Raw genomic sequence first — 55,795 nt, forward strand, 5'->3', positions numbered from 1 at the left:
CGGCCCTCATGCTGATAGACGACCACGACCGGTTGCGGGCGATCGGAGGGTCCGACGACCAGGGCCGGCGGCTGGAGCTGATCCAGGAGCAGATCGGGGCCGGACCTGCCATCGAGACCCTGTCCCGGGGGGAGGACGTCGCGGTCGACGACCTAAGGGCGGCCAGGCCGTTCGGGTTCCCCGGGGTGGCCGCGCGGGTCTCGGAGGTGCGGGCGGTGCTCTCCGTGCCTTTGCGGGCGGAGGAGCGGTTGATCGGCACGCTGAATTTTTATGACCGGACGAGCCATGAATGGCAGCCCGCGAAAGTCCGGACGGGAGAGCGCCTCGGCGAGCTCATGGTGATGGTCCTTCAGACCATGGCTCATAGATCTCCTTTTCCGGGGAAGCCGTAGTGTGCACGTCAAGTAACCAGGTCGACGCTGAAAGGCGCCACACGTATGACTCACATTGATCCGGAAGCGCTGGTCGCGAGCCTGAGAAGGCTTCAGACGACCTCGTCCACCACAGGCATAGTTCATCAGTTGGAGCGTGCTGTGGATGTGGTGAACTCGCTGTTCGGATATGCGGGTGCGGGGCTGATGTTTGCCGAAGAAGGTAAAGATCTCCGCTATTTGGTCGCCACCGATGAGCGGGGACGCAGTCTTGAGGGCGCACAACTCCATCTCGGCCAGGGGCCGTGCGTTTCCGCGTACGAGGAGAATTCCGCGGTGACCTCAAGTGATGTGCGCGTCGATCCGCGCTGGCCGAAGCTCGCCGACCGGCTTCACCCGGAGGTGCGGGCGGTGGCCGGGGTGCCGGTGCGTCTTGGCGGCGAGCCGGTGGGCACCCTGAACGTCTACCAGGCCGTTTTTTACGAGTGGGACGAGTCGGACGTCCAGGCGCTCTACGGCTACGCGGACGTGATCGAGCAGCTTCTCACCGCCGCGATGGCCGCCGAGGAGAAGAGCGCCCTGGCCGACCAGCTCCAGTACGCCCTCGACTACCGCGTGGTCATCGAGCGGGCGATCGGTTACCTGATGGGCAAGCACGACCTGACCGCCACCCAGGCCTTCACCGGCCTGCGCAAGCAGGCCCGCGACACCCGCCGCCGCGTCGCCGACCTGGCGGCTGAAGTGCTTGGTGAGGGGGCGGGCGAAATACGGTGATCCTGCTCACGTCGCCCGAACCCGCCGGGGACAGGGTCGAGATCACCGTTCGCGGTGATCTCGACGCCGTCAGGGGCGCCGAACTGTGGCGCGTCCTCGGTGGGCTCACCGCGGCGACGGTCGAACTCGACCTGGCCCAGGTGGTCTTCATCGACTGCGCGGGTGCGCGGGCCCTGTTGCGGGCCGACGAACACGTGCGCGGCCTGGGCCAAGAGATGATCATCGTGCGGCCGTCAGGGCCGGTGCTCCGGTTGCTGCGGCTGCTGGAATTCGACCGGTACCTCCTGATCAGGCACCCCGGAGGCGCGGTCGGCGCGAGCCGCACCCCACCGGGGCACTAACCTGATCGGTGATGTATCGATTCGTCTTCTCGCAGGTCCTCCGCCGCCTCGACCCCGAGGACGCGCACCACATGGCGGTGCGCGCTCTCCGCGTCCTCTCGGTGACACCCGTGGTCAGGCGGCTGGTTCACCGCCGCCTCGCGCCACGCGACCCCGCGCTGCGCGTGCAGGCCTTCGGCGTGCACTTTCCCGGCCCGTTCGGGCTGGCGGCCGGCTTCGACAAGGACGCCGGCTGTGTCGAGGCCGTGTCCGCGCTCGGCTTCAGCCACGTCGAGGTCGGCACGATCACCGCCCATGCCCAGCCGGGCAACGCCAGACCCCGGATGTTCCGCCTGGTGAGAAACCGGGCGATCATCAACCGGATGGGTTTCAACAACGCGGGCGCGTCCGCCGCGGCCCGGTCGTTGGCCAGGCCACGGGGCGTCCCCGCGATCGTCGGCGTCAACATCGGCAAGACGAAGGTCGTGCCCGAGTCGGGGGCCGTCGCCGACTACGTGGCCGGCGCCAGGGAGCTCGCCCCCCTGGCCGACTACCTGGTCGTCAACGTCAGCTCGCCCAACACCCCCGGCCTGCGCGACCTTCAGGCGGTGGAGCTGCTGGGCCCGCTGCTGCGCGCGGTGAAGGAGGTCGCCGACGCCACGCCCAAGCGCACCCCGCTACTGGTCAAGATCGCTCCTGACCTGGCGGACGCCGACGTGGACGCGGTCGCCGACCTGGCCCTGGACCTCGGGCTCGACGGCATCATCGCCACCAACACCACGATCGGCAGGCAGGCACTGGCCTGTGCGGAGCCCGCGGGCCATGACCACAGCCGCGAGAGCGGCGGCCTGTCGGGGCGTCCGCTGAAGGCCCGGTCCCTGGAGGTCCTGCGCAGGCTGCGCGCCAGGGTGGGCGATCGCCTGGTGCTCGTCTCCGTCGGCGGCGTCGAGGACGTGGACGACGTCTGGGAGCGCCTGCTCGCCGGGGCCACGCTCGTCCAGGGCTACAGCGCGTTGATCTACGAGGGGCCCCTCTGGGCGCACCGCGTGAACCGCGACCTCTCCCGCCGCCTCCGCCGTCACGGCGTGGTCGACCTCCGCCAGATCATCGGCCGTACCGCGAGCCGGAGTCCCGCGAGCTGATCCGGTCGCGGCGCGGTCGGAATCGTCGTGGCCCGAACCTTTGCGGCGAGTCCCGACTCTTCACCCCATCGGGCCGGAAGGCGGCTCACGATATACCCTGGGTGGGTAACCTCAGGACATGGAGGCACGATGAGCACGACCACATACACCGTCACCGGTATGACCTGCGGCCACTGCGTGAGTTCGGTCAAGGAGGAGGTCGGCGAGGTCCCGGGCGTCACCGGTGTCGACGTCGATCTCGAGACCGGCAGTGTCGACGTCTCCGGCGACTCCTTCGACGACATGGCCGTCCGCGCCGCCGTCAAGGAAGCGGGCTACGAGGTTCTCGCCTGACGGGGGAGCGGCGCGGGACACCGCCCTTCTCCACCCCCGTCACTCGCGTCGACCCGGCCCCCCGGAGCCCGGGACACCGCTTCTTCCCCGCACCCCCGTCACTCGCGCCGACCCGGCTTCGCGGAGCCCGGGACACCACACTTCTCCACCCCGTCATCCGTGCCGTCCCGGCCCCTCAGGGGCCGGGAGACCGGTCACATGCTGGGACGGGTCGAGTCGGCCTCGTGGGTCAGCTTCTCCAGGTGCTTCATGGTCTCGTCCACCTTGACGACCCCCGGGCGGTGGCGCCGGTGACCGGCTCCGCCCCGCTGCCAGGGACGCGGGCCGGTCAGCGGCCGGTACTCGACGCCGAGCGCGTCGAGGCGGTCCAGGTGCGCCTCCAGCCGGGCGTCGAACCCGTTCCCCGCCGAGCCCGACCAGGTGACCTCGGCCAGCGCACATCCCCGGGGCCAGGCGCGGTAGTCCACCGCGCGCCCGTCGGGCAGCCGCTCGCTCCACAGCTGGAACTGCGCCCCGAGCACGCGCTCCCGCTCCCCGGCCGTCCATGACTCCGGCGCCGGGACGAAGGCCGCGACGTCCGAGACGGTGATCGCGTCGCCGATCGCCACGGGCTCCTCCTCGGAGGAGGCCTCGGCATAGTCGAAGTACAGCGGGAAGACCGGGGTCTGCACCACGTCGTGCCCGGCGGCGGCGGCGCGCCTGGCCACCCCCGGCCCGCGCCAGGGCATCACGATCGTGTCGGGCCTGAGCATGCCGCTGACGAACGCCTCGTCCCACACCACCGCCCTGCTGCCGCGCCCGGCCAGCTCGTCCGCCAGCCGGCGCAGGAACCAGGCGTGCAGGTCGCTCACGCTCTCCAGTCCCAGCTCCGCCTGGAACGCGACGATCTCGGGGGAGGCGGCCCAGTCGTCGAGCACGCACTCGTCCCCGCCGATGTGGACGTACGGGGTATCGCCCAGCGCCCCGGTGATCTCCTCGATCACGCCGGTCAGGAAGTCGACCGTCTCCGGCAGCGGGGACAGGATCGCCGGAGAGATGCCCCAGCGCTCCAGCACGGTGAAGGGCTCGGGCCGGCGGCCGCCGGTGGCGCGGGCGTCGAACTCGGGGTAGGCGGCGAGGATCGCCGAGGCGTGTCCCGGTACGTCGATCTCGGGCACGACCGTCACGGCGCGGGCCCGCGCGTAGGCGCCGATCTCGGCGAGGTCCTCCAGCGCGTAGTAGCCGCCGTGCGGGACGTCGTCGAAGGCCGGCTCCTCCCGGTAGTAGCTGGTGATCGTGCGCGGGCGGTGCGCGCCCACCTCGTGCAGCCGCGGGTGCCGGCGGCTCTCGACCCGCCACCCCTGGTCGTCCACCAGGTGCAGGTGGAGGCGGTTCAGCTTGTGGACCGCCATGATGTCGACCATCCTGAACACCTCGCGCTTGGGCATGAAGTGCCGCGCCACGTCCAGGTGCACCCCGCGCCAGGAGAACCGGGGCGCGTCCCGCACCTGGCCCAGGGGGACGCTCCAGCTCGCCCCGGCACCGGCCACCGCGCGGAACGCCGCCGCGGGCAGCAGCTGCCGCAGCGTCTGGCCCGCGTAGAAGGCCCCGGCCCTGTCTCCGGCCGCGATCCGCACGCCCTCGTCCGTCACGTCCAGGACGTACGACTCGGCGCCGAGCGACGCGTCGGGCTCCACCGTGATCGTCCCCGCCTCACCGGGGCGCGGATCGAGCACGGCGAGCGCGAGGCGTACGGCGTCCACCAGTTCGGCGGGACCGGAGACGACGACCCCGTGGGGAAGGCCGAGGAAACCGCCGTCAGGAGTGAAAGCGGAGGGAAGCGGCAGGAGGTCCATGGCTTAAATCATGCCAAACCGCCAGAGAAATAAGCCCTTTACCCTGGCGAGCCCGGACATGGAACCAAGAACCGCCCAAGTACCGCGCGGGAGAGCCGGGGGAGAACCCTCGCGCGGTCATGCTGCTGCTCATGTTCCAAGCGTCCAGGCACCCGGCTCGCACCCCGCTGGCGGCCCTGGTGGCGATACCGGCGGCGATCATGCTGGCCGCCGGGTGTTCCGCCACCGTCGAGAGCCCCACCCCGCCCTCGCCCACTCCCTCGGAGTCCTCCTCCGCGGTGCGGAGCGCCGAGGGAGCCGGCACCACCGGGGCGGAGAACGCCAGGGAGGGCGATCCCGGCTGGCGGCTGCGCCGACGTGGCGCCGAGCACGAGATCGAGGGCTTCGCCGACCGGGTGAGCGTGCTGCCCGGAGAGCGTTTCCGGCTGTACGTCTCGACCACCGCCGGCCGCTACACCGCCAGGGCCTTCCGGATGGGCTGGTACGGCGGAGCGGGGGCCAGGCAGGTCTGGCGGGCGGCCGGGCTGCCCGGCACGAGGCAGGCGCCGCCCAGGACGATCGCCGCCACCGGGACGGTGACCGCCGCCCACTGGAAACCCGGTCCCGAGGTGGACACCTCGGGCTGGCCCGAGGGCTCCTACCTGATCCGGCTGGACGCCGCCACCGGGGGACGGCGCTACGTCCCCCTCACCGTCAGGTCCGCCTCCACCAGGGGGCGCCTGGTCGTCGTCAACGCGGTCACCACCTGGCAGGCGTACAACGGCTGGGGCGGCCGCAGCCTCTACGAGGGGCCCGGCGGCTTCGGGGACAGGTCCCGGGCGGTCAGCTTCGACCGCCCGTACGACGCCACAGGGGCGCGGCTCTTCCTGGACATGGAACGCGAGGCCATCGAGCTCGCCGAGCGCCGCGGCGTACCGCTCGCCTACGTCACGAGCCTGGACCTGGACCGCGACCCGCGCGTTCTCGACGGGGCGAGGGGCCTGGTGTCCCTGGGGCACGACGAGTACTGGTCGCCGGGCATGCGCCGCACCGTCGAGGCCGCCCGGGACCACGGCACCAACCTCGCCTTCCTGGGCGCCAACGCCGTCTACTGGCGGGTCCGCCTCGCCGCGACGCGCCTGGGCCCGCGCCGCCTGGTCGTCTGCCACAAGGACGCCGCCGAGGACCCCGGGACGATCCTGTGGCGGGCCACCGCCAGGCCGGAGAGCTCGCTGACCGGCCCGATGTACGACTGCTTTCCCTCCGAGTCCGCCTACGTGGTCAGGCGGCCCGGCAACTGGATCTTCAGGGGGACCGGGGTGCGGCGCGGCACCACCTTCCCCGGGATGGTGGGTGTGGAGACCGACAGGGTCGGCGCGGGCGTACCTCGCCCGATGGAGGTCCTGTCGGTGTCCCCGGTGAACTGCGGAGGCCGCGCCACGGTCGCGCACAGCGCCTACTACACCGTGCCGAGCGGTGCCGCGGTGTTCAGCTCGGGCACGATGCGCTGGGTGTGCGCCATGCGGGGTGCCCGCTGCGGCCACGGCGTCACGGACCGGGCCGGGGCCTTCGTCCGCAAGGCGACGGGGAACATCCTGCGCGCCTTCGCCGCGGGCCCGGCCGCGCGCCGCCACCCGGCCCGCGACAACCTCGAAGCCCTGGGCCTGGACGGCCCGCCGGGCCGCTGACGCGGGCCGGGCCGGGGGGCTTACCGCCCCAGGTACTGCTGCAGCCCGTTGGCCAGGGAGAGCGCGATCTTCTGCCGGAACGCCGGCTGCTGGAACTTGGCCGCCTCGGCGGGGTTCCTCATGTTGCCGGACTCGATGAAGATCTTGGGGACCGTGGAGAGGTTCAGGCCGCCGAGGTCGTTGCGGTAGTCGAGGGCGTCCTTGCCGATGTAGGTGGAGTACGACAGGCCGGTGCCGCGCCTGAAGGCGTTCCGCACGTCCAGGCCGAGCCTCTGGGAAGCCTTGACCACCGGATCGACCGGGCCACCGATCTTCTCCGGCATGATCACGTGGAAGCCGTGGTCGGCGGCGCTCGCCCCGTCTGCGTGGACCGAGATCGCCGCGTCCGCCTTCGCCCTGTTGCCGATCGCGGCCCGCTGGGTGATGCACGGCCCGACGCCGGAGTTGCTGTCGCGGGTCAGCTTCACCGTCGCGCCCCGGCTCTTGAGGATCTTGGCCAGACGCTGGGAGACGTCCCAGGTGAAGGCCGCCTCGCTGTAGCCGTTCGCGGTGGCGGTGCCGGTGGTGTCGCAGGGCTTCCACTGGGTCAGGACGTTGACCTTCTTGTTGATCTCCGCGGGGTGGCGGTAGTTCTGCCCGTTGTGGCCGGGGTCGATGACCACGACCTTGCCGCTGAGCGGCTCGCGGCCCTCGCCGCCGCGCCCGGTGGCGGGACTCGCGGTGGAATCGCCCGCCGCGCCGGCCGCCGCGTCGCCCGCCGGGCCGGTCAGGGTGTCGGCGGTGCCGCCGGCCGCCGGGGCCGCCGGGGTCACAGCCGTTCCGGCCGCGGGAGGGACGGGCCCGCGCTCTCGCGCGAGGTCCGCGCCCGCGGCGGTTCCACCGCAGGCGGCGACGCCGAGCCCGCACAGGACAAGGGTCGCCGCGAGTGCTTTACCGGTCACGCTCATCGCCCCCAAGGAAGTCGTCGACCATCCAACTTACGTGGCCTGAGGGCGTGACACGGCCGTTGTCGCGATATGTGCCCGCCCGTCACGAGGCGTGAGGTGCTTCCCCGTCACCCGCCTGTCACGAAGCGTGAGGTGCTTTCCCATCAGAGGTGCTTCCCCGTCAGAGGCGCCTTCCCGTCAGAGGCGCCTTCCCGTCAGCGTCGAATGTGCTTTCCGTCACGGAAGGCGGCGGCGTGGGCCCGTCACCAGGCGTGCTCGCCGACCTCCAGTTTCTGCAGGAGCGCGGCGAGCTCCCTGGCGTCCTCGGCGTCCAGCCCGAGGACCACGCGAGGCCGTCCCCAGGGGTGGTCGATCGAATGGGCCACGTAGCTGGCCACGGACTCAGCCCCGGCGTCGCCATTGCGGCCCCGGGCGGCCCGCCAGTGCGCCCACGCCCGCTCGAGTTCGGCGGCGGCCCGCTGGGCGCATGACACCAGTTCCGGATCACGCATTGTTACCCCCTCGTCTCGGCCAGAGTCAACACCGGCGGCGCGCCGCGGTTCACGATGTTGACCTGGTTTTGGGGAGGTCATGGAGCCTGCCTGGGCGTGCTGTAACGCTCCAGGCAGGCTCTTTAGCGTTCGGCGGAACTCGTGCTGTGCCGTACGACCAGCTGCGGCGCGACCTGGCGCAGGCGCGAGGTCTTGCCGGGGTCGCCGATCCGGTCGTTCAGCAGCGCGGCGGCGGAACGGCCCATGGCGCGGCGCGGCTGGTCCACGGTGGTCAGCGAGATCGGCTGGGTCCCGGCGCGGTGGATGTTGTCGTACCCGACCACGGACAGGTCCTCGGGAACCCGCAGACCCAGCTCGGCGGCCGCGGACAGCACGCCCATGGCGACCAGGTCGTTGGCGGCGAAGATCGCTGTGGGCCGGGGATCGCGCGTGAGCAGGCTGCGGGCCGCACGCGCGCCACCCTCCTCGCTGGACTCGCCCTCCTCGACCATGATGTACGGCGCCAGGGAGTGCCTGCGCATCGCGACCAGGTAGCCCTCGCACCGGAAGCGCCCGGAGGAGATGCCCGAGGCCTCGATGTGGGCGATCCTGCGGTGACCGAGCTCCACGAGGTGGTCGACGGCGAGGCGGGCGCCGAGCTGGTCGTCGTCGACGACGATGTCCACGCCGCCGAGGTCGATGTCGCGCTCGCCCACCACCACGGTCGGCGTGTAGCCGGTGGCCTCGATGAGCGTCCCGCTGGTGGGCGCGATGCCGAGCAGGACGAGCCCGTCGACGCGCAGCTCGAGGAACGCCTCGACCGCCTCGTCCTCGAAGGCGGGGTCCCACTGGCTGTTGCCGATGAGGAGTCTCAGCCCGTCACCGTGCAGGCTCTCCTGCAGGCCGTCCAGGAACTCCGCGTAGAACGGGTTGTGCAGGTCGGCGACGAGCGCCCCGACCAGGTGGGTGCGGCCCTCGACCAGGCTGCGCGCGACCGCGTTGGGCCGGTAGCCGAGGTCTCTGGCCGCCTGGAGCACGGCCTGCCTGCGATGCTCGCTGACGTGGGGCGATCCGCGCAGGACGAGCGAGACCAGTGATTTGGAGACACCGGCTCGTTCGGCCACGTTGCGGATCGTGGGTCTCGGGCGTGGCCCGCCGCCCCCCTCGGACAGAACGGGTTCGGCGAACCCGCGGGCTCGGGTGACGGTGGTGTTGACCGGCGGTCCTGACATGGCTCTCCCCCGCGATGGTGGATGGGCACCTGTCACTCAAAACGATCGAGTTCCGAATGGGGTACGGCTTGCGCGGAAGGGAACTCCGATCTTGACCCCGGCGCCGGGCGGATCGGCTCCGATAGGCTTCGCGGTGTGGGGTCGACATCCGGAGCCGCCGAACGGGCAAAACCCGCGGCGGGCGGCGCGCGACCGGCGCGGCGCAGGCTCACCGTCGACCGGCGCCGCGAGGAGCTCATGGCGGCGGCCCTGGAGCTGTTCAGCAGGCGTGACGCCGAATACGTGTCGATCGACGACGTGGCCTCCGCGGCCGGCGCGTCGCGGGCCCTGGTCTACCACTACTTCGGCGGCAAGCAGGAGCTCTACGTCGCCGCGCTGAAGAGCGCCGCGGCCCAGCTGGAGGCGAGGCTCAGACCTCAGGGCGGACAACCGCTGGACGAGCTGACCGGGGGTCTCACCCGCTACTTCGACTTCGTCGAGGAACACGCGACGGGCTTCGCCGCGCTGCTCAAGGGCGGTCCCGCCAACAGTAGCGGCGAGATCGGGGAGGTCGTCGACGCGGTCAGGCACCGGCTGCTCAAACTGATCATGAAGCAGATGCGGGTCGAGGAGCCGGGCCCCGTGCTCCGCGTCACGCTGCGCTCGTGGATCGCCTCCGTCGAGACCGCGGGCCTCGACTGGCTGGAGCGCCGCGACATCGAGCGGCGGGCGCTGGAGTGCATGCTGATCGGTCAGATGGTGGCGCTGCTCGGCGTGGCGGCCGAGCACGACTCGCAGGTCGGCGAGTTGCTGGACAACCTGGTCAGAGGTGGATCGAGCCGCCCTGCGGACCGGGAGAGGCCCGGGGCGGACGGCTGAGAGAACCCCCCTGGAAGGTGCTTCCGAGCCCTTCAGAGCCCGCGCTCGGTCGTTCGGAGCCCGCGCTCGGTCGTTCGGAGCCCGCGCCGGAGGGCGGGGTACGTGCTGGGGCGGCGCCGGGCGGGCGACGCCGCTCCCCACAAACCCGTGTGGCCTACACGCTCAAAGGGTGAGCGCGCACCAATCCCCCTAGGTCAGTGACGGCCCCCGTCTTACTCTGAGCGCTGCTGCGGAATCCCCGCGAGCAGCGCGCGAACCTCAGTCTCCCGGTACCGGCGGTGTCCACCCAGGGTGCGGATGGACGTCAATTTGCCCGCCTTCGCCCACCGGGTCACGGTCTTGGGATCGACGCGGAACATGGTTGCGACCTCCGCCGGGGTGAGCAGCGGCTCTGCCTCGGGTGTACGAGCTGACATTTGTGCGGCCTCTCCTCCATGTGGACCGGCGACAGCGATCCTGCGACTTGACGCTTGTCACGGATGTCCGCCTATGGCCCTTGCGTGCGGCTGTTTGGGCCATATGCGGCATCACCCGATGTGACCATACAGCCACGTAGAGCGATTGGCGAGCCTTTGAGCGACTCATCTCTCTTGTGCACGTGTTGTTGTCACGCTCGGTGATTCTAGCGACACGTTTCGTGGTATCGCAGTGAAAACGGCAAACTACTCAGTTCGTAGGTGCATCCCCGGTCATCGACGGACCTACTTACGCAGGTCGAAGGGATGATTTGCGACTCAGTTTGCCGATTCGAGAAGTTGTATTGATCGCCAGCGGAGGATGACGCGCTGGTACATGGCGAACGCCAGTTCTTCCTCGCCTTTTTCCAGACCTGTCAGCGCCGCCGCGAGCTCCGCCACGGATTCGTCGGACTGGAGCGTCTCGTCGTCCATGAGGTTGACGATCCCGCCGTAGTCGAGCTCGACCAGCGAATGCGGGTGGAACTCCTCCAGCCAGCGCGCCACGTCCTCGACCTCGGCGGTGACCGAGACCTCGCCCACCTGCCTCCTGATGATCTGCAGGGCGCGGGCGCTGCGGCGCCTGGCGTGGGCCATGGACGTGACGTAGATCAGGTTGCGCGTGGTGGTCGTGCCCCCCTTGCCCTCGCCGCCGTCGATGACCAGCCAGCGCTCGTTGCCGTCGAAGGGGACGAACCACGAGGTCGGAACGTGCCAGGTGGAGCCGCGGATGTGCGTGCGCAGCGCGGCGGAGTCGGTGCGGCGCTTGAACCGGTCGAAGTCGTCGGCCGTCTGCTCCGCGACGGCGGGTGGCACGAAACGCTCCATCAACTTGGGCGGGGTCGCCCCGCGAAAGCGTGAGAAGGCGAGCCAGGACCTCAGCCTGCTCTGCCACGGGCAGACGTACAGGACCTCCTCCACGCGCCTCAGATAGGCGTTGGGGCTCTCCTGGGCGGGTGCCGGAGCCGGTGGCACCCCCAGAAGGCGTCGCATCGCCTCGCCGTGTTCGGCGTGGAGGGCGCTCGCTCGGCGCGGTCGGTCGGCCGCCTCGGCGTAGGCGGCCCACGAGACGCGCTCCGCCGGGGCGAACGCGACCAGCGGTTCGTAGACGCGGAGGTACGCGGCATAGGGCAGCACGACCGCATCGTGTCACGAAGGACCGGCCGTTGTCCGTAGCGGACCGGCTTCCGCGGTGGTCGTCTCGGCCATTGAGATGGGACGTTCGCGCACGTCGTGCCTTTACGGACATGTGGTTACGCTGAGGGTGATCTCCGCCGCGACGGTGCGGCGGTAACGAACGACTGGGAGTCACCACAGTGACCGACGTCTTCGGGCTGTCCCACAAGGACGCGGGCCCGGCAACCGGTGGCCAGGCGAGGCACGAGCAGGTCGTTTTCTGCTCCGACGAGCGCAGCGGCCTTCACGCGATCATCGCCATCCACAACACCGCCCTGGGCCCCGGCCTGGGCGGCACCAGGTTCTATCCCTACGAGAGCGAGCAGGCCGCGCTGGCCGACGTGCTCAACCTCTCGCGGGCGATGGCCTACAAGAACGCCCTGGCGGGGCTCGACCTCGGTGGCGGCAAGGCCGTCATCATCGGCGACCCGGCGAAGGACAAGAGCGAGGCGCTGCTGCGCGCCTACGGGAGGTTCGTCCAGTCGCTCGGGGGCCGCTACTACACGGCGTGCGACGTGGGCACCTACAGCGAGGACATGGACATCGTGGCCCGCGAGTGCTCCTACGTGACCGGCCGCACGCTGGCCAACGGCGGGGCCGGCGACTCGTCGATCCTGACCGCCCTCGGCGTGTTCCAGGGCATGCGCGCCGCCGCCGAGCACACGTACGGGACGCCGACACTGCGCGGCAGGCGCGTCGGCGTCGAGGGTGTGGGCAAGGTCGGCCACCGCCTGGTCGGTCATCTGATCGAGGACGGCGCGGAGGTCGTGGTCTGCGACGTGAGCGAGCGGGCCGTGGAACGGCTGCGACGGATCCACCCCCGGGTCGAGGTCGTCGCCGACCGGCTGGAGCTCACCGCCGCCGACGTCGACGTCTACGCGCCGTGTGCACTCGGCGGGGCGCTGGACGACGAGACGGTGGCCCGCCTGCGCGCCACGATCGTCTGCGGCGGGGCCAACAACCAGCTGGCCCACCCCGGCGTGGAGAAGCAGCTCGCCGACCGCGGGATCCTCTACGCGCCCGACTACGTGGTCAATTCCGGCGGCGTCATCCAGGTCGCGGACGAGATCAGGGGATTCAACATGGAGCGGGCCCAGGCAAAGGCCACCCAGATCTACGACACGACTCTCAAGATCTTCTCTAGTGCGGCGGAGGATGGCGTCCCTCCGGCCGTCGCAGCCGATAGGCTGGCTGAGCGCAGAATGTCGGAAGTCGGGCGAATTAGGGGCATTTGGCTGGGCCACTAGCCCCACACGCCCATACGACGTACCGAGCCGGGCGTAAAACGGGTACGGTTGTAGGCGAACGAGAGCTGACGCCTAAGTCAGGTGGCGTCAGTGCGTGGTGCGTTAGCGACGAGGGGTCGGGCACGACCCCACACGAGGGGGTCGAGCCAATGGGGCGCGGCCGAGCAAAGGCCAAGCAGGTCAAGGTTGCTCGCCAGCTGAAGTACAACAGCGGTGGCACTGATCTTGAGCGTCTGCGCGACGAGCTCGGAGTCAGAGACGACTCCAACCACAATGACGACTCCAACGACGCCTACGACGAGCTGGCGGATCGGTACGCCGATTACGCCGATGACTTCGGCTCCGGAGATGACCGCGACGACGGGACATCCGGCCGCCGCTAGGCGGATTCCAGATTGACGGTGAGCAGGACACCCGGTGGTGAGCACAGTCCACCGGGTGTTCTTCTCGCTACGAGTCGACAATATGCGGCGCTCCGGTGGTCCGGAGCGCTTTTCGCCGTACCCGCCGGGGATCCGGCGCACCCCTTCGCGGCTCTCCGGACCGGTGACAAGATCCGTTCGGACCGGTGAGCAGGATCCGGCGCACCCCTCCCGGCCGGTGAGACCGGCCGGGAGGGACACGGGAGCGGCGGGGCCGCCTTCGCCGGGGAGGCGGGCGGATCAGCGGAAACGAGCCTGGCCCGAGCCCTCGACGATCTCGCCGAGCACCCAGGCGGGGAGGTCGCGCTCCCCGAGCAGCGCCAGGGCCGGATCCACGGCCTCGGCGGGGACGACCGCGGCCATGCCCACACCCAGGTTGAACGTCCGGTCCATGTCGGCCTGAGCCACTCCGCCGTGCCCGGCGAGCACCTCGAAGACGGCGGGCGGGGTCCACGACGAGCGGTCGAGCAGCGCGTCCAGGCGGGGGGGCAGCGAGCGGGACAGGTTGCCCGCCAGGCCGCCGCCCGTGATGTGGGCGTACGCGTGGACGTCGACCGCGCGGGCCAGCTCCAGGCAGTCGAGGGAGTAGATCCTGGTCGGCTCCAGCAGCTCCTCGCCCAGCGTCCGCCCCAGCTCGGGCAGCTCGGCCTCCAGGGACAGCCCGGCCCGGTCGATGATGTGCCTGACCAGCGAGTAACCGTTGGAGTGCACGCCCGAGGAGGCCAGCGCGAGGACCACGTCGCCCGCGCGGACCCTGTCGCGGCCGAGCATCCTGTCGGCCTCCACCACCCCGGTGGCGGCACCCGCGAGGTCGTACTCGCCGGCCTCCATGGCCCCGGGGTGCTCGGCGGTCTCCCCGCCGACGAGAGCGCAGCCCGCCAGGCGGCAGCCCTCGGCGACACCGCCCACGATCTCGGCGATCCGCTCGGGGACCACCTTGCCGCAGGCGATGTAGTCGGTCATGAACAGCGGTTCGGCGCCGCAGACGACCAGGTCGTCGACGACCATGCCGACCAGGTCGATCCCGATCGTGTCGTGCTTGTCGAGCCGCTGGGCCAGCATGACCTTGGTTCCGACGCCGTCGGTCGACGTGGTGAGCAGCGGCCGCCGGTACGACAGCAGGGCCGAGGCGTCGAAGAGGCCGGCGAAACCGCTGGCGTCGTCCACGACCTCTGGCCTGCGCGCCCGCGCGACCTTCGACTTCATCAGCTCGACGGCGCGCTCGCCCGCGTCGATGTCCACTCCGGCGGCCGCGTAGCTGGTCATGAAGCCTCTCTCTGCGCGCCCGGCCCGCTCAACGCTTGGCCTCCAGCACGTACTTGCCCACGTTGTCCTGGTCGATCGGGATGGGGTACTCGCCGTCGAAGCAGGCACGGCAGAGCCGGTCGGCGGGGATCGTGGTGGCCGCGGTCAGGCCCTCCAGCGAGATGTATCCGAGCGAGTCGGCGCCGAGCGAGGCGCGGATCTCCTCCACGCTCAGCGAACCGGCGATCAGCTCGGCCCGGGTGGCGAAGTCGATGCCGTAGAAGCACGGCCAGCTGACCGGCGGGGAGGAGATCCGGACGTGCACCTCCGTGGCGCCCGCCTCGCGCAGCATCTTGACGATCGCCCGCTGCGTGTTGCCCCGCACGATCGAGTCGTCCACGACCACCAGGCGCTTGCCCGCGACGACCTCTTTCAGCGGGTTGAGCTTCAGCCGGATGCCCAGCTGGCGGATCGTCTGGGACGGCTGGATGAAGGTCCGGCCCACGTAGGAATTCTTGACCAGACCTTGACCGTAGGGGATCCCGCTCTCCTCGGCGTAGCCGACGGCGGCGGGAGTGCCCGACTCGGGGGTCGGGATGACCAGGTCGGCCTCGACCGGGTGCTCGCGGGCCAGCACGCGGCCGACCTCGACGCGCGTGGTCTGCACGCCGCGCCCGGCGATCGTGGTGTCCGGGCGGGCCAGGTAGACGTACTCGAACAGGCAGCCCTTGGGCTCGGCGAGCGCGAACCTGCGCGAGCGCACGCCGCGCTCGTCGATGGTGATCAGCTCGCCCGGCTCGATCTCGCGGACGAACGTGGCGCCCACGATGTCCAGCGCCGCGGTCTCCGAGGCGACCACCCAGCCGCGCTCCAGGCGCCCGAGGACCAACGGGCGGACGCCCTGCGGGTCGCGGGCCGCGTAGAGAGTCTTCTCGTCCATGAAGACGAGCGAGTAGGCGCCCCTGACCTGCGGAAGCAGCTCGGCCGCCGCGTCGTCGATGGACTGGCTGCGGTCCTGGGCCAGCAGCGTCGTCAGCACCTCGGTGTCGGTGGTCGCCCTGGTGGATCCGGGAGCCAGGCGCCTGGCCAGCTCCGGGGTGTTGATCAGGTTGCCGTTGTGGGCGAGCGCGAGCCCGCCGGACTCGGTCGAGCTCAGCGTCGGCTGCGCGTTCTCCCAGACGCTCGACCCGGTCGTCGAGTAGCGGCAGTGGCCGATCGCCAGGTGGCCGCGGAGGGTCCCGAGCACGGACTCGTCGAAGACCTGGGCCACCAGGCCCATGTCCTTGTAGACGAGGATCCTGCTGCCCTCGCTGACCGCGATGCCCGCGGACTCCTGGCCGCGGTGCTGCAACGCGTACAGCCCGTAGTAGGTGAGTTTGGAGACTTCCTCCCCAGGGGCCCACACCCCGAAGACGCCACATGCGTCCTTCGGAGGCCGGTCGTGAGGATCAAGGTCATGGCTCAGATGGCCGTCGCCCTTCAGCACATGCTTCATTCTAGGTCGGCTTCTTCCCTGCTCGCACCCAGGGTCCGTTCCGCGGCATGTAGCACCCTGACCGAACGATCATCGGTGTTTTGCCGTGTCATCCTGTTTCGCCGGTGGCTGACAGGGGAGTGTGAGATATCCGGCATGCCCGAGCGTCGGGAGAAGAGACGTGACAACACCTGTGGACCCGAACCAGCCCGACCCACGGCGAGTGCCGCGGGACAGGCGCCCAGAGCAGGAAGGGTCCGGCTCGGAGGAGCCACAGGACACCTCCGAGGAGGCGGCCGTCCCCGGCGAGCACGAGCCCGCCGTCCCGGAGACGACCGCCTGGCCCGTCCCTCCTTCGAACGAGCCGCCCACGTGGCGGCAACCCCCCGCCCCGGCGGGCGAGTCCACGGGGTGGGCCGACCCCTCAGGTTCCGCCGAGTCTCCTGGCCAGGCCGGTTCCGCCGAGCCTTCCGGCCGGGCCGAGCCGACCGGGTGGACGGAGATCCCCGGCCGGGCCGAGCCACAGGGCCGGGAGCCCGGCGAGGGTTCCGTGTGGGGGTCGGGGACGCAGACGCCGCCGACTCCGGAGCCGTGGGAGGAGCCGGATCCCGAGACACCTGTGCCTGATCCCAATGAGACCCCGACCTGGCCGCCGTCCGCGATTCCCGCCGAACCACAGGTTCCGCCGCATCCGGACACGCCGACCGCGCCGGAGGTGCCGCCACCCGACCAGGCGGGCGGCCCGTACGCCGCGCCCGGAGGCACCCGTGAGGGGGCGGCGCCCGAGGGACAGCCCTACACGGTGCCGGGCACCACGCCGTCCGCCTACCCCGGCTGGGAGAGCGCCTCGGAGACCTCCGGCGAGTCCGACCGGCCCGGGGGGACAGACCACCCGGGGACACCGGCCGCCCCCACCCCGCCGTCGCGCTACGAGCAACCGGCGTCCTCCGGGGAACCTGCGACCCCGCAGCGGCCCGCCGAGCCCGCCGAGCCTGCCGAGCCCGCCGGTGGCTTCCAGGCGGACCGGCCGCCCGTTCCCGGCACCCCGGGAGCGCCCCAGCCGGGTTATTCACAGCAAACGGGACGGTATGGCCACGGGGAGCAGCCCACGTACGGGGAGGCGCAGCAGGCCGGGCAGCCCTACGGCGGTCCCGGTGCGCAGCCGTCACCCGCGACCGGTCCCTCCCAGCCGCTCCAGGGCGGCACACCGTACCCGGCCCCTCCGGGCGCGCCCGGCTATCCGTACGCCACGCCCTACCCGGCGTACCAGGACGAGGGGCGCAAGCCCGGCGGCGGGCTGGGCACCGCCGCGCTCGTGCTCGGGATCGTCGCGATCGTGTCGCTCGTCATCTGCGGCCTCGGCGTGCTGGTGGCGATCGTCGGTCTGATCGTCGGCATCGTCGCGCTCGCCAAGAAGTCCAGACCGGGCCGGGCCTGGGTGGGGATCGCGCTGAGCCTTCTCACCCTGGTGATCGCCGCGGTGTTCCTGAGCTGGCTCTACAGCAAGGTCGGCGACTGCGTCAACCTGCCGCCGGAGCTGCAGCGGCGCTGCATCGAGGACAGGTTCGGCGTCCAGGTGCCGGCCGCCCCGTAACGGCGGACGGGGGTCGACGGGGGTCGATGGGAGACACGGCCTGCCTGGGGCGGCTATCGGAGAGGAAGGTGGCCGGACAGGTCGGCGCGGGCCCCGCTCGCCGCGATCTTTCCGGCGGCCATCGCCTCGGACCAGGTCAGGCCGCCGGTGGCGAGTTCCAGCCAGGTGCGCGCGTCGGTCTCCACCACGTTGGGCGGGGTGCCCCGGGTGTGGCGGGGACCCTCGACGCACTGCACCGCCGCGTAGGGCGGGACCCGGACCTCGACGGTCCGGCCCGGCGCGGCCGTCGCCAGCTCGTCCAGCAGGTGCCGTACGGCGAAGCGAGTGATCTCCCGTTCCGGGCGGACCCCCCGCTCGAAGGCTCTCATCACCACGCTCACGCAGGCGCCCAGCAGCGCCGCGAGCCCTCCGGGTCCGTCGTAGGGCGGCTCGTCGAGAGCGCTCAGCTGGGTGTCGAGGGCGGCGCGGACCTTGGCCGCGTCGGGCTTGTGAGGTGGCACGTGATCCATGATGCCCGCCGGAGCCGCGTCCCGGGACAGCGCCCCGGACGGCTCGTTCCGGCAAACGGTTCATCGTCCCGGTCAACGTCGTTCACCTCGGGTTCGACCGGCTCGCGTAGCCTCCGGGCCGAAAGACCTCGCCCCTTTTTGGAGGACCCTGTGGCGAACATGTCGCCGCGCCGACTGCTCCCCCTGCTCACGAGCCCGCACAAGGGTGGACGCAGCGCGCTCACCTGCCGGTTCCGCTGCGGTGACCAGTGCGCCCACGATGTGACGAACACCAGCGACAACAGCTACTTCGGCGACGTGGTCGCCGAGGCGATGACCCGTCGCGGCGTGCTGCGGGCCGGTGCCCTGGGCGCCGTCGTCGCCGGGGTCGGGATCGGCACGACGCTCCCCGCCCTCGCCGACCCGGACGTGGACGCGAGCACCTTCGGCGGGGGCCACGGTCACGACCACGGCCAGAAGAGCGGTCTCCGCTTCACCGCCGTCGCGCCGAACACCGACGACAAGGTCACGGTCCCCGCGGGCTACCTGTCGGCGGCCGTGGTGCGCTGGGGCGACCCGGTTCTGCCCGGCGCCCCCGCGTTCGACTTCGAGAACCAGACGGCCGCCGCGCAGGCCAAGCAGTTCGGCTACAACTGCGACTACGTCACCCTCTTCCCGATGGGGCAGCACCGGGGCCTGCTCTGGGTCAACCACGAGTACAGCGACGAGACCCTGATGTTCCGCGGTTACACGGACGGCACCTCCGCGACGGAGGAGCAGATCAGGATCGGGATGGCCGCGCACGGCGGCTCGGTGGTCGAGATCGAGCGGGTGGGCGGGTCCGGCCAGTGGAAGCTGGTCACCCGGGGCTCCCGCCGCTACAACCGCCGCGTCACCGTGCACACCCCCATGAAGTTCACCGGCCCCGCGGCCGGCAGCGCCCTGCTGAGGACCGCCGCCGACCCCAAGGGCACCACGCCGATCGGCATGCTGAACAACTGCGCGGGCGGCACCACGCCGTGGGGCACGGTGCTCAGCGGTGAGGAGAACTTCAACCAGTACTTCGTCAACGGCAACGGCGTGCCCGAGGCGCAGAAGCCGTACCTCGCCCGGTACGGGGTGAACACCACGACGGGCATCCCGAGCGGCAACCGCAGGTTCGACAGGGTCGAGGAGCGTTTCGACCTGGCCAAGCACCCGAACGAGGTCAACCGCGCCGGCTGGATCGTGGAGATCGACCCGTTCGACCCCGACTCCACCCCGATCAAGCGCACCGCCCTGGGCAGGATGGCCCACGAGGGAGCCACCGTCTCCCTGGCCGCCGACGGCCGGGTGGTGGCCTACATGGGCGACGACTCCCGGTTCGAGTACGTCTACAAGTTCGTCTCCCGGGAGCGCTACATCCGGGGCTTCGACCGGCACAACCGGACCCTGCTGGACGACGGCACGCTGTACGTGGCGAAGTTCACCGGCGACAGCCCGGCCACCGAGATCGACGGCACCGGCAAGCTCCCCGCCGACGGGCAGTTCGACGGCTCGGGCGAGTGGATCCCGCTGGTCACCGGCAAGGTCTCGCACGTCCCCGGGATGACGGCCGCGGAGGTGCTCGTCTACACCCGTACGGCGGCCGACAAGGTCGGCGCGACCAAGATGGACCGTCCCGAGGACGTGGAGCGCAACCCCGTCACCGGCGGCGTCTACGTGGCCCTGACCAACAACGGCAACCGGACCCCTGCCCAGGTGGACGAGGCCAACCCGCGTCCGGCGAACAAGCACGGCCACGTCCTGGAGATCGTCGAGCGGCGCAACGACGCCGGGGCCACGACCTTCGCCTGGTCCCTGCCCCTGGTCTGCGGCGACCCGAACGACCCGGCGACCTACTTCGCCGGGTTCGACAAGACCAAGGTCTCGCCGATCTCCTGCCCGGACAACGTCGCCTTCGACGCCGACGGCAACCTCTGGATCTCCACCGACGGCAACCAGCTCGGCGCCAACGACGGCCTGTTCGCCATGCCGGTCCGCGGTCCCGAGCGCGGTCACCTGAAGCAGTTCCTGAGCGTGCCGGTCGGCGCGGAGACCTGCGGCCCGCTGGTCAGCGCGGACCAGCGCAGCGTCTTCGTGGCCGTGCAGCACCCCGGCGAGACCGACGGCGCCACCCCCGAGACCCCCAGCAGCCACTGGCCCGACGGCGGCAACTCCCAGCCCCGCCCGTCCGTCGTGGTCGCCTGGCACGCGAAGGGCGGCAAGATCGGCTCCTGATCCGGCCGCCGACTCGCACCCGCGTCCGCCCGCGGTTCGCGTCCCGGCACCGGCCCCGTCCGGACACCGGCCCGCGCCCGCTCGGGGGGACGTGGACCTGGTCCCGATCCGGCCGCCGGCTCGCACCGCTTCCGGCACCGGCTCGCGTCCCACCCCGGGGACGCGAGCCGGTGTCCTTCCGCGTGTCCGGGAACCTAACCCACCGGTACGGCGGGACGTTCCTCGGTGACCACCGGTGGGCCTGCGGGCCGGGAGGCCCGCAGCGACAGCAGGCTCACCGGCACGCCCACCAGCACGATGGCCGCGGCGACGACCAGCGTGTACCGGTACGCGTCCAGGAAGGCGGTCAGCTGCCCGGCGCCCTCCGCCAGGAGCGAGGACTGCCGCGCGCCGAGGATCGCCCCCAGGACCGTGATGCCGAGCAGGCCGAAGATCTCGCGCGAGACGTTCAGCACGCCCGAGGCGACCCCCGTCCTGCCCGCCGGGAGCGCGCCGAGGATCGCGGTGGTGAGCGGCACCAGCATGCCGCCGCCCACCCCGTAGACCAGGAACCACGGCAGCAGGTCACCGAACGACCCGCCCTCCCCGACGAACGAGATCCCGAACACCGACACGGCCATCAGCAGGAGCCCGGCCGCCACGGTCCGCGCGGTGCCCAGGGTCCGGTCAAGCCTCGGGGCGAGGGTGGCGGTGACGGCCATCACCAGCGCCATCGGCACGAACGCCGCCCCAGCCTCGATCGGCGAGAAGCCCAGCGCGTTCTGCAGGTACAGCGCGGTGAAGAAGTAGATGCCGAACACCCCGAAGGACCACAGGCCCATCGACAGCGTGCCCCCGCTGAACACCCGCGACCGGAACAGCGACAGGTCGATCATCGGCTCCCGGCCGCGGCGCTCGATCGTGACGAAGGCGAGCGCCGACACGACCGCGATCCCGAAGGCGCCCAGGATCTCCGGGGAGGTCCATCCGGCCCCCGCGCCCTCGATGAGCGCGTACGTCAGCGCGAACAGCGTCAGGCTCGACGTCACCAGGCCCGGGACGTCGAGGCCGCGCCGTACCGTCTCCTGGGGGGCCGTCCTGATCGCCCAGAGGCCGAGGCCGAGCGTCACGATCCCGATCGGCACGTTGATCAGGTAGATCCAGCCCCAGTGCCAGCGCTCGCTGATCAACCCGCCGGTCAGCGGGCCGAGGGCGAGGGCGAGCGCACCGACCGCGCTCCACAGGCCGACCGCCGTCGCGCGTTCCCTGGTGTCGGGGAAGATCGAGGTGAGCAGGGCCAGCGCCGTGGGGGTGAGGAACGCCGCCCCCACGCCCTGCACCGCCCGGGTGGCGATCAGCACGCCGCCGTCGGTGGCCATCCCGGCCGCGAACGAGGCCGCGGTGAACACGACGAGGCCGATCAGGAAGACGCGCCGCCGCCCGAAGACGTCGGCCAGGCGCCCGCCGACGAGCATCAGCCCGGCGAACACCAGGATGTAGCCGCTCACGATCCATTCCAGCCCGGAGATGCTCAGCCCGAGGTCGCGCTGGATCGTGGGCAGCGCCACGTTCACCACGTTGTTGTCGAGATATGTCATGAAGGTGGCCAGCGAGATCGCTCCCAGCGCCCACCACCTGCGGGTGTCCGTCATTCCTCGTCCTCTACGTTGTACTTATACGGCGTACATGTACGGTGCACAGTGGAACCCGTACGGCGTATAGTTGTCAAGCGTGATGGGGAAACTGACCCGCGAGGCGGTCGTCGAGCAGGCGCTGGAGATCGGCGACGCCGAGGGGCTGGCGGCGGTGACCATCCGGAGGCTCGCCCAGGAGCTGGGCGTCACCCCGATGGCGCTCTACTGGCACTTCAAGAACAAAGAGCAGCTGACCGCCGGCATGGCGGGCCACCTGATCGAGGGCTTCGTGATCGAGGGCGGCTACAGGGGCCCGTGGCAGGAGGGGCTCCGCGAGCTCGTCGCGGGCCTGGTCAGGGTGCTCCGGCGCCACCCGTGCGCGGCGGACGTGCTGGGCGCGGTGGACCACATGGAGGTGCCCGCCTACCTGGCGGTCTGGGACACGGCCCTCGGTCTCGCCAAGCGCGGCGGGTTCTCCGGCGACGAGAGTTGCATGATCTCCCAGTACCTGCTCAGCGGCGCGATCGCGCTGGCGGCGGGTCCGAGGAAGCCCTGCCCTCCCGGGCTCTCCGAGCAGGAGGCGGCCGAGCGGATGCGTCTCAAGCGGCTCAGGCTCCAGTCGCTGCCGCCGGACGTCTACCCGCACATCGTGGAGATGGCCGTGCCCCTCTCCGAGGGCGGCGCCCCCGACCTCTACGACACCTTCGGCGTCGACCTCCTCATGGCCGGCATCGAGGCGCTGTCCGCCCGCTCAGGAGGGCACTGACTCAGGAGGGCGACCCCGCGCGGCCGGAGCGGCGGGGACGGGCGAGGGCGGCCGTCAGGGCGCCCGTGAGCGCGACGGCGAACAGGACGGCGTAGGTCCGCTGGAAACCGGTCATCAGGTGCTCGACGGCGACGGGGGAGACGCGCGACAGCGTGCCCGCGTACACCTGCCCGCGCAGCTCGGCGCTGACCGAGCCGGTCAGGACGCTGAGCGTGAGGGCGACGCTCAGCACGATCCCGACATTCATGATCATGAGCCGGAAGCCGTTCACCACGCCCAGGCTCCCGGCGGGCAGGGCGGACATGACCTGGGTCGTGTTGCCGGTCAGGAAGGTGCCGCTGCCGCAGCCGCACAGGAACAGGCCCACCGCGATGATCCAGTACGGCGTGACGGGGTCGGTGTTCAGGAGCAGGACGCCCAGCCCGGTCGCGCTCATCAGGGCGCCGCCCACCGACAGCGCGTACGGCCTGACGCGGCGGCCGAGGGCGCCGGCGACGGGGGAGGCGAGCGCCATGCCGATCGGGACGGGGAGCACGCCCAGGGCCGCGGTGACGGCGTCGACGCCCCTGGCGGCCTGGAAGTAGAGGGCGACCAGCAGGATCAGCGCCGAGCGCGCCAGCGCGTTGCAGAAGGAGGCGAGGTTGGCGAAGGCCAGCATGCGCTCGCCGAACAGCCGCAGGTCGAGCACGGGATGCGAGGCCCGGCGCTCCACCGCGACCAGTACCGGCACCAGCACCGCCGCGATCGCCGCGCCGACGATCACCACGGGGCTCGACAGGCCGCGCGAGCCCGCCTCGGACAGCGCGATCAGGGCGGCGGAGAGGGCGGCGAACACGATCAGGTTGCCGAGCGCGTCCACCGGCCGGCGCTCTCCCCGCGGGACGCGGCGCAGTGTGAACGCTCCCCAGGTGAGGGCGATCAACCCGGCGGGCACGTTCATCCAGAAGATCCACTGCCAGCCGGCGGTCTCGGCGACGAGGCCGCCCAGGGTGGGACCGGCGAGCTGGGCGACCGAGAGGGTGCCGATGTAGACGCCCATGCCCTGGCTGAGCCGGTCGGGAGGGAAGGCGTCGGTGATGATCACTGTTCCGTTGGCGAGGATCATCGCGGCGCCGACCGCCTGCACCGCGCGCATCGCGATCAGGAACCAGATGCCCGGCGAGAGCCCGGCCAGCAACGATCCGGCGGTGAACAGGACGAACCCCGCCAGGTAGATCTCCCGGCGGCCGAGCAGGTCGGCCACCCGTCCGAAGAACACCAGCGTCGCGGTGTTGACGAGCAGGAAGGCGAGCAGGACCCAGCCCGCGGAGAACGCGTCCGCGTGGAAGTGCCTGACCACGGTGGGAAGCGCCACGTTCAGGGTGCTGCCGGAGATGCCGATCATGACCAGACCGAGGCTGGTGACCGAGCAGACCCGCCACGCGTAGCGGAGTTTTGATAGGTATTCGGGGGATCCGGGCAGGTCTTGGGGAATTGCGACCATGGCTCCCAGTCTGACGTACGTTGTACGTCGACCGTGATCCGGTCTCACCCCGAAGCGCGTCCTGCTCCCGCGTCCACGTGCCGGATCAGCGGAGGGGCGTGCCCTTCCTCTCGCGGGCGGGCACGCCCCTCCGCTGATCCGTACGACGCGGTCGTACTGCCCTTTTGGCTCCGGTGTGTCCTCAGTGGGCCCGTCTACGCAGGCCCTCCATGTCGTGGATGATCACGCGGCGCCGGCCCGTCTCGATCAGCCCGCGGTCGCGCAGGGAGCGCAGCGCCTTGCTGACCGCCTCACGGGAGGCCCCCGTCCAGCCGGCCAGCTCGTCCTGGGAGAGCGGCAGCGCCACCCGCACCCCGCCGTTGTCCGGCTCGCCGTACCGCTCGGCCAGCTCGACCAGCCGGGTGGCCACGCGGCCGGTGGTGTCGAACGCGCCGTACTCGATGCGCTTGCGGTCGGCGTCACGCATCCTGCCGATCACCATCTGCATCAGCAGGACGGCGACTCTCCCGTGGGCCTGCAGGTACGAGGAGAAGTCGCGGACCGTGATCCCCTCCACGGGTTCGAGGGCGGTGACCGTGGCGGATCTGGGCAGCCCGTCCATCGCCGCGAACTCGCCGACCAACGCCCCCGGTCCCCGCACCGCGAGGACCACCTCACCGCCGACCGCGGTGTGCGAGGACACCTTGACGCGGCCGGAGGTCAGGACGAGCACCCAGTCGCTCACGTCGCCCTCGGTGCATATCGTCGCGCCCCTGTCCCAGCGCCGGGGTCGCCCGGCGGCGTACAGGGCCTTTACCTCGTCTTCTGTGAGCAATGTGATGAATTCGCCCGGTTCGGGGGAAGAAGTCATAACCACCTCCTGGCGATCTCGATTGTGTTCGTACGGCTCCCGCGGCGAAAGGTACTTTTACGAGAGCCCAGACAGCACGTAGGCATGGACGGGTTGTTCCCTACCCTTGAGGTTGAGCCAGCCCAGGGACTGGGTCTTGGCCCGGGGGCCGATCAGGTCGAGGGTGGTCTGGCCGATCACGACGCTGCCGGGCTCCGCGATCCCCTCGAGCCGGGCGGCCACGTTGACGCAGTCGCCCATCGCGTTGAACCCGCGCAACTCGGGGCTGCCGATGTTTCCGACGAGCGCCTCACCGGTGTTGATGCCGATCCTGAACCGAGGATATCCGGGCGTTCCCGCCGCGATCTCCTCGGCCGCCTCCTGCATCGCCAGGCCCGCCCGCACCGCGGCGAGGGCGTGGTCCTCCTGCCGGGAGGGGGCGTTGAACAGCGCGAGCAGCGCGTCGCCCACGAACTGCACGATCGTGCCGCCGTTGCCGAGCACGATGGGCACGGCCGCGGTGTGGTACCGGTTCAGCATCTCGACGATCTCGCCGGGCGCCACCCGCTCGGAGAAGCTCGTGAAGCCCTTCAGGTCGGCGAAGAGCGCGGTCAGCTCCACCAGCTCGCCGCCGAGCGCCGCCGTCTGCGGGTCGGCGAGCAGCGACTGGGCCACGTCCGGCGACATGTACTGCCGGAACAGGGTCTCCAGCTCGCTGTAGAGCCGGGCGTTCTCCAGGGAGATGGACATCTGGCCGGCCAGCGTGGCGGCGAGCGCCTCGTCCTGCGGGGTCCTGCCGATCGGCACCTCCAGTGCCCCGGCGAGCCTGCCCTTCACCGTCAGCGGGTGCAGGACCTTCCCCTCCAGCCGGATCGGCTGGTCCTCGGGGAAGTCCCGCTGGCCGTACTCCTTGGAGTTCACGGTGACCCGGCCGTTGTCGACCAGCTTGATCCGGACGTCCCCGTACGCCTGCCGCACGCGGTCGAGGCCCTGGGCCAGCATCTCCTTCTCCGGCAGGCCCACGCGGGCCTGCCTGCCGATGTCGGCCAGCGCCGCGAGCCGGTCGCTCAGCTCCCGCTCGTTGGCCAGCGCCTCGCCCGCCCGGTCGAGCACCGCCACCTGCGAGTCGGTGAGCCCGAACTTGCCCGCCAGCCTGGTCGCGATCGGGACCCTGCTCTCCTCCCTGCGCCGCAGGTGACCGACGAGCTCCTCCAGGGCGGCCTCGTAGTCGGCCCTGATCCTGCTGACCGTCGCCGACAGCGCCACCGAGTCGAACAGCCCCGCGCTCGTGCCCTCCCGCCGGAACTGCAGGTAGGCGCTGTAGGCGACGAAGACGAACGCCGTGGTCAGCAGCGCGTGCCACAGCCACCACGACAGGTGCCAGTTGCGGTGGGACAACCCCGCGACCAGCGCCTCGGCGAGCAGCGCGTACGCGGTGACCAGGCTGATCAGCACGACCGCCGGGCGCCTGCGGTGCAGCTGGAACATCATCGCCGCCGCCGCCGCGAACAGGGCCACCCCGACCCACTCCACCCCGCCCAGGCCGATGTTCTCGGGAGGCGGACCGCTGAGCGGTGTCAGGCGCGGCACCAGGCAGGCCACCCCCCACAGGATGATCAGGAGGGCGAGACCGCCGCGCAGCCACATCTGGTTCCTCAGCACGGCCGCGGCCGCCCGCTCGCCCAGCGGCAGTGCCGACGCGAACGCGAACACCGAGGCCACGAGAAGACCGACCGGGTGAGAGAGGTCGAAGCCGTAGCTTATTTTGTCCAGGATGACCGTCGGAGTGGTCAGCCCGTGCACCAGGAACGATCCCGCGCCGCTCAGGAAGACCAGCGAGACCAGCAGCAGCCGGGCGTCCGCCCGCCGGGCCGACGCCTCGCCGACCATGAGGCCCAGGACCAGGTTGACCCCGGCGATGGTGATGATCAGCCAGAAGTGGCTGGGGTTGTCATGGAGGACGATGTTCAGGTCGGGCTCGGCGAGCAGCAGCCAGAGGCCGAGCATCGGCAGCGCCAGATGCAGCGCCCACACCACGGTGCGGATCGGCTGGGTCGCCGGTGGTAGGTACGGTTCCCGTCGGGCCCGGTCTTCCGTGACCGCGTCTGTCGGGTTGATGGTCGGCACGGTGGCCTCCGCGTCTGGAGAACCCTGCGGGTTCCCTGTCTTGTTCGTCCACGCCCAGCGGGCGGGTTCCCCCGAACGGTCCGATTATCCCGTACGGGGGCGGTACCGGCAGGCGAGTTAATCGCCGGGCTTCCGACACCGAAGTGTGATGTTTCATGTGCCAACCGTTGGAACGGTTGAAACGTGTACTACGCGTACCTCTCCCATCACACCATGCTCTGGTGTCGCAGAAAGGAAGCCCAGTGGCTATCACGTTGCCGGGCGGACGCACGCTCGCCGCAGTGACCGTTGGCGTGCTCGTTGGAACGTTGTTCACCGCGAGCGGCAGCGCCGTCGCCTCGTCGGCGACGGCGGAGATTCACGCGTGCGTCCACAAGCAGACGCGCTACACCCGGATCGTCAACGCGACGGCCAGGTGCAGGCCGACCGAGGTCCGGATCAAGTGGGGGCAGACGACTCAGGGCCAGCAGGGTCTCGCCACCGCCGGGCCGCAGGGCCCGCGAGGCGCGCAGGGTCCCAAGGGCGACACCGGACCGCAGGGCCCGCAGGGACCGCAGGGCCCGCAGGGGCAGCAGGGCTTCAGGGGCCTCAAGGGCGCCGTCGGCCCGCAGGGGCCCAAGGGTGAGACCGGTCCGCAGGGTCTCAAGGGTGAGGCCGGTCCGCAGGGTCCCAAGGGGGATGACGGCAAGCAGGGGCCGCAGGGCCTCAAGGGCGACGACGGCAGGAACGGCATTCAGGGCGAGAGGGGCCCGGCGGGTCCGGCCGGTCCCAAGGGTGCCGACGGCAAGCCCGGCAGGGACGGCGACGACGGCCGGAACGGCAGGGACGGCAGGGACGGCGACGACGGTAAGAGCGCCTACGAGGTCTGGCTCGAACTGCCGGGTAACAGGGGCAAGTCCAAGGCGGAGTTCATCGCGTCGCTGAAGGGCCCCAAGGGCGACCCCGGCACGCCGGGATCGGGTGGCGGCGGCGGAACCCCCACCGTCACCACCGTCAGCACGCAGTTCAACTTCGGTGGCCAGGGCGGCAGCCAGAGCGTGAGCTGCGGTTCGGGCAAGGTCGCCACGGGCGGCGGCTTCAGCAGCAGCAGCGGTAGCGCTTCCAGCCAGATCTACACGAGCGCGCCCACCGGCTCCACGCCCACCGGCTCCACGCCCACCGGCTGGACCGTGAGCGGCAAGAACACCAGCGGCACCGTCTACGCGATCTGCATGTAGTCCTGACCCCGGATCGGGCGCGGAACGCCGGACACGAGATCGAGAGAAGGCGTTCCCGCCGGTCACGGGGGCAATGGCAAGACCCAGGGCGTCGTGTACGTGATCCGCGCGGCCGCCTGATCGTCCGACCCGTTCGCGGGAACGCGACGGGCGGGCGGTGCGGCGGGGACCCCTCGTCCCCGCCGCACCGCCCCCCGGCGCCGACCGTGTGATCCATATAAACGGGCCAGGCCTTTCACCGTCACATGACGGTGAAAGGCCTGGCCCACGAAAGTGCCTCATCCGGGAGACGATCAGCCGAAGATGCCCGGCAGGGTGGACGTGTGGGTCTCCCTCAGCTCGGTGACCGGGATGTCCAGGACGCCCGCCACGCTCAGGGAGTCGCCGCCGGTGGTGCCCAGGCCGTAGCAGGGCACCTCGCGGGCCGCGCACAGCTCCGCGAAGGCGTCGAACGACTCCGGCGCGACGGTCACCAGCGCGCGGGCCGACGACTCGCTGAACAGGTCGACGAACGCGTCGTCGCCCGTCAGGGAGACCTCGCAGCCCACGCCCTGGGCGATGCAGGCCTCGGCGAGGGCGATGGCCAGCCCGCCGTCCGACAGGTCGTGGGAACCGGTCAGCAGCCCCCGCGAGGCGGCCTCGGCCAGCACGAGGGCCAGGTCGCGCTCCGACTCCAGTCGCGCCACGGGCGGCAGGCCGCCGAGGTGGCCGTGGGCCACGTGCGCCCACTCCGAGCCGCCGAACTCCTCCTCGGTCTCGCCGAGCAGGACGATCCTGTCGCCGTCGCCGGTGAAACCGCTCCGCACGCGCGTGGCCACGTCGTCGATGACGCCCAGCACGCCGACGACCGGCGTCGGGTGGATCGGGACGGATCCCGTCTGGTTGTAGAACGAGACGTTGCCGCCGGTCACCGGGACGCCGAGGGTCTTGCAGGCGTCGGCGAGGCCGCGCACCGCCTCGGAGAACTGCCACATGACCTCGGGGTCCTCGGGGGAGCCGAAGTTGAGGCAGTTGGTCACCGCCAGCGGCGTCGCGCCGGTCACGGCCACGTTCCGGTACGCCTCGGCGAGGGCGAGCTGGGCCCCCGCGTACGGGTCGAGGCGGGCGTAGCGGCCGTTGCCGTCGGTGGCCAGCGCGATTCCCCTGGTCGTCTCCTCGGCGCCGGGCATGGCCTCGCTGACGCGCAGTACGCCCGCGTCGGCGGGCTGGGCCAGCACGGTGTTGCCGCGGACGTACCGGTCGTACTGGGAGGTCACCCACTCCTTGGACGCCAGGTTCGGCGAGCCGAGGAGCTCCAGCAGCGCCGCGCGCAGGTCGGCGGGGCGGTCGAGGCGGCCGGGGTCGTCGCCGTTCAGCGCGGCCTGGCCGGCGGGCTCGTGGAACGGCCGCTCGTAGACCGGGCCCTCGTCGGCCGCGGTGCCCGGCGGGATGTCGACGATGGTCTCGCCGTGCCAGGTCATCACGAGGCGGTTGGAGTCGGTGACCTCGCCGATCACGGTCGCGGGGATGTCCCACTTCGCGCAGATCGCCATGAAGGCGTCGATGTCGTCGGGGGCGACGACCGCCATCATGCGCTCCTGCGACTCGCTCATCAGGATCTCCTCGGGCCGCAGCGACGGATCGCGCAGCGGGACGAGGTCGAGCCTGACGTCCATGCCGCCGGTGCCCTTGGCCGCCAGCTCGGTGGTCGCGCAGGAGACTCCGGCGGCGCCGAGGTCCTGGATGCCGACGACCACGTCCGCCTGGTACAGCTCCAGGCAGCACTCGATCAGCAGCTTCTCCATGAAGGGGTCGCCGACCTGGACGCTGGGGCGCTTGGCCTGCGACTCGTCCTCGAACGTGGCCGAGGCCAGCACGGAGGCGCCGCCGATGCCGTCGGGGCCGGTGAGCGCGCCGAACAGGACGACCTTGTTGCCCGGTCCCGGGGCCACCGCGAGCTTGATCTGGTCCTTGCGCAGCAGGCCCACGCACAGGGCGTTGACCAGCGGGTTGCCGATGTAGCAGGGGTCGAAGACGACCTCGCCGCCGATGTTGGGCAGCCCCAGGCAGTTGCCGTAGTGGCTGATGCCCTCGACCACGCCGGGCAGCACCCGCCGGGTGTCGGGGGCGTCGGCCGCGCCGAAGCGGAGGGCGTCCATCACCGCGATCGGCCGGGCGCCCATCGACATGATGTCGCGGACGATGCCGCCCACGCCGGTCGCCGCGCCCTGGTGGGGCTCGACGTAGGACGGGTGGTTGTGCGACTCGATCTTGAAGGTGGCGGCCCAGCCGTCGCCGATGTCCACGACCCCGGCGTTCTCCCCCATGCCGACGAGCAGCGCCGCCGACTCGGGGGCCTTGGTGCCGAACTGGCGCAGGTGCACCTTGGACGACTTGTAGGAGCAGTGCTCGCTCCACATGACGCTGTAGATGGCCAGCTCGGAGCCGGTGGGCCGGCGGCCGAGGATCTGGCGGACCCGCTCGTACTCGTCGATCTTCATGCCCAGCTCGGCGTACGGCTGGCGCTCGTCGGGGGTGTCCTCGGCCCGCTTGACGGTGTCGAGACTCATGCGTTCACCAGCTTCTTCAGGATCGAGGAGAAGAAGGCGCGCCCGTCCGTGCTCGGGGCGCCGGTGAGGTCCTCGACGGCGTGCTCGGGGTGCGGCATGAGGCCGACGACGTTGCCGGCCTCGTTGCGGATGCCCGCGATGTCGTTCAGGGAGCCGTTGGGGTTGCCGCCCGTGTACCGGAAGACGACCTGGCCGCCCGCCTCCAGCGCGCCCAGGGTCGCCTCGTCGGCGACGTAGCGGCCCTCGCCGTGCTTGACCGGCAGCACGATCTCCTGGCCCTCGGCGAAGTCCGTGGTCCAGGGGGTGGCGGTGTTCTCGACCCGGATGCCCTGGTCGCGGCAGATGTAGTGCAGCCCGGCGTTGCGCATCAGCGCCCCGGGCAGCAGGTGGGCCTCGCAGAGGATCTGGAAGCCGTTGCAGGTGCCGAGCACCGGCAGCCCGGCTCCGGCGGCGGGGATCAGCTCCTCCATCAGCGGCGCGAACCTGGAGATGGCCCCGCAGCGCAGGTAATCTCCGTAGGAGAACCCGCCCGGCAGGAAGACCGCGTCCACCCCCTTGAGATCGGGATCCGCGTGCCACAGCGGGACGGCCTCGCCACCCGCGTGGCGCACGGCGCGAGCCGCGTCCTGATCGTCAAGAGTTCCGGGAAAAGTGACCACGCCCACGCGGGCAGCACTCATGACAGCGTTCCCCTCCACAAACGAGCGCCGCGCCGGCGTCTCACACACTCGGACGTCGGTCTGCGGCGGTGCTCCCAGGCTATCCGCTCCCGGCGAGCGGTCAGGCGCCGAGTGTCCGATCGCACAGCTCAGCGGAGGGTGGCCGGGTCCGTACGGTCTTATACGGCCCTATACGGCGGCGAGCACCCGGCCGCGGGGGTAGGTGGCGTCGTCGTCCCAGTCGAGGTGCTTGCGCAGGTGCACGACGGTGCCCCGGCCGGGGGTGATGTCGAAGGAGATCTCGTCCACCACGGCCTGCATGATGAGCAGGCCCCTGCCGTTCTCGGCGTCGGTCGGCGGGTAGTGCTCCGGCACCCGGACGAGGCCCTGGCCCCGGTCGATGATGCGGACGTCGCAGCGGCCGTGGCCGACGGCGGTGTCGACCTCGTAGCGGTTGGCCGGACCCCCGTGCCGTACGGCGTTGGCGCACGCCTCGGTCACCGCCAGCAGGATGTCGGCGATGCAGTCTTCCGTGACTCCGAGCGAGCGCAGGGAGTCACCGAGCGCTCTGCGGACCATCGGAATACCGACGGCCTGTCGCGGCAGAGCCAGCGAGAACTCCATGTCCACCGGTTTCCTCCCGGGGTCAGACGTCACCTCAAGAAGGCTTCCCTGCAGAATCCGGGCTAACCGCAAAATAACCGTAATGTTATTGACTGGTGGTCAAGCCGTGGGATTGCTCCGCCCATAAAGCCGGATATAGCCGGATCTGGGCGGTTGATCTGCGGGGAGTGACGGCCTAGGACTCGACGGTGACGGTGTAGTCCTCGATCACCGTGTTGGCGAGCAGGGTCTCGGCCATTTTTCGGACGTCCGCAAGTGCCGCTTCGTCGGCGGGCCCTTCGAGCTCCACCTCGAACCGCTTGCCCTGCCGTACCGCTGAGACACCGGAGAAGCCGAGCCGCGGCAGTGCGCGGGCGATCGCCTGCCCCTGCGCGTCGAGAATCTCGGGCTTCAGCATGACGTCGACGATGACGCGCGCCACGGTGTTCCTCCTGGTTGTGACGGGGACGGTCCGGCGCCTCAAGAGTAACGGGCTCCGGCCGCGCTCCGGCGCGGGGGCCGATCCGGATCCGGATCCCGCGCGAGGAACCCCGGGCCGTACGCGCGAAGATGACGGGAGCCGGACCCGCGTCGTACGCGCGAAGATGACGGGAACCCGAGGCCCGGGTCGTGCGCGCGAGAGGGCCGGGGCGGCTCCGCGCCACGCGGACGAAACGGGCGGGTGAAAGGGAACGCGCGGGGAACGGGGAGCATATGGACGCCGAGGCAGGTCTTGCGCACATGTATGTGACCTCTGCCACGATGGCCACAAGCGCGGGCGAACCACCACCAGACGGGTCGAACGCGTCGCGAATCGGCCGGACCATGGTGGAGAACCCATCCAGACGGCCCCGAGCACACAGGAGCGGCACGTGACAGCCGACGCCTCTCGTGGTGCGGAAGCACCTCCGGAGCTCATCCAGCTGCTGACCCCCGAAGGAGAACGGGTCGAGCACCCCGACTACGACATAGACCTGACGCCCGAGGAGATCCGCGGGCTCTACCGGGACCTGGTCATGGTCCGCCGCGTCGACCTGGAGGCCGTGGCCCTGCAACGCCAGGGCGAGCTGGGTCTGTGGGCCTCGCTGCTCGGGCAGGAGGCCGCGCAGATCGGCTCCGGCCGGGCGCTGACCGAGGCCGACATGGCGTTCCCGACCTATCGCGAGCACGGCGTGGCCTGGTGCAGGGGGGTCGACCCGGTCAACCTCCTCGGCCTGTTCCGCGGCGTCAACCACGGAGGCTGGGACCCCGCCGAGCACAACTTCCACCTCTACACCATCGTGATCGGCAGCCAGACCCTGCACGCGGTCGGCTACGCCATGGGCATCCAGCGCGACGGCGCCGAGGCCGCGAGCATCGTCTACTTCGGCGACGGCGCCACCTCCCAGGGCGACGTGAACGAGTCGTTCATCTGGGCGTCGGTGTTCAACGCGCCGGTGGTGTTCTTCTGCCAGAACAACCAGTGGGCCATCTCCGAGCCGCTGGAGAAGCAGTCGCGCATCCCCCTGTACCGCAGGGCCAGCGGGTTCGGGTTCCCCGGCGTCCGGGTCGACGGCAACGACGTCTTCGCCTGCCTGGCCGTCACCCGAAAGGCGCTGGCCGACGCCAGGTCCGGGCAGGGGCCCATGCTGATCGAGGCCTTCACCTACCGGATGGGCGCCCACACCACCTCCGACGACCCGACCCGCTACCGGGTGGCCGCCGAGCTGGAGGCGTGGAAGCTCAAGGACCCGATCGAGCGGGTCAGGGCCTACATGTTCAAGAACCAGATCGCCGACCAGGAGTTCTTCGACGCGGTCGACGCCGAGGCCGACGAGCTGGGACGGGACGTCCGCAAGCGCTGCCTCGAGCTGCCCGATCCCGAGCCGCTGGCCATCTTCGACAACGTCTACGCCGAGCGGCACTCCCTGATCGACGCCGAGCGTGCCGAGTTCGCCACCTACCTGGAGGGGTTCGAGGCATGAGCATTCTCACGATGGCCAAGGCGCTCAACGAGGGCATGCGCAAGGCCATGGAGGACGACCCCAAGGTCCTCGTCATGGGTGAGGACGTCGGCAAGCTCGGCGGGGTGTTCCGGGTGACGGACGGCCTGCAGAAGGACTTCGGCGAGCAGCGGGTCATCGACACCCCGCTCGCCGAGTCGGGCATCGTCGGGACGGCCATCGGCCTGGCGCTGCGCGGCTACCGGCCGGTCTGCGAGATCCAGTTCGACGGGTTCGTCTTCCCCGCGGCCGACCAGATCATCACGCAGCTCGCCAAGATGCCGCTGCGCTCGCTGGGCAAGCTGAGGCTGCCGGTCGTCATACGGATCCCGTGCGGCGGCGGCATCGGCGCGGTGGAGCACCACAGCGAGTCGCCCGAGGCCTACTTCACCCACACGGCGGGTCTGCGCGTCGTGGCCTGCTCCAACCCGGCCGACGCCTACACCATGATCCAGCAGGCGATCCGCTGCGACGACCCGGTGATCTTCTTCGAGCCCAAGCGGCGTTACTGGGAGAAGGCCGAGGTGGACGTCGACCCCTCCGGCTGGACCCCCTTCGACGAGGCCAAGGTGGTGCGGCCGGGGACGGACCTCACCCTGCTCGCGTACGGGCCGATGGTGAAGACCTGCCTGGAGGCCGCGAAGGCGGCCGAGGAGGACGGCCGCTCCCTGGAGGTCGTGGACCTGCGCTCGCTCAACCCGCTCGACACCGCGAGGGTCGTGGAGTCGGTGCGCAGGACCGGGCGATGCGTCGTGGTGCACGAGGCGCCGGTCTTCAACGGCTTCGGCGCCGAGGTCGCCGCCCGCGTCACCGAGGAGTGCTTCTACCACCTGGAGGCCCCGGTCCTGAGGGCCGGAGGACCCTCGACCCCCTACCCGCCCTCGCGGCTCGAGGACTACTACCTGCCCGACCTGGACCGGGTCCTGCACGCAGTCGACCGCGCGTTCGCGTTCTGAGGAGGGGCTGGAGATGAAGGAGTTCAAGCTCCCCGACGTGGGAGAGGGCCTGACCGAGGCGGAGATCGTCCGCTGGCACGTGAAGGCAGGGGACCCGGTCAAGGTCAACCAGATCATCGTGGAGATCGAGACCGCCAAGGCGGTCGTCGAGCTTCCCTGCCCGTTCGAGGGCGTGGTGGCCGCGCTGATGGCGGACGAGGGCGAGGTCGTGGACGTCGGCAGGCCGATCATCTCGGTGGACGACGGCACGGGTCCCCCTCCGGCCCCCGCCGCCGGGCGTGCGGGGGAGGGGACGGCCGACCGGGCGGAAGCCCTGGCCGACGACATGGTGCCGACCCCGCCGGCCGAGGTGCGGCAGCCGGTGCTGGTGGGCTACGGCGTCAAACCGGGCGCGGCCAAGCGCCGCCCCCGCAAACCGTCCTCCCCCGACGGCGCGTCCGGCACATCTGCTGAGGCCTCTTCCACGGCCTCTTCCACGGTTTCCTCGCCGGGGACGGGGCGGAGCGCGGTCCTGGCGAAGCCCCCGGTGCGGAAGCTCGCCAAGGACCTGGGGGTCGACCTGGCCTCCCTCCTGGGGACCGGTCCGCACGGGTCGATCACCAGGGACGACGTCCAGGCGGCGCTCGCCGCCCCCGCCCAGGAGAGCGACGTCCAGGCCGCCCCCGCCCGGCCGCGGGTACCGGCCGTGACGTGGGAGGGCGAGGACGAGGAGCGGGTCCCGGTCAAGGGGGTCAGGAAGGCGACCGCGCAGGCCATGGTGGCGTCCGTGTTCACCGCGCCGCACGTGACGGAGTTCCTCCAGGTGGACGTGACGGCGACCATGGACGCGATCCAGCGCCTCCGCGGGCTGCCCGACTTCGCCGGGGTCAAGGTCTCCCCGCTGCTCATGGTCGCCAAGGCGGTGCTCGTCGCCGCCCGCCGCTACCCGATGATCAACGCTGCCTGGGACGAGGCCCGCCAGGAGATCGTGGTCAAGCACCGCGTCAACCTGGGGATCGCCGCGGCCACCCCCCGCGGCCTGCTCGTCCCCAACATCAAGGACGCCCACCGCCTGTCGCTGCCCGACCTGGCCGGTGCTCTCGGGGCCCTCGCCGAGACCGCGAGGGCGGGTCGCACCCAGCCCGCCGACATGGCGGGGGGCACGATCACGATCACCAACGTGGGCGTCTTCGGGGTGGACGCGGGTACCCCGATCCTCAACCCGGGCGAGTCGGCGATCCTGGCCTTCGGCCAGGTCAGGGACATGCCGTGGGTGGTGGACGGTCAGGTCGTGCCGCGCAGGGTCTGCACACTCGCCCTCTCGTTCGACCACCGGGTGGTGGACGGGGAGCTGGGCTCGCTGTTCCTCCGCGACGTCGGCGCCATGCTCGAGGACCCGCTCCGCATGCTCGCCTGGGGCTGACCCCACGACACCGACGGGTCCGCCCCCTCCTGGGGGCGGACCCGTCGACCGTTCGCAGGAGAGGCCCCTCGGACGGCCTGGAGGGCAGGGGGCGGGGCCTTCCGATATACCCCGAAGTGCCTGCCTGACATTTTCCGGTTTCGCGCGTCAATTCCGCGACGGGAAAACCGCGAGGGCTTCGAACGGTCTCACCCGGCCGCGGGGACGCCGTACCGGCCGCCAGTCGGGCGGTAATGAGAAACCCCTTTTTGGCTCCTGTGGATCAAGCTTTAAGATGCGCATCCCCAGCTCGGGCGAGGCTGCGGGGCAACGCTTGGAACTTGTGTCAGCCTTTACCCTCAATACGTTTTATGGCTTCTACGAATGGCTTGTTAAAACATCTTTAATGCGTGCTGAATTTGGTGATTTGTCAGGGTATGGGTGCTAGTGTCGTGGTTGGTAAGCGCGACAAGCTCAGCACGAAGGGGGAAGCCATGTCTTTCAAGCAGCTCTTCCCGACCGGCCGGTTCTTGGAGTGGGGATGCTGCCGACGCCGGCGCCGCTGCGGATGCGGCGGGGGCGGCTGGTGGTGGTAAGCCAGATCCGGTGCTAGCGGAAACAAATGAGAGCCGGCGGGTCAACCGTCGGCTCTCATTCTCAAAGTCGCTCTCGCCTCACGGGGCGAGGGCCGCGGTGCGCCGTCCCCCGCTGGCGCCGACGGTCTCCATTCGCAGGACCTTCCGGGAATTCTGGCCGTACACCCGCGGCATCCGCCATCTGCTCGTGGCCGGTGGCGTGCTCGCCATCGTCGCGGCCGTCTGCGAGGTCGCCGCGATCGGCCTGTTCGGGTACATCACGGACGAGGTCCTCAGCAAGCAGAACCTGGGGGCCTTCTGGCTTCCCGCCGCCGCCTGGCTGGGCCTCGCGGCGACCGCGGGGCTGGTCTCCTTCGTGGGCTCCTACCTCACCGCCGTCGGGGGTGAGCGCTTCCTGCTGCGGTTGCGCGACAGGGTGTTCGAGCACATCCAGACGCTCACGCCCGACTTCTTCGACAACCGCCGCCTGGGTGACCTGATGGCCAGGCTCACCGACGACATCGAGGCCATCGAGGAACTCATCGGCTCCGGCCTGGTCAAGCTCTTCACCACGCTCGTCAGCGTCGTCTTCTTCGCCGGTGCCGCCTTCTACATCAAGTGGGATCTGGCGCTGCTGACGTTCCTGCTGGTCCCGGCCTTCCTGCTGGTCGCCAAGATCTTCGCGAGCAGGTTCAGGACCGCGTCGGCGCGCGAGCGGCTCAGCAACGGGATCATGAACAGCGTCATCGAGGAGGGCCTGTCCAACCAGTCGCTCGTCCAGTCCTACAACCGCCAGGGCGTCGAGGCCGAGCGGCTGCACGGAGAGGGAAGCACCTGGATGCGGGCCAACGTGGCGCAGGCGTGGCTCTCCTCCCTGTACGGGCCCGTCCTGCAGGTCATCGAGACCATCTGCCTGATCACGATCCTCGGGTTCGGTGCCTGGGAGATCTCCTCGGGACGCCTCACCATCGGCGGCCTGCTCGCCTTCGCCGCCTACCTCGCCTACCTCTATCCGGCGGTGCAGAACCTGGGGCAGATCGCCCTCACCGTCTCCGAGGCGGCGGCGGGCTCCGACCGCGTCATCGAGATCCTGACGACCCGGCCGACCGTCACCGATCGCGACGACGCCGTCCACCTGGGACGCGGACGGGGCCACATCGAGTTCCAGGGGATCGGCTTCACCTATCCGAACAGGAGGAGGCCCACGCTGCGGGACCTGTCCTTCGCCGTCGAGCCGGGCGAACTGGTCGTGTGCACCGGGCCCAGCGGCGTGGGCAAGTCCACGATCGCGAAGCTCCTGCTGCGCTTCTACGACCCCACGGCCGGGCGCGTCCTTCTCGACGGGATGGACATCCGGGAGCTGTCACGTGAGTCGCTGCGTGACAACATCACCATCCTGCAGCAGGAGAACCTGCTCTTCTCCGGGACCGTACGCGAGAACATCGCCTACGGAAGTCCCGGCGCGGACCCGGACGCCGTCGTCAGGGCCGCCGTGATGGCGGACGTCCACGACTTCGTCACCACGCTTCCCCTCGGGTACGAGACGCCGATCGGGCAGCGCGGCCGGCTGATGTCGGGCGGGCAGCGCCAGCGGATCGCCATCGCCAGGGCCATCCTGCGTGACGCGCCCGTGCTCGTCCTCGACGAGCCGATGACGGGCCTCGACGCGCCCACCGCGGCACGGATCATGGAACCGCTCAAGCGGTTGATGGCCGGGCGCACCACCATCCTGATCACCCACGACCTCCGGTTCATCCCCGAGGCGGCTCACAAGATCGTGCTCGAAGCCGTGCCGAGACGCTCCAGCCAGATAAGGATCAAGTCCGCCGGGCGCCGCGGGTCCGCACTGCGCCCGGCGTGAGAGCGAGTTCCCGTACGAGACCGGCGGATCGGCGCCGTTCCGTACCGCCGGGAAGCCGTCGGGATACGGCTGGAATCCGGCCGGGAAGCCGTCGGGATACGGCTGGAATCCGGCCGGGATGCGGCCGGGGGCGCCGCCGGGTCGTGGCGCGCCTGGCCTTACGCTTGCCGGGCACTCAGGACACCTGGGCACCCGAACGAAGGGAAGATCATGTTCCGGCATGTCGTGCTGTTCACCTGGACGGAAGAGGCCACCGAGGAGCAGCGGGCCAGGGTCGCCACGGAGCTCGCCAAGCTGCCCGAGGCCATCACGGAGATCCGCTCCTACACCCTCGGCCCCGACGCGGGCGTGAGCCCGGGCAACCACCAGTTCGCCATCGTCGCGGACTTCGACAGCGCCGACGACTTCCTCGTCTACCGCGACCACCCGCTGCACCAGGCGGCGATCGCCGAGTACATCAAGCCGATCGTGGCCTCGCGGGCGGCGGCGCAGTACGAGCTCTAAAGCGGCGGGCTCAGTGCTCCGGGGATGCCTAGATGTCCGGCGGGTGGTTCTCGCGGTGCATCAGGCGGTCCTCGGACGTGTGCCCGCGCTTGGGAGCCATCACGATGCTCAGCACGATTCCGACCGCACCGACGATCATGAAGATCAGGCCGATCACGTCGATGTGCACGGCCTCGCCGAGCACATCAGGTTCGATGGCGAAGCGGAGGATGGCGCCGAGCGTGAGAAAGAAGATGCTGACCCCGACACCCATGAGTTCCTCCGGGTAAGGCTGTCCACCAGGTAAAGAGAGAGTCTGGAGTTGGTCATACCCTCTCTGGCGTGATCACACCACCGAGAAGGACCTTGTCCGCGGCGGTGGGCCCCGACGAGCCCAGCCACACCGGCACCCCGAGGGCCTCCGCCACCGCCGCGGGCCAGTCGTCGATCCCGTCGGCGTAGCGCGGCCCGGCCTCTCGCAGCCGTTCCGTCAGCTCGGCCTGCCCGTTGAGGTCGCCCGCCGCGCCCACCGGAAGCTCGCCGATGTCGTACGACACGCACATCCGCGACACCGGCGCGTCCAGGTGGGTGAGCGCGAGGGCGTCGGCCCCGCCGGAGACCGCCAGCGCGTAGCGGTGGGCCACCGCGTCGAAGTGGCCGGTGCGGAAGGGCCCCTGCCAGGGGCCGGTCCCGTTGTGGGCCTCGGGCAGCGCGAGCGCCGCGTCCTCGGTGACCAGCGGTCCCGGGCCGTGGCGCGGGGTGTAGGTCCGCAGCACGCCCAGCCGCGTGGCGGGCACCCCGTCGAGCAGCTCCAGCGCGTTGGCGAAGGTCGTCGTACTCCAGGTGGTGTACGGGTGGAAACCGTGCCACTCGTCGAGCAGCACGCCCTGCGCCCCCTCGAAGACCACGGGCCGCCTGCGCAGCAGTGCGGTCATGAACGAGGAGCCGACCAGGATCACCCGCTCGGCGAACGCCCGGTAGGCGTCGACGCAGTCCTCCACGGGCGGCCCGGTCACCCCGAGGGCCTCGCGGAGCGCGCGCAGCTTGCGGGCGAGCCGGACCGGCTCCTCGCAGTCGCCCGCGACCGGCGCGAGGTCGGGGTGCTCCAGGGCGTAGGCCATGGCCTCGCCGACGCCCATCCCGCACGACCCGTGCCGGTCCGCACCGCGCGCCAGCTCCCTGGCCCGCCCCGCCGCCACGTGGTACGGCGTGGCGAGCAGGGCGTCCCGGTCCACGGTGAGCAGGCAGAACGGGTCGGCGACGCCCAGCTCGACCAGGTGGTCGGCCTCCCTGGCCAGCGACAGCGGATCCACGACCATGAACCTGGACAGATGGGTCGGCACGCCCCTGAACGTGCCCGACCCGAACTGCGCGAACGTGTGCTGTCTCCCGTCGGGCAGGACGACGTTGTGACCCGCCTGCCCACCCCCGTTGAACCTGACGACGGCCTGGACGGGCTCGCGGGCGCAGAGCCAGTCGACGACGGTGCCCTTCCCCGCGTCGCCGTACCCGAGGTCGGTCACGATCACGTGCTCACGCATGCGGCCACCCGTTCACCCTCGTCTCCTCCCCTTTCCCTTCTTCTCCGGCGGGCCGGTCCTCTTGTCCCGGCGAGCCGGTCCTCGCGGCCCCTCCACCGGCGATCCCCCTGGCGGGGCGGCGTTCCGGGCCCCTCCACCGGCGGTCCCTCCCCGGCGGGGCGTTGTTCCCGCCGGGGAGGGACCGTCTCCCTTCGTGGTGGCACTCCCCGCCGCTTTCGCGGTGGCCGCCGCACGGCGGGGAGGTCTTCTAAAGCCGCATCACGCCGCTGTCGCCGCCCAGGTCGAGCCCGTCGGTCACCACGAGGGTGCCCCGGTCGAGCTTGGCGAGGGCCTTGCCCACGGCGGTTCCGGCGTTCGAGCCGAGCTCGTCGAGGTCGTCGAGCCCCTCCCGCAGGTCGATGGCGTCCTCGCCGAGGCCGACGGTGAGCGCGATGGTCTCGCAGACGGCGTCCAGGTCGTCCAGCTCCAGCACGTTCTGGCCGAGCAGCTCGCGCCAGGCGGCCAGCACCCGGCCGTCCCCGGCGTGGCTCGCTCCGGCGGGGAGGATGTAGTAGACGTCGTAGATCCTGGTCAGCTCGGCGACCATGTCCTTGGTCGGGATGTCGTGCCTGAGCCGCTCGCCGACGACCTTCTCGACCTCGCGCCGCTTGACCTGCGGGTAGGGAAGCTCGTCGCCGATGATGAACAGGTAGCCCCGGCGGCCCCGCTTCTCGAAACAGTCGATCGAGGTGTGCCTGGCCATGAAGTACATCGCCAGCTCGTACGACTCGGTCATCTGGCCGCCGCCCCCGCCCTCGAGCAGGATCTTGCCCAGGTGCTCGTCCATCCGGTTGTCGGACTCGAACTGGCCGACCTGCAGCGGGGCCCGGTCGCAGGTGGCGTCGCCGATCGCGCCGAAGAGGATCTGCGGGTCGGTGGCGTACCCCTTGCGGAGCAGCAGCCCGAGCAGGTCGGGCAGCTTGGTCTGGAGGGTGCGGGGCACCCCGCCCATCGAGCCGGTCACGTCGAACAGGACGGCCACGGCCAGGGAGTTGGGGTGCTCGGCGGAGTCGCGGCTCTCGCGGAGCGTCACCCCGTGCGGGTCGAGGTCGGGGTGAGCGGAGCGGGCGCCGCTGTCGCTGTAGGCGAAGGCGCTCGAACCCTTGGCCGCGCGGTAGCTCGCGGCGGCGGAGTAGACGTCGGTGGACCAGTTTCCGCTTCCCACGGATGATCTCCTCGGATCAGGGGTGGAACGTTCTATGAAAATCGTGAAGGTCAGGGTCAGAGATGGAGCGGCCGGTATTTCCTCGGCCCGTACAGGTCGTCGAGCAGGTCGTCGAGCTCTCCCAGCAGCCGCCACGCGTCGTCCGGCGGGCTGAGCAGGCTGCCCCGGACGAAGTTCCTGACCGGGGCGGGGACGGGATCGCCCATGAGGGCGGCCACGCAGCGGGTGGCGAGGTGGATGTCGGTGGCCGGGGTCGCGGGCTTCCTGGCCAGGACCGAGGGCGGGTAGTCGTCGCGGTGCCTGGACACGAGGGCGGTGATCGGGGTGCCGAGCGGGACCGACTGGCTCCAGTCGACGAGCACCAGGCCGTGGTCGATCGGGTGGACGAGGACGTGCTGCCCGAACACCGCGCCGTGCACGACCCCCGCCCGGTGGGCCGCGCCGACGGCCACCAGCAGCCGCCGCCAGATCCACGCCGCGTCCCGCACGTCGAGCACCGGCCGCCGCCGCCTGACCTCGTCCAGGCTCAGGAACCCGTCCGGCACCCGGCTGATCACGTTGGCCTGCCGCTCGACCCCTTCCGAGCGGTGCCGGAACGACTCCACCAGGCGAGGTACGTACGGCAGGAGCAGCGGGTCGCCGTCGTGCGCGATCGTCTCCAGCGACTCCGCCTCGCGGCGCATGAGGTCGTTGTCCGCGTGGCTGCGCGGAAGCTTGAGCAGCGTGTCGGGACCGCTCTCGTAGAGCACGGCCGACGCGCCCCGGCGGAAGACGCCGCCGATCCGGTAGGTGCCCCGCCTGGTGGTGATCACCGTCTCCTTGGCCCGCTCCGGTGCCCCTTCGCGGGCCGCCCACAGCCCCGCCAGCCGGGTGAACGCCTCGGCGGCCTCCGCCCCCGGCGCGAGGTCGGGGTGGAGCAGCCTCGCCAGCCTCCGGTACGTCCGGTGCGGGAAGTCCCCGCCGAACAGGTCGCCGGGCGTGCGGGCGGCGGTCACCAGCGCGATCGCCTCGGCCGTGGTGGTCATCTGATCTGCTCCTCCCTGGCCGGCCGCAGCAGGGCGGGGTGCAGGAGCCGGGCGTCGCCGGCCCGGTAGAGCTTGGCGCGCGGCCCGCCCCTGGCCCCGCCGCTCTCGGTGGTCTCGCCGGTGCTCTCCACGAAGCCGGGCACCGACAGGATCTTGCGGTGGAAGTTGCCCGCGTGCAGGGGCACGCCCCAGACCGTCTCGTAGACGCCGCGCAACTCGGAGATCGTGAACCTCTCACCGGCGAACGCGGTGGCCAGCGGGGTGTACTCCAGCTTGCCGCGGGCCCGCTCCAGCCCGTGCGCCAGGATGCGGTCGTGGTCGAACGCGAGCTCCGGCAGCTTGTCGACCGGGTGCCAGGAGGCGTCGGCCGCGTCCGAGCCCGCCCGGGGGTCGGGCAGGTCGGGGGCGAACGCCAGGTAGGAGATCGACACGACCCTCATCCGCGGATCGCGCTCGGGCGCCCCGTAACTGGCGAGCTGCTCGATGTGAATCCGGCCCGACGATTCAGACGGCCCTGACAGCCCCGTCTCCTCGGCCAGCTCCCGCGCCGCGGCCTGCGGCAGATCCTCTCCCGGGCGGATGAACCCCCCGGGCAACGCCCACAGCCCCGCATGGGGTTGCTCGGCCCGCCTGATCAGCAGAACGCGCAACCCGCCCCCGCGAATGGTGAGCGCCACCACGTCGACCGTCACCGCCACCGCCGGGTATGCCCGCGGGTCGTATCCGGCCAGGAACTCGGATTCATCCATCACATGTCCTTCTCAGGTTGAGACAATCTCAGTATGAGAATAACAGTGCATCGCTGTCAATGACTTTGCGATGATCCATCCTTCTTTGTCGCACTCTGGGCGGCCTCGCTGGCGCGAGGTCGCTTCTGACCAGGCTTTTCAGTGACGGGAAAGCCGATGGTTTGCCCGCCCCTTGTAATGCGAACGTATTACGTTAAGCTGTGTGGGGTATCGAACCATTCACTGGACCGAACGGTCCGAGGGGCACATCGCGCGGCACGGTGTCACGCCGGGGGAAGTGGAACAGGTGGTGCTCACCCGTCCTCACTGGGAGGCGGCAGGCCGGGAAGACAGCACGCTCGTCTACGGCGTGACGGACGCCGGGCGATATCTGCTCGTCGTCCTGGTGGAGAGCGTCGCCGAATCGGGTGCCTGATACGTGGCCACCGCGCGGGACATGGTCGCCAATGAGAAGCGGCTGTTCGCCCGGAAGGCGAGGTGATGACCATGACACGAGACGGAATCGACGATCTGGCCGATTACTACGACGAGCACGACACGACGGCGGAGCTGGAGCGTGCGGTTCCGCGTGAGCCGGTGCCCGCCGACGAGGTGATGATCGTCACCTCGCTGCGGCTGCCGAAGCCCGTGATGGACCAGGTCCGCGCGCGGGCACAGGAACGCGGCATGAAACCGACCGCGCTCATCAGGGAGTGGGTGGAGGCGGCACTCGCCGGGCAGGACGCCGTCGTCCCGATCAGCGTGATCATGGCGGCGGTCGCCGAATACCAGCACAGGCGCGCCTCCTGACCCTTCTGGTCATGGAAAACGGATGAGGGACCGGCCCCCGAGAACGGGGCCGGTCCCTCATCGTGCCTGCCGCGACCCGGCCTGAACCCGCGGGTTCAGGCCGGGTCAGACCGGGTCAGGCCGGATCAGAAGGCCTCTTCCGGCAGTTCCATCAGGTCCTGGTCGGTGGCGTCGAGCGTGCGGCGCTCGGCGGCGATGCGGGGCAGGACGGTCTGGGCGAAGAACGAGGCCGCGGAGACCTTGCCGGTGTAGAAGGCGTGGTCGCTGCCCTCGGCGGCCGACCCCAGCGCCGCCAGGGCCACCTCGGCCTGGCGCAGCAGCAGCCAGCCGATCACCACGTCGCCCAGGGCGAGCAGGAACCGGGTGGTGTTCAGGCCGACCTTGTAGACCTCCTGCGGGGTCTCCAGCGAGCCGAGTGCCCAGCCCGCCATGGTGTCGGCCATGGCCTTGACGTCGTCCGCGGCCTCACCCAGGAGCTTGCGCCCCTCCTTCAGCCGTCCGTTGCCCGCCTCGGAGGTGGCGAAGGCCTTCACGTCGGCGTACAGCGAGCCGAGAGCGGCCCCCTGGTTGCGCAGGACCTTGCGGAAGAACAGGTCCATGCCCTGGATCGCGGTGGTGCCCTCGTACAGGGAGTCGATTTTCGCGTCCCTGATGTACTGCTCGATCGGGTAGTCCTGCAGGTATCCGGAGCCGCCCAGGGTCTGCAGCGAACGGGCGAGCAGCTCGTACGAGCGCTCGGAGCCGACGCCCTTGACCAGCGGCAGCAGCAGGTCGTTCATCGCCTCGGCGTGCTCGTTCCTGCGGCCCTCGTGCTCGGCGATCAGCACGTCGTCCTGGTAGGTGGCGGTGAGCATGACCAGGGCCCGCATGCCCTCGGCGTACGACTTCTGGAGCATCAGCTCCCGGCGGACGTCCGGGTGGTGGGTGATCGTCACGCGGGGGGCCGACTTGTCGGCCATCTGGGTGAGGTCGGCGCCCTGCACCCGCTGCTTGGCGTAGTCGAGGGCGTTGAGGTAGCCGGTGGAGAGCGTGGCGATCGCCTTCGAGCCGACCATCATCCGGGCGTGCTCGATGATCATGAACATCTGCTTGATGCCCTCGTGCACCTCGCCGATCAGCGTTCCCACCGCGGGGTGCTCGCCGCCGAAGGTGACCTCGCAGGTCGTGGAGACCTTGAGGCCCATCTTCTTCTCGACGTTGGTGACGTAGACGCCGTTGCGCTCGCCGAGCTCGCCGGTCTCCAGGTCCACGTGGTACTTCGAGACCAGGAACATCGACAGGCCCTTGGTGCCGACGCCGTGCCCCTCGGGGCGGGCCAGCACCAGGTGGAAGATGTTGTCGGACAGGTCGTGCTCGGCGCTGGTGATGAAGCGCTTCACGCCCTCGATGTGCCAGGTGCCGTCGTCCTGCTTGACGGCCTTCGCGCGGCCCGCGCCCACGTCGGAGCCGGCGTCCGGCTCGGTGAGCACCATGGTGGCGCCCCACTGCTTCTCGATGGCCAGCTCGGCGTAGCGCCGCTGGTCCTCGGTGCCGATCATGTGGAGGATGTGGGCGAACGCCGGACCGCTGGAGTACATCCACACGGCGGGGTTGGAACCGAGGACGAGCTCGGCCAGGGCCCAGCTGACGCTGCTCGGCAGGCCGGGCCCGCCCATCTCGGCGGGAAGGCCGAGGTTGGTCCAGCCCGCGTCGCGGTAGGCGGCGAAGGACTTCTTGAAGCCCTCCGGCATCGTCACCGTCCCGGTGGCGGGGTCGAACACCGGCGGGGTGCGGTCACCCTCCTCGAAGGAGTCGGCGAGCACGCCCGTGGCGAGACGGTTGACCTCCTCCAGGACGCTCCGCACCACGTCCTCGTCCAGATCGGCGTAGAGGCCGGTGCCCAGGATGTCCCGGCGCCCGAAGACCTCGAAGAGGTTGAACTCCAGGTCACGGACATTGCTCTTGTAGTGGCCCATGGGGTCTGCTCCTTGAAACCGGGGGTCCGGAACTTTCCATACTCGCCAGTAACGTTACCTGTAATGCTACCCGTGAGTAACCCCTAGAAAACAACCCCGGCTGGGACGTTCGTCACGCCGCCCCAAGGCGCTCCAGGGTGGCCGATCGACGGGCGGGGGAAGCTCTCCTAGGCTCGTCCCATGGACGAGCAGTGGCGGGCAGACCTCGGGATGTGGGGCATCCCCGAGGAGATCGCGGCCAGGGCGCCGGTCAATCCCTGGGGCCACTCCCCGGCGCGGTTCGCCGAGCGCACCGACCTCGCCCTCGCGGTTCCCGAGGGGCCGACCCTGGCGCGGATCGCCGAGGCCCTCCCGCCCGGCGGGAGCCTGCTGGACGTCGGCGCCGGCGCCGGGGCGGCCTCCCTGCCGCTGGGCCGGGCCCTGGGGGAGCTGATCGCGGTCGACGCCTCCGACGCCATGCTCGCCGAGCTGGACTCCAGGGCCGCGGCGCTCGGCGTCCCCGCCCGGATCGTCAACGGCCGCTGGCCCGGCGTCGCGGCCCGGACCCCGGTCGCGGACGTCGCGGTCTCCGCCCACGTCGTCTACGACGTGCCCGATCTGGCCGAGTTCCTGACCGAGCTCACCCGCCACGCCCGCGTCCGGGTCGTCCTGGAACTCACCGGCCGGCACCCGATGAGCTGGCTCAACCCCCTCTGGCAGCACTTTCACGGCATCACCCGCCCCGGCAGGCCCACCGCCCACGACGTGATCGCCGTCGCCGAGAGACTCGGCCACGAGGTTCGCCACGAGTGGCGGGTGGCCCCGCTGCCCCGCTTCACCCGGCTCGACGATCTCGCCGAGAGCGCCTGCCGGAGGCTCTGCCTCGGACCGGAGCGGGCCGACGAGGTCGTCGCGGCGGTGGTGGAGCTGGACATGTGGCCGGTGCCCCGCGACCGGTGGTTCACACTCTGGTGGGAATCAAAGTGAGATCCGGCTCGTTCCTCCGATAGAACGCCCAAAAGAGGCGTTCCCGGACGAGACGCGCCGTACCCGGTGGGCAAAGACGACGCTCCTGATCAAGGAGGAGCTGTCATGGCCTGGGTCTTCATCGTGGTCGCCGGTCTGTTCGAAGTCGCGATGGCCTACTCGCTCAAGCTGAGCGACGGGTTCTCCGCCCTGCTGCCGAGCGTCGGTTTCGTGGTCTTCAGCGTGCTCAGTTTCGGCCTGCTCGCCCTGGGGCTGAAAACCCTGGAGGTCGGGACGGCCTACGCCGTCTGGACGGGCATCGGAGCCGTCGGCACCGCCGCGCTCGGCATCGTCGCGCTCGGCGAGGACGCCTCGGCCCTCAAGATCGCCTCGATCCTGCTCATCATCGCGGGTGTCGTCGGGCTCAACCTCGCCGGAGGCGGTCACTGACCGCGCACCCGGACGTTCCGGCGGGTCGTACGGGACACATCCGGCAGCACCTCGCGGACCGCGAAACGGCTCGCCCGAAACCAGCTTGACGGCTTTGGTGGTGTCGGGTTGGGTGGGGGGCATGATTGACGTTCACTGCGTGACCTTCGACTGCGCCCAGCCGTACGAGCTGGCAATCTTCTGGCGCGACGCCTCCGGCGGGGAGCTCCACCCGGACACGGAGAAGAACGACGAGGAGGTCCTTCTCCAGGGCGGCCGGGTCGATCTGCTGTTCATCAAGGTCCCCGAGGACAAGGCGGTCAAGAACCGGGTCCACCTGGACATCACCGGCTCGGCGGGCACCACCCGCGACGAGGAGGTCGAGCGCCTCGCCGAGCTCGGCGCCACGATCTCCGAGGACCACCGCAATCCCGACGGAAGCGGCTGGGTCACGATGCTCGACCCCGAGGGCAACGAGTTCTGCGTCTGCCGCGCCGAGTACGAGAGGGTCTAGCGTCTCCTGACGGTCCCGGCCCGGTCCGCAGAAAGGCTCGGCCGGGCCGCGAGACCGGCGGTCTCGTGGGACCGGCCGGTCGCGGGGGAGCGGGCGGCCACCGGGGCCTGGACAGGGCCGTGCCCAGCCGGGCCGCGAGGTTCAGTGGCCGCCGGACCGTGGGGTCCGATGGCCACCGGACCATGAGGTTCAGTGGCCGCCGGGAAGCGAGGTCTGGCCGCGTCCCTTGAGAGTGAGGGCCACGATCGCCGTGATCAGGTAGACCACGACACCCCCCTGGAGCGCGTCCAGCGCCGCCCCGAAGACGCCCTCGCCGTCGAGGACGAGCTGCACCGGATACAGCAGGATCGCGGAGCCGAGCGCGGGATAGAGGGAGAACCTCCAGGGGTGGCGCAGCGCCCAGAGCCGGGCCTGCCGGGTCACCCGGTCACCGACGGTGGGCTTGCTGATCGAGCCGATGGCCGCGACGAGCGAGAACAGGCCGATACCGACCATCATCGCCCACGCGAGATCCAGGCTTCCGGAGAGCAGGCTCAGCCCCAGGCTGGTGGCCGCCACCGCGCCGCCGGTCACCGCGGCGGCCTTCCAGGGAGCACCGCGCAGCGCCGCTCCGGCGAGGGACATCTCATCACGTCGAGTCAGTTCGTCGTTCATGCCCCCAGAGTGCCTCCCGCACCCCCTTGCCCACATCGGGGAGCAACCCTGACTGTCCCCGGAGTCGCCCCATCGGGGACGCCGCCCGCGCCGTCCTCAGGGGTGAGGGCAAGGCCTAGGCTGACGCGCATGGATGCATCACCGGCGCGCCTGGTTCGAGAGTTTCACGAGAAGATCGGGCTTCCCCTCTCCGACGCCCCCGGCCTGCCTCCCGTGGAGCTGGCCCGCCTGCGGCAGAGGTTTCTCGACGAGGAGACGGCCGAGGTGGCGCAGGCCGCCGAGGAGGGCGACCTGGCCGGTGTGGCGCACGAGCTGGCCGACGTGGTCTACGTCGCGTACGGCACCGCCCTGACGTACGGGATCGACTTGGACCGGGTGCTCGCCGAGGTGCACCGGGCCAACATGACGAAGTCCGGCACCGAGAACGGCAAGGCCGCCAAGGGGCCGGGGTTCACGCCCGCCGACGTGGCCGGGGTGCTGGCGGGGGGAATCAGCGGTTCCGGACAGGCCGGGTAGGCCGGGTAGGCCGGGTAGGCCGGGTAGGCCGGATAGGTTGGCCGTCATGCCGGTGGAATTCCGTATCGCCCGTGCCGAGGACGTCCCGCTCATCGTGGCCATGCTCGCCGACGACGCCGTCGCGGCCTCGCGCCAGGGGGCCTTCGGCGACGAGCACCGCGCCGCCTTCGAGGCCATCGACGCCGACCCCGGCAACGAGCTGATCGTCGCGGAGCTGGACGGCGAGGTAGTCGGCACCATGCAGCTCACCTACATCCCCGGCATCTCCCGTCGCGGCGCGCTCAGGATGCAGATCGAGGCGGTGCGGATCGCCTCCGGCCTGCGGGGACGAGGGCTGGGCCGCACGATGATGGAGTGGGCCCTCGACCGCGGGCGGGCCCGGGGATGCGCCCTGGTCCAGCTGACCACGGACAAGTCCCGCGCGGACGCCCACCGCTTCTACGACTCCCTCGGCTTCGTCGCGTCCCACGAGGGATACAAGATCGCGCTGACCTGATCCATCAGGTGGCGCACGGGGCGAGCTCGACCAGGTTGTCGTGGTAGACGGCGCCGCGGCCCAGGTCGGCGTCGCGGGCGGCCACCACGGCGTTCGCCGTCGCGCCTCCAGGGCTGAGCTTGCGCCAGTGCCCCTTGGTGGACGCGACCACGCCGGGCCGTACCTTCTCACTGATCTCCACCACGGCCTCGAACTCGCCCTCGTCGTTGAACACCCGGGCCCGCTGCCCCTCGCTCAGCCCCCTGCGCGAGGCGTCCTCGGGGTTGACCAGGATCCGCGGGCCCTTCGAGCGCTTCAGCAGCTCGGGGTTGTTGCCGAAGGTGGTGTTCAGGAAGGTGTGGGAGGCGGGCGTGATGAGCGCCAGAGGGTACGGTCCCGGAGCGGCCGAGGCCGTGTGCGACGGGACGTAGGCCGGCCCCGAGCCGAACTCCATCCGGCCGGAGGGCGTCGGGAAGCCGTCGGTGAACGGCACGAACGGCTGGGGGACGCTGAGGCGGACCCAGCCCTCCTTGCGCAGCCGGTCGAGCGTGATCCCCTCCAGGGAGGGATGCCCCGAGGTGAGCAGCTCCTCGGCCAGCTCCAGGTCGGAGTCGTACAGGGACGGCTCGGTGAGCCCCATGTGCCGCGCCAGGCGGCGGAACGTCTCGGTGGTGGACAGGCACTCGCCCGGCGGCTCGACGGCGGGCTCGTTCCACATCAGGTACATGTGCCCGTAGCCCGCGTGCAGGTCGGCGTGCTCGATCTGCATGGTGGCGGGAAGGACGATGTCGGCGTAGTCGACGGTGTCGGTCGGGAACTGCTCCATCACGACGGTGAACAGGTCCTCGCGCAGCAGTCTCTCGCGGACCCGGTTCTGGCCGGAGGTGGAACCCATCGGGTTCGCCGCGTACACCCACAGGCACTTGACCGACTCGTCCAGCTCGTCGGCCAGCCGCGTCATGGTCAGCGTGCGGACCGGCCCGGGGAGCAGGTCGTCGCGGGTGTCGATGTTCAGGTGGACGTGCCCGCTGGTGGAGTACGCGATCCCGCCGCCCGGGTGGCGCCAGTCGCCCGTCACGCCCGGGATGGAGGCGATCGTCCGCATCGCGGTGCCGCCGCCCGCGTGCCGCTGCACGCCCATGGTGGCCCGGATTCCGGTGGGCCGCGTACGCGCCAGGCGTGTCCCCAGGGCCCGGATGTCGGCCTCGGGCAGCCCGGTGATCTCCGCCACGCGCGCCGGGGGGTGGCGCAGGATCTCCTCGCGGAGGTGCTCCCAGCCGCTTGTGTGGTTCTCCAGGTAGTCGCGGTCCTCGGCGCCCTCGGCGAGAACGACGTTCATCAGCCCCAGGGCGAGGGCCGCGTCTGTGCCGGGCCGGATCGGCAGGTGCTCGTCGGCCTGCTCGGCGGTGCGGGTGCGGATCGGGTCGATCGCCACCACGTGCGCCCCGGCCGCGCGGGCGTCCTGGACGAACTTCCACAGGTGGTGCCCGGACGTCAGCGTGTTCGTCCCCCACAGCAGGATGAGCCTGGACAGGGCGAACGTCTCGGGGTCCATGCCGCCCGGAGTGCCGTAGACCTGCCGCAGCCCGGAGTTCCCGGCAGAGGAGCAGATGTTCAGGAAGTGCCTCGACGCCCCCAGGACGTTCCAGAACCGCCTCCCGGCGATCCCCTCCGACCCCTGGACGTATCCCAGCGTGCCGGTGCCCAGATAGGGCCAGATCGCCTCGCCGCCGTGCTCGTCGACGATGCCCCGCAGCCGTACGGAGATCTCCTCCAGGGCCTCGTTCCAGCTGATCCGCTCGAACCGGCCGGACCCCTTGGGGCCGACCCGCCGCATCGGGTGCAGGATGCGGTCGGCCGCCCGGGTGTGTTCCAGGTAGCGGTTGACCTTCACGCAGAGCGCGCCCCGGGTGTACGGATGGTCCGGGTTGCCGCGCATCTTGACGGCACTGCCGTCCTGGACGGTCACCACCCAGGAGCAGGTGTCGGGGCAGTCCAGCGGGCACGCCCCCAGCACTCGCAATTCGCCTGACGACATGCCCCGACTGTAGCCGCGCCCCTGGGCCGGGACGCACGCACGTTCCCCTTTCCGGCCCCTGCCTGCCCCTGCCGGCACCCTTTCGGCACCGGCCCCTCAGGTCCTCCCGGCGGCGCGCCCGCCGCGCACCGCCCGGCTCTCCCCGTGCGGTACGCCGCGCGGCCCCGGCGTCATCGGGGAGGGCGCCTCACCTGAGAAGGCCGCCGTGCTCGTGGTCGTGGCCGGACTCCAGGCCGCCCGCGCCGGTGCCCGGTCCGGCGGTGCCCGGTCCGGCGGTGTCCGGCGTGCCGGGTGCGACGGCACCCTTGCCGGGCCCCTCGGGGGCACCGGGACCGCTGGGAGCCCCGAGAGCGCCGGGGCCGGGAAGGTCGCGGGCGTACCCGTAGACGAACGCCGCCGTCGCGATCGCGCCGGCGTTCACCTCCAGCGCCTTGTCGTCGATGTTGGCGATGGTGTCGCACGCCTGGTGGTAGCACTTGTCGTACGCCACCCCGGCGCTGCCGCCGAACTTCTCGGCCTCCTCGGCGGTCTTGAGGCGCTCGGCGCCGGTGAACAGCCCGCCAGAGGGGATGCCGACCGCGATGAAGGGGCCGTAGTCGGAGCGGCCGCTGAACTCGGCGTCCTGGTACGGCTCGCCCACCGCCTCGAAGTACGCCTGGAAGAGCTTTTCGATCGGGCCCGACCCGGGGGGCGGAGTCGCGCCGGCGACCGCGCCGGACGAGTCTCCGTCGTAGATCCCGAAAACGTAGTTCGGCGAGGCGATCATGTCGAAGTTCAGGTAGAGCTTGATCTTCGCCCGCTCCCTCGGGGGCAGGGCGGCCACGTAGTGCTTCGAACCGAGCAGGCCGAGTTCCTCGGCGCCCCAGAAGGCGAAGCGCAGCCTGTTCTTCGTCCGCAGCGACTTCGCCGCCAGCGCCGTCTCCAGGATGCCCGCGGTGCCCGAGCCGTTGTCGTTGATGCCGGGGCCCATCATGACGCTGTCCAGATGGGCGCCGAGCATGACGACCCTGTCCGGGTCGCCCCAGCGGCTCTCGGCGATGAGGTTGCGCGTCCTGCGGTCGGGAGCGCTCTCGGCGTCCACGACGAGCGTCGCCCTCGTTCCCGGCGCGGCCAGCTCCTCACCGGTCGCGAAGCCGGTGCCGACGACCGGGATGCGCACGGTGGAGGTGTTGACCGAGCCACCGAGCAGGGCCCGGCGGTCGGCGGTCCCCTCGCCCGCCTGTCCCTCGTTGAAGATGATCACGCCGGACGCGCCGGCAGCCTGGGCCTGCTCCGCCTTGACCTGGAAGCTGCAGGTGCCGCGCTGGACCAGCGCGATGTTGCCCGGGACGAATGCGGAGAAGTCACTCGCCTCACACCCCGAGGTGGATTCCACCCCCTGCTTCGGCGGCAGGACCAGGTCGACCCCCTGCACCGGGGCCGTCGCGTTTCCCGAGCCGGAGTACGTCATGGTCCTGAAGTCGGTGCCGGGCACGTACGTCTTGGCCGCGGGCCGGGTCCGTTTGAGCACGGGGGCCGCGACCTCGCGGAAGAAGGAGATCTTGAACTCCTGCGAGGTGACCCGGTATCCGGCGGCACGGAGCCTGTCCGCGACGTAGGCGAGCGAGGCGTCGTAGCCCGGTGTGGCCGCCGCCCGGGTGTCGCCGTTGGCGTCGGCGATCTTCTGGAGCCTCTCCAGGTGCCTCTTGAGGGACGCGAGCTTGACCGACGACCCGAACGCCTCCGCGCCCGCGGGGAGGGGGTTCCCGGCCGGCGGTCCGGAGTCGCTTTCTCCGGAGGCCGGCGTCGCGCCGGCCCGCGCGGGGTCGCGCCCTCCGGGAACGGGCGCCGCGCCACCCCCGGGTGTGGGCGTCGCGCCGGCCGGAGCGGTGGACACGGCGGACACGACGGCCAGGGACATGACCGAGGCCATGGTGATCGCGGCTAGCAACTTCCTCGGAGCGACGGAAGGGGCTTCCCGGCCCTCGGGCGCGGCTCTGCGGGACGCGGACGGGTGACGGAACATGATGGTCAGTTTTTCAGGCCGTCACCCATCAAATCGATTGTTCCCGCAGGTAGAACAGTCAATTCTCCATCTCGGACAGGTACGCTATGTTCGCCCGGTCCCCCTCGTCGAGGCTGGGGCTCCCCGCGAACCAGGCGTCCAGGATCTCCCCGAGCAGCGGGGCGGAGGTCAACCGGAGGCTGATCGCCAGCACGTTGGCGTCGTTCCAGCGACGTGCCCCGTCCGCCGTGGCCGCGTCCGCGCACAGCGCTGCCCGCACCCCGGGCACCTTGTTCGCCGCGATCGACGCGCCCGTCCCGGTCCAGCAGCACACGATCGCCTGATCGGCGGCCCCCGAGGCCACCTCCTCCGCGGCACGCGCGCAGCACCACGCCCAGTCGGCCCGTTCCTCGGCCAAAGCACCATGAGGTATCACCGTGTGACCTCTTTTCTCGATCGCGGAGACCAAGATGGAAGCCACGCCGTCAAGACTGTCGGAGGCCACTGAGATACGCATGACTCTGATTGTGGACACTCGAGGAGAAGATCGGTGACGCACCTGTAATGCGGAACGTGCAGAATCGCAGGCGGTGACGAAAATCGGGGGACTGGACGAAACGACGTCCGTCGACGGCACAGGGCCGACGACGGGCGACGATCTCGCCGTGCACGTCGTCGAGCCGCTGCTCCCGCAGCGGATCCGCCGCCCCTCCGACCTGTTGCGGTTCCTGGCGACCCTGCTCGTGCTCGTGGCCGTGATCATGCTCGCCTTCGTCGCGCAGAAGACCCTGAACGGCCTGGAGGGCGATGTCGCCGACGGCACCAGCCGGGCGCCGTTCCTGCTCAGCGGCCTGGCCGGGGTGCTGAGCGCGTCGGCCATGCTCGGCGTGCCCGTCGCCTTCGCCATCGAGCGGGTGCTCCACCGCGACGGCCTCCGGGTGGCCGAGGGACTCTTCGCGGCCATCGCCGCGATGGTGTTCTCCTTCGCTCTCGGCGAGTGGATCCTCAGCGCCGGCCCCGAGGACCTGCGGGTCCTGCTGACCGGCGGGCGGGCCGGGGTCGAGCCGATCAACACCCTGCTCACCCCGATCATCGCCTACGTCACCGCGGTGCGAATATCCCGGCGGCCCACCTGGCGGGCGGCCCTGTGGAGCGCGGTCGCGCTCAACGCCGTCGCCCTGTTCGCCGGTCTCGCCGCCACCATCCTCGGCATCGTCGTCTCCATCCTGGTCGGGCTGGCCGTCGGCTACGCCACCCTGTACGGCGTGGGCAGCCCCAACACCCGCCCGCCGGGCAGCATGGTCGTCGCGGCGCTCCGCAAGCTGGGCTTCGTCCCCGTCAAGGCCCGCAGGCTCGACGACGACCACCAGAGCAGCCGCCGCTACGCCGTCGACCTCAGGGACGGCAGCCGCCTCGACGTCACCGTCCTCGACCGTGACCGCCAGGTCGCCGGGGTGCTCTACCGCCTCTGGCGGCGCATCCGCCTCAACTCCGAGACCCGCCGCAAGGCCATCCGCTCGCTCCGCGCCGAGCTGGAGCGCGAGGCCCTGATGGCGTACGCCGCGCAGGCGGCCGGAGCGAGCA

At 70.8% G+C, this 55,795-nt stretch carries 52 protein-coding genes, 1 pseudogene and 1 riboswitch (2 of these 54 running past the window's edge); of the genes and pseudogenes, 26 read left to right on the forward strand and 27 right to left on the reverse strand.

The window, feature by feature from the left end; genetic code table 11:
- The 5 genes from ACTOQ2_RS32380 to ACTOQ2_RS32400 all read left to right on the forward strand — a co-directional run.
- Positions 1–392: the 3' portion of a GAF domain-containing protein gene (locus ACTOQ2_RS32380; protein ID WP_440104622.1), read on the forward strand. 79 nt of this gene lie to the left of the window's left edge; the window shows 392 of its 471 coding nt (coding positions 80–471); its start codon lies off the left edge, out of view; it ends in the stop codon at positions 390–392.
- A gap of 45 nt (positions 393–437) precedes the next feature.
- Positions 438–1,145: a GAF and ANTAR domain-containing protein gene (locus ACTOQ2_RS32385; RefSeq protein ID WP_440072060.1), complete on the forward strand. Its 708-nt coding sequence runs from the start codon at positions 438–440 to the stop codon at positions 1,143–1,145.
- A complete protein-coding gene (locus tag ACTOQ2_RS32390) occupies positions 1,142–1,486 on the forward strand; it encodes an STAS domain-containing protein (RefSeq protein ID WP_440104623.1) in 345 nt (114 codons plus the stop codon). Before ACTOQ2_RS32385 ends, ACTOQ2_RS32390 begins: the two co-directional genes overlap by 4 nt.
- An 11-nt stretch (positions 1,487–1,497) precedes the next feature.
- A complete protein-coding gene (locus ACTOQ2_RS32395; RefSeq protein ID WP_440104624.1) occupies positions 1,498–2,607 on the forward strand; it encodes a quinone-dependent dihydroorotate dehydrogenase in 1,110 nt (369 codons plus the stop codon).
- Between the two features lie 129 nt (positions 2,608–2,736).
- Positions 2,737–2,940: a heavy-metal-associated domain-containing protein gene (locus tag ACTOQ2_RS32400; RefSeq protein WP_440104625.1), complete on the forward strand. Its 204-nt coding sequence runs from the start codon at positions 2,737–2,739 to the stop codon at positions 2,938–2,940.
- 194 nt (positions 2,941–3,134) lie between these two features.
- Here the strand turns inward: ACTOQ2_RS32400 and ACTOQ2_RS32405 are convergent, their stop codons facing one another.
- Positions 3,135–4,775 carry a beta-N-acetylhexosaminidase gene (locus ACTOQ2_RS32405; RefSeq protein ID WP_440104626.1) on the reverse strand — a complete coding sequence of 547 codons (1,641 nt, stop codon included), beginning with the start codon at positions 4,773–4,775 and terminating at the stop codon, positions 3,135–3,137.
- A gap of 131 nt (positions 4,776–4,906) precedes the next feature.
- Between ACTOQ2_RS32405 and ACTOQ2_RS32410 the strand changes: the two genes are divergently transcribed.
- Entirely contained in the window at positions 4,907–6,442 is a 1,536-nt protein-coding gene (locus tag ACTOQ2_RS32410; protein WP_440104627.1) for a N,N-dimethylformamidase beta subunit family domain-containing protein, read from the forward strand.
- 20 nt (positions 6,443–6,462) lie between these two features.
- Here ACTOQ2_RS32410 and ACTOQ2_RS32415 read toward each other — a convergent pair whose 3' ends face one another.
- The 3 genes from ACTOQ2_RS32415 to ACTOQ2_RS32425 all read right to left on the reverse strand — a co-directional run bounded on the left by ACTOQ2_RS32415 (position 6,463) and on the right by ACTOQ2_RS32425 (position 9,091).
- Positions 6,463–7,389, reverse strand: a complete 927-nt coding sequence (locus ACTOQ2_RS32415; RefSeq protein ID WP_440104628.1) for an N-acetylmuramoyl-L-alanine amidase — start codon at positions 7,387–7,389, stop codon at positions 6,463–6,465.
- A gap of 242 nt (positions 7,390–7,631) precedes the next feature.
- Positions 7,632–7,880 (reverse strand): hypothetical protein, encoded by a 249-nt coding sequence (locus ACTOQ2_RS32420; protein ID WP_362695682.1) that lies wholly within the window; start codon positions 7,878–7,880, stop codon positions 7,632–7,634.
- A 122-nt stretch (positions 7,881–8,002) separates the two neighbouring features.
- The gene (locus ACTOQ2_RS32425) at positions 8,003–9,091 is read right to left on the reverse strand and encodes a LacI family DNA-binding transcriptional regulator (RefSeq protein WP_440104629.1); all 1,089 of its coding nucleotides are present in this window, start codon (positions 9,089–9,091) and stop codon (positions 8,003–8,005) included.
- Between the two features lie 135 nt (positions 9,092–9,226).
- On the opposite strand from ACTOQ2_RS32425, the gene ACTOQ2_RS32430 reads away from it, so the two are divergent.
- Positions 9,227–9,949 carry a TetR/AcrR family transcriptional regulator gene (locus ACTOQ2_RS32430; protein ID WP_440104630.1) on the forward strand — a complete coding sequence of 241 codons (723 nt, stop codon included), beginning with the start codon at positions 9,227–9,229 and terminating at the stop codon, positions 9,947–9,949.
- Positions 9,950–10,161: 212 nt separating this feature from the next.
- Here ACTOQ2_RS32430 and bldC read toward each other — a convergent pair whose 3' ends face one another.
- Together bldC and ACTOQ2_RS32440 are read right to left on the reverse strand one after the other, a co-directional pair.
- On the reverse strand, positions 10,162–10,365 hold the full coding sequence (gene bldC / locus ACTOQ2_RS32435; protein WP_013133571.1) for a developmental transcriptional regulator BldC: 204 nt from the start codon (positions 10,363–10,365) through the stop codon (positions 10,162–10,164).
- 318 nt (positions 10,366–10,683) lie between these two features.
- On the reverse strand, positions 10,684–11,541 hold the full coding sequence (locus ACTOQ2_RS32440; RefSeq protein WP_362844417.1) for a hypothetical protein: 858 nt from the start codon (positions 11,539–11,541) through the stop codon (positions 10,684–10,686).
- 179 nt (positions 11,542–11,720) lie between these two features.
- On the opposite strand from ACTOQ2_RS32440, the gene ACTOQ2_RS32445 reads away from it, so the two are divergent.
- On the forward strand, positions 11,721–12,827 hold the full coding sequence (locus tag ACTOQ2_RS32445; protein ID WP_440104631.1) for a Leu/Phe/Val dehydrogenase: 1,107 nt from the start codon (positions 11,721–11,723) through the stop codon (positions 12,825–12,827).
- Between the two features lie 149 nt (positions 12,828–12,976).
- Complete coding sequence (locus ACTOQ2_RS32450) at positions 12,977–13,210, forward strand: DUF3073 domain-containing protein (protein WP_344747622.1); 234 nt, start codon at positions 12,977–12,979, stop codon at positions 13,208–13,210.
- 279 nt (positions 13,211–13,489) lie between these two features.
- Here the strand turns inward: ACTOQ2_RS32450 and purM are convergent, their stop codons facing one another.
- On the reverse strand, positions 13,490–14,515 hold the full coding sequence (gene purM, locus ACTOQ2_RS32455) for a phosphoribosylformylglycinamidine cyclo-ligase (protein WP_440104632.1): 1,026 nt from the start codon (positions 14,513–14,515) through the stop codon (positions 13,490–13,492).
- Positions 14,516–14,543: 28 nt separating this feature from the next.
- Entirely contained in the window at positions 14,544–15,989 is a 1,446-nt protein-coding gene (gene purF / locus ACTOQ2_RS32460) for an amidophosphoribosyltransferase (protein WP_362844424.1), read from the reverse strand.
- Positions 15,990–16,149: 160 nt separating this feature from the next.
- Here purF and ACTOQ2_RS32465 point away from each other — a divergent pair, with 160 nt between their 5' ends.
- Entirely contained in the window at positions 16,150–17,562 is a 1,413-nt protein-coding gene (locus ACTOQ2_RS32465) for a hypothetical protein (RefSeq protein WP_440104633.1), read from the forward strand.
- Positions 17,563–17,615: 53 nt separating this feature from the next.
- On the opposite strand, the gene ACTOQ2_RS32470 is transcribed toward ACTOQ2_RS32465, so the two are convergent.
- Positions 17,616–18,071, reverse strand: coding sequence for a sterol carrier family protein (locus tag ACTOQ2_RS32470; RefSeq protein WP_440072072.1), 456 nt, complete (start codon positions 18,069–18,071; stop codon positions 17,616–17,618).
- Between the two features lie 159 nt (positions 18,072–18,230).
- Here ACTOQ2_RS32470 and ACTOQ2_RS32475 point away from each other — a divergent pair, with 159 nt between their 5' ends.
- Positions 18,231–20,309, forward strand: a complete 2,079-nt coding sequence (locus tag ACTOQ2_RS32475) for a PhoX family protein (protein WP_440104662.1) — start codon at positions 18,231–18,233, stop codon at positions 20,307–20,309.
- A gap of 194 nt (positions 20,310–20,503) precedes the next feature.
- On the opposite strand, the gene ACTOQ2_RS32480 is transcribed toward ACTOQ2_RS32475, so the two are convergent.
- Positions 20,504–21,940 carry an MFS transporter gene (locus tag ACTOQ2_RS32480; RefSeq protein ID WP_440104634.1) on the reverse strand — a complete coding sequence of 479 codons (1,437 nt, stop codon included), beginning with the start codon at positions 21,938–21,940 and terminating at the stop codon, positions 20,504–20,506.
- 82 nt (positions 21,941–22,022) lie between these two features.
- Here ACTOQ2_RS32480 and ACTOQ2_RS32485 point away from each other — a divergent pair, with 82 nt between their 5' ends.
- Positions 22,023–22,688, forward strand: a complete 666-nt coding sequence (locus ACTOQ2_RS32485; protein WP_440104663.1) for a TetR/AcrR family transcriptional regulator — start codon at positions 22,023–22,025, stop codon at positions 22,686–22,688.
- A 1-nt stretch (position 22,689) separates the two neighbouring features.
- On the opposite strand, the gene ACTOQ2_RS32490 is transcribed toward ACTOQ2_RS32485, so the two are convergent.
- The 3 genes from ACTOQ2_RS32490 to ACTOQ2_RS32500 all read right to left on the reverse strand — a co-directional run bounded on the left by ACTOQ2_RS32490 (position 22,690) and on the right by ACTOQ2_RS32500 (position 27,127).
- The gene (locus tag ACTOQ2_RS32490; protein WP_440104635.1) at positions 22,690–24,171 is read right to left on the reverse strand and encodes an MFS transporter; all 1,482 of its coding nucleotides are present in this window, start codon (positions 24,169–24,171) and stop codon (positions 22,690–22,692) included.
- Positions 24,172–24,352: 181 nt separating this feature from the next.
- The gene (locus ACTOQ2_RS32495) at positions 24,353–25,021 is read right to left on the reverse strand and encodes a Crp/Fnr family transcriptional regulator (protein ID WP_440104636.1); all 669 of its coding nucleotides are present in this window, start codon (positions 25,019–25,021) and stop codon (positions 24,353–24,355) included.
- 57 nt (positions 25,022–25,078) lie between these two features.
- Positions 25,079–27,127: an adenylate/guanylate cyclase domain-containing protein gene (locus ACTOQ2_RS32500; RefSeq protein WP_440104637.1), complete on the reverse strand. Its 2,049-nt coding sequence runs from the start codon at positions 27,125–27,127 to the stop codon at positions 25,079–25,081.
- Between the two features lie 242 nt (positions 27,128–27,369).
- Here ACTOQ2_RS32500 and ACTOQ2_RS32505 point away from each other — a divergent pair, with 242 nt between their 5' ends.
- Positions 27,370–28,344: a hypothetical protein gene (locus tag ACTOQ2_RS32505; RefSeq protein WP_440104638.1), complete on the forward strand. Its 975-nt coding sequence runs from the start codon at positions 27,370–27,372 to the stop codon at positions 28,342–28,344.
- 293 nt (positions 28,345–28,637) lie between these two features.
- Here the strand turns inward: ACTOQ2_RS32505 and purL are convergent, their stop codons facing one another.
- The 4 genes from purL to purS all read right to left on the reverse strand — a co-directional run bounded on the left by purL (position 28,638) and on the right by purS (position 32,597).
- Positions 28,638–30,893, reverse strand: a complete 2,256-nt coding sequence (gene purL, locus ACTOQ2_RS32510; RefSeq protein ID WP_440104639.1) for a phosphoribosylformylglycinamidine synthase subunit PurL — start codon at positions 30,891–30,893, stop codon at positions 28,638–28,640.
- A complete protein-coding gene (purQ, locus tag ACTOQ2_RS32515) occupies positions 30,890–31,573 on the reverse strand; it encodes a phosphoribosylformylglycinamidine synthase subunit PurQ (RefSeq protein WP_440072080.1) in 684 nt (227 codons plus the stop codon). Before purQ ends, purL begins: the two co-directional genes overlap by 4 nt.
- Before the next feature lie 168 nt (positions 31,574–31,741).
- On the reverse strand, positions 31,742–32,176 hold the full coding sequence (locus ACTOQ2_RS32520) for an ATP-binding protein (protein WP_440087780.1): 435 nt from the start codon (positions 32,174–32,176) through the stop codon (positions 31,742–31,744).
- Between the two features lie 175 nt (positions 32,177–32,351).
- Positions 32,352–32,597, reverse strand: coding sequence for a phosphoribosylformylglycinamidine synthase subunit PurS (gene purS, locus ACTOQ2_RS32525; protein ID WP_329087025.1), 246 nt, complete (start codon positions 32,595–32,597; stop codon positions 32,352–32,354).
- Between the two features lie 430 nt (positions 32,598–33,027).
- Here purS and pdhA point away from each other — a divergent pair, with 430 nt between their 5' ends.
- The 5 genes from pdhA to ACTOQ2_RS32550 all read left to right on the forward strand — a co-directional run bounded on the left by pdhA (position 33,028) and on the right by ACTOQ2_RS32550 (position 39,414).
- Complete coding sequence (gene pdhA / locus ACTOQ2_RS32530) at positions 33,028–34,119, forward strand: pyruvate dehydrogenase (acetyl-transferring) E1 component subunit alpha (protein WP_344747633.1); 1,092 nt, start codon at positions 33,028–33,030, stop codon at positions 34,117–34,119.
- Positions 34,116–35,093, forward strand: coding sequence for an alpha-ketoacid dehydrogenase subunit beta (locus ACTOQ2_RS32535; RefSeq protein WP_440104640.1), 978 nt, complete (start codon positions 34,116–34,118; stop codon positions 35,091–35,093). Before pdhA ends, ACTOQ2_RS32535 begins: the two co-directional genes overlap by 4 nt.
- Before the next feature lie 13 nt (positions 35,094–35,106).
- Positions 35,107–36,495 carry a dihydrolipoamide acetyltransferase family protein gene (locus tag ACTOQ2_RS32540; protein ID WP_440104641.1) on the forward strand — a complete coding sequence of 463 codons (1,389 nt, stop codon included), beginning with the start codon at positions 35,107–35,109 and terminating at the stop codon, positions 36,493–36,495.
- A gap of 672 nt (positions 36,496–37,167) precedes the next feature.
- The gene (locus tag ACTOQ2_RS32545) at positions 37,168–38,910 is read left to right on the forward strand and encodes an ABC transporter ATP-binding protein (protein ID WP_440104642.1); all 1,743 of its coding nucleotides are present in this window, start codon (positions 37,168–37,170) and stop codon (positions 38,908–38,910) included.
- Between the two features lie 210 nt (positions 38,911–39,120).
- A complete protein-coding gene (locus ACTOQ2_RS32550; RefSeq protein ID WP_440104643.1) occupies positions 39,121–39,414 on the forward strand; it encodes a Dabb family protein in 294 nt (97 codons plus the stop codon).
- Between the two features lie 28 nt (positions 39,415–39,442).
- On the opposite strand, the gene ACTOQ2_RS32555 is transcribed toward ACTOQ2_RS32550, so the two are convergent.
- From ACTOQ2_RS32555 to ACTOQ2_RS32575, 5 genes are all read right to left on the reverse strand, one after another.
- Complete coding sequence (locus ACTOQ2_RS32555; protein ID WP_440104644.1) at positions 39,443–39,667, reverse strand: DUF6458 family protein; 225 nt, start codon at positions 39,665–39,667, stop codon at positions 39,443–39,445.
- A 52-nt stretch (positions 39,668–39,719) separates the two neighbouring features.
- The gene (locus ACTOQ2_RS32560; protein WP_440104645.1) at positions 39,720–40,934 is read right to left on the reverse strand and encodes an adenylosuccinate synthetase; all 1,215 of its coding nucleotides are present in this window, start codon (positions 40,932–40,934) and stop codon (positions 39,720–39,722) included.
- 247 nt (positions 40,935–41,181) lie between these two features.
- A complete protein-coding gene (locus tag ACTOQ2_RS32565; protein ID WP_440104646.1) occupies positions 41,182–42,138 on the reverse strand; it encodes a hypothetical protein in 957 nt (318 codons plus the stop codon).
- A gap of 56 nt (positions 42,139–42,194) precedes the next feature.
- Positions 42,195–43,163: a lipopolysaccharide kinase InaA family protein gene (locus ACTOQ2_RS32570; protein ID WP_440104647.1), complete on the reverse strand. Its 969-nt coding sequence runs from the start codon at positions 43,161–43,163 to the stop codon at positions 42,195–42,197.
- Positions 43,160–43,912, reverse strand: a complete 753-nt coding sequence (locus ACTOQ2_RS32575; RefSeq protein WP_440104648.1) for an NUDIX hydrolase — start codon at positions 43,910–43,912, stop codon at positions 43,160–43,162. Before ACTOQ2_RS32575 ends, ACTOQ2_RS32570 begins: the two co-directional genes overlap by 4 nt.
- Positions 43,913–44,114: 202 nt before the next feature.
- Between ACTOQ2_RS32575 and ACTOQ2_RS32580 the strand changes: the two genes are divergently transcribed.
- Entirely contained in the window at positions 44,115–44,327 is a 213-nt protein-coding gene (locus tag ACTOQ2_RS32580) for a hypothetical protein (RefSeq protein WP_440104649.1), read from the forward strand.
- Positions 44,328–44,398: 71 nt separating this feature from the next.
- On the forward strand, positions 44,399–44,701 hold the full coding sequence (locus ACTOQ2_RS32585) for a hypothetical protein (RefSeq protein ID WP_440104650.1): 303 nt from the start codon (positions 44,399–44,401) through the stop codon (positions 44,699–44,701).
- A 125-nt stretch (positions 44,702–44,826) separates the two neighbouring features.
- Here ACTOQ2_RS32585 and ACTOQ2_RS32590 read toward each other — a convergent pair whose 3' ends face one another.
- Positions 44,827–46,656: an acyl-CoA dehydrogenase gene (locus ACTOQ2_RS32590; protein WP_440104651.1), complete on the reverse strand. Its 1,830-nt coding sequence runs from the start codon at positions 46,654–46,656 to the stop codon at positions 44,827–44,829.
- Positions 46,657–46,836: 180 nt separating this feature from the next.
- On the opposite strand from ACTOQ2_RS32590, the gene ACTOQ2_RS32595 reads away from it, so the two are divergent.
- The 3 genes from ACTOQ2_RS32595 to ACTOQ2_RS32605 all read left to right on the forward strand — a co-directional run bounded on the left by ACTOQ2_RS32595 (position 46,837) and on the right by ACTOQ2_RS32605 (position 48,544).
- Entirely contained in the window at positions 46,837–47,622 is a 786-nt protein-coding gene (locus tag ACTOQ2_RS32595; protein ID WP_440104652.1) for a class I SAM-dependent methyltransferase, read from the forward strand.
- A 19-nt stretch (positions 47,623–47,641) separates the two neighbouring features.
- Positions 47,642–47,708: riboswitch (guanidine-III (ykkC-III) riboswitch) on the forward strand.
- A gap of 19 nt (positions 47,709–47,727) precedes the next feature.
- Complete coding sequence (locus tag ACTOQ2_RS32600) at positions 47,728–48,051, forward strand: DMT family transporter (protein ID WP_440104653.1); 324 nt, start codon at positions 47,728–47,730, stop codon at positions 48,049–48,051.
- A 121-nt stretch (positions 48,052–48,172) separates the two neighbouring features.
- On the forward strand, positions 48,173–48,544 hold the full coding sequence (locus tag ACTOQ2_RS32605; RefSeq protein WP_440104654.1) for a VOC family protein: 372 nt from the start codon (positions 48,173–48,175) through the stop codon (positions 48,542–48,544).
- 189 nt (positions 48,545–48,733) lie between these two features.
- Here the strand turns inward: ACTOQ2_RS32605 and ACTOQ2_RS32610 are convergent, their stop codons facing one another.
- The gene (locus ACTOQ2_RS32610; RefSeq protein WP_440072095.1) at positions 48,734–49,198 is read right to left on the reverse strand and encodes a hypothetical protein; all 465 of its coding nucleotides are present in this window, start codon (positions 49,196–49,198) and stop codon (positions 48,734–48,736) included.
- A 129-nt stretch (positions 49,199–49,327) separates the two neighbouring features.
- Here ACTOQ2_RS32610 and ACTOQ2_RS32615 point away from each other — a divergent pair.
- Both ACTOQ2_RS32615 and ACTOQ2_RS32620 read left to right on the forward strand, forming a co-directional pair.
- Positions 49,328–49,588 (forward strand): annotated as a pseudogene (locus ACTOQ2_RS32615) (MazG nucleotide pyrophosphohydrolase domain-containing protein); the annotation flags it as partial.
- Positions 49,589–49,760: 172 nt separating this feature from the next.
- Entirely contained in the window at positions 49,761–50,210 is a 450-nt protein-coding gene (locus ACTOQ2_RS32620) for an N-acetyltransferase family protein (protein WP_440104655.1), read from the forward strand.
- A 4-nt stretch (positions 50,211–50,214) separates the two neighbouring features.
- Here ACTOQ2_RS32620 and ACTOQ2_RS32625 read toward each other — a convergent pair whose 3' ends face one another.
- The 3 genes from ACTOQ2_RS32625 to ACTOQ2_RS32635 form a co-directional block, all read right to left on the reverse strand.
- Positions 50,215–52,227, reverse strand: coding sequence for a molybdopterin-containing oxidoreductase family protein (locus tag ACTOQ2_RS32625; protein ID WP_440104656.1), 2,013 nt, complete (start codon positions 52,225–52,227; stop codon positions 50,215–50,217).
- Between the two features lie 187 nt (positions 52,228–52,414).
- Positions 52,415–54,157, reverse strand: a complete 1,743-nt coding sequence (locus tag ACTOQ2_RS32630) for a M28 family metallopeptidase (protein WP_440104657.1) — start codon at positions 54,155–54,157, stop codon at positions 52,415–52,417.
- A 133-nt stretch (positions 54,158–54,290) separates the two neighbouring features.
- A complete protein-coding gene (locus tag ACTOQ2_RS32635; RefSeq protein WP_440104658.1) occupies positions 54,291–54,728 on the reverse strand; it encodes an RpiB/LacA/LacB family sugar-phosphate isomerase in 438 nt (145 codons plus the stop codon).
- A 73-nt stretch (positions 54,729–54,801) separates the two neighbouring features.
- Between ACTOQ2_RS32635 and ACTOQ2_RS32640 the strand changes: the two genes are divergently transcribed.
- Positions 54,802–55,795 carry the 5' end (the start) of a flippase-like domain-containing protein gene (locus tag ACTOQ2_RS32640; RefSeq protein ID WP_440104659.1) on the forward strand. It continues 1,433 nt past the right edge of the window, so 994 of the gene's 2,427 nt are visible here — the first part of the coding sequence; it begins with the start codon at positions 54,802–54,804; the stop codon falls past the right edge of the window.

Source organism: Streptosporangium sp. H16 (genome assembly GCF_051918855.1).
Lineage (GTDB): Bacteria > Actinomycetota > Actinomycetes > Streptosporangiales > Streptosporangiaceae > Streptosporangium.

Coding starts and splice junctions, on each gene's coding strand:
- ACTOQ2_RS32385 (WP_440072060.1), top strand. CDS start 438: ATGACTCACATTGATCCGGAAGCGCTGGTCGCGAGCCTGAGAAGGCTT.
- ACTOQ2_RS32395 (WP_440104624.1), top strand. CDS start 1,498: ATGTATCGATTCGTCTTCTCGCAGGTCCTCCGCCGCCTCGACCCCGAG.
- ACTOQ2_RS32400 (WP_440104625.1), top strand. CDS start 2,737: ATGAGCACGACCACATACACCGTCACCGGTATGACCTGCGGCCACTGC.
- ACTOQ2_RS32405 (WP_440104626.1), bottom strand. CDS start 4,775: ATGGACCTCCTGCCGCTTCCCTCCGCTTTCACTCCTGACGGCGGTTTC.
- ACTOQ2_RS32410 (WP_440104627.1), top strand. CDS start 4,907: ATGTTCCAAGCGTCCAGGCACCCGGCTCGCACCCCGCTGGCGGCCCTG.
- ACTOQ2_RS32415 (WP_440104628.1), bottom strand. CDS start 7,389: ATGAGCGTGACCGGTAAAGCACTCGCGGCGACCCTTGTCCTGTGCGGG.
- ACTOQ2_RS32420 (WP_362695682.1), bottom strand. CDS start 7,880: ATGCGTGATCCGGAACTGGTGTCATGCGCCCAGCGGGCCGCCGCCGAA.
- ACTOQ2_RS32425 (WP_440104629.1), bottom strand. CDS start 9,091: ATGTCAGGACCGCCGGTCAACACCACCGTCACCCGAGCCCGCGGGTTC.
- bldC (WP_013133571.1), bottom strand. CDS start 10,365: ATGTCAGCTCGTACACCCGAGGCAGAGCCGCTGCTCACCCCGGCGGAG.
- ACTOQ2_RS32450 (WP_344747622.1), top strand. CDS start 12,977: ATGGGGCGCGGCCGAGCAAAGGCCAAGCAGGTCAAGGTTGCTCGCCAG.
- purM (WP_440104632.1), bottom strand. CDS start 14,515: ATGACCAGCTACGCGGCCGCCGGAGTGGACATCGACGCGGGCGAGCGC.
- purF (WP_362844424.1), bottom strand. CDS start 15,989: ATGAAGCATGTGCTGAAGGGCGACGGCCATCTGAGCCATGACCTTGAT.
- ACTOQ2_RS32470 (WP_440072072.1), bottom strand. CDS start 18,071: ATGGATCACGTGCCACCTCACAAGCCCGACGCGGCCAAGGTCCGCGCC.
- ACTOQ2_RS32475 (WP_440104662.1), top strand. CDS start 18,231: ATGTCGCCGCGCCGACTGCTCCCCCTGCTCACGAGCCCGCACAAGGGT.
- ACTOQ2_RS32480 (WP_440104634.1), bottom strand. CDS start 21,940: ATGACGGACACCCGCAGGTGGTGGGCGCTGGGAGCGATCTCGCTGGCC.
- ACTOQ2_RS32485 (WP_440104663.1), top strand. CDS start 22,023: ATGGGGAAACTGACCCGCGAGGCGGTCGTCGAGCAGGCGCTGGAGATC.
- ACTOQ2_RS32490 (WP_440104635.1), bottom strand. CDS start 24,171: ATGGTCGCAATTCCCCAAGACCTGCCCGGATCCCCCGAATACCTATCA.
- ACTOQ2_RS32495 (WP_440104636.1), bottom strand. CDS start 25,021: ATGACTTCTTCCCCCGAACCGGGCGAATTCATCACATTGCTCACAGAA.
- purL (WP_440104639.1), bottom strand. CDS start 30,893: ATGAGTCTCGACACCGTCAAGCGGGCCGAGGACACCCCCGACGAGCGC.
- purQ (WP_440072080.1), bottom strand. CDS start 31,573: ATGAGTGCTGCCCGCGTGGGCGTGGTCACTTTTCCCGGAACTCTTGAC.
- ACTOQ2_RS32520 (WP_440087780.1), bottom strand. CDS start 32,176: ATGGAGTTCTCGCTGGCTCTGCCGCGACAGGCCGTCGGTATTCCGATG.
- ACTOQ2_RS32535 (WP_440104640.1), top strand. CDS start 34,116: ATGAGCATTCTCACGATGGCCAAGGCGCTCAACGAGGGCATGCGCAAG.
- ACTOQ2_RS32540 (WP_440104641.1), top strand. CDS start 35,107: ATGAAGGAGTTCAAGCTCCCCGACGTGGGAGAGGGCCTGACCGAGGCG.
- ACTOQ2_RS32550 (WP_440104643.1), top strand. CDS start 39,121: ATGTTCCGGCATGTCGTGCTGTTCACCTGGACGGAAGAGGCCACCGAG.
- ACTOQ2_RS32555 (WP_440104644.1), bottom strand. CDS start 39,667: ATGGGTGTCGGGGTCAGCATCTTCTTTCTCACGCTCGGCGCCATCCTC.
- ACTOQ2_RS32560 (WP_440104645.1), bottom strand. CDS start 40,934: ATGCGTGAGCACGTGATCGTGACCGACCTCGGGTACGGCGACGCGGGG.
- ACTOQ2_RS32570 (WP_440104647.1), bottom strand. CDS start 43,163: ATGACCACCACGGCCGAGGCGATCGCGCTGGTGACCGCCGCCCGCACG.
- ACTOQ2_RS32575 (WP_440104648.1), bottom strand. CDS start 43,912: ATGGATGAATCCGAGTTCCTGGCCGGATACGACCCGCGGGCATACCCG.
- ACTOQ2_RS32585 (WP_440104650.1), top strand. CDS start 44,399: ATGACACGAGACGGAATCGACGATCTGGCCGATTACTACGACGAGCAC.
- ACTOQ2_RS32590 (WP_440104651.1), bottom strand. CDS start 46,656: ATGGGCCACTACAAGAGCAATGTCCGTGACCTGGAGTTCAACCTCTTC.
- ACTOQ2_RS32595 (WP_440104652.1), top strand. CDS start 46,837: ATGGACGAGCAGTGGCGGGCAGACCTCGGGATGTGGGGCATCCCCGAG.
- ACTOQ2_RS32600 (WP_440104653.1), top strand. CDS start 47,728: ATGGCCTGGGTCTTCATCGTGGTCGCCGGTCTGTTCGAAGTCGCGATG.
- ACTOQ2_RS32605 (WP_440104654.1), top strand. CDS start 48,173: ATGATTGACGTTCACTGCGTGACCTTCGACTGCGCCCAGCCGTACGAG.
- ACTOQ2_RS32610 (WP_440072095.1), bottom strand. CDS start 49,198: ATGAACGACGAACTGACTCGACGTGATGAGATGTCCCTCGCCGGAGCG.
- ACTOQ2_RS32620 (WP_440104655.1), top strand. CDS start 49,761: ATGCCGGTGGAATTCCGTATCGCCCGTGCCGAGGACGTCCCGCTCATC.
- ACTOQ2_RS32625 (WP_440104656.1), bottom strand. CDS start 52,227: ATGTCGTCAGGCGAATTGCGAGTGCTGGGGGCGTGCCCGCTGGACTGC.
- ACTOQ2_RS32635 (WP_440104658.1), bottom strand. CDS start 54,728: ATGCGTATCTCAGTGGCCTCCGACAGTCTTGACGGCGTGGCTTCCATC.